Genomic DNA, 57671 nt, shown 5'->3' with positions numbered 1-57671 from the left:
TTTTTTGGAAAGCCACCGGCACTATTTTACTGATGGAAACACTCTGTGTTAGAGGTGTTCCCGAAAGACGACAACCCGACCGTTTCTGACGCAGAAATGGTCACAGCAGAATAATCCTCAAGGGAGGCGTAATGGCAGAACAGAAATCGAGCTACGGGTATGAAGAGCTCTTGAGCTGCGCGCGCGGCGAGTTGTTCGGTCCCGGCAATGCACAGCTCCCCCTGCCGCCAATGCTGATGGTGCACCGCATCACCGAAATTTCCGAAACAGGCGGCGAGTTCGACAAGGGCTATATCCGTGCCGAATACGACGTCAGCCCCGATGACTGGTACTTCCCATGCCATTTTCAGGGCAACCCAATCATGCCGGGCTGTCTTGGCCTCGACGGCATGTGGCAGCTGACGGGCTTCTTCCTTGGCTGGCTGGGTGAACCCGGTCGTGGTATGGCGCTGTCCACCGGCGAAGTGAAGTTCAAGGGCATGGTTCGCCCGACCACCAAGCTTCTGCAATATGGCATTGACTTCAAGCGTGTGATGCGCGGTCGTCTTGTTCTGGGCACAGCCGATGGCTGGCTGAAAGCAGACGGCGAAACCATCTATAAGGCAAGCGACCTGCGTGTTGGCCTTTCGAAAGACAGCGAAAGCGCTTAAATTTATCATCATTCACGGGCGCGACCGTAGAAAACATCGAGTTTTCATACGGCCGCGCTCAAAACATGCGAAGATCGCACCTATCTAATCGTTAAGAGGTCAGCCTCGCCGGCTGATCACACGAAACAGGTGCAAAGGAGAACGCGATGCGGCGTGTGGTCGTAACGGGTATGGGGATCGTATCCTCAATTGGAAATAACACCGAAGAGGTTACAGCCTCTCTGCGTGAGGCCAAATCCGGCATTTCCCGTGCTGAAGAATATGCCGAACTCGGATTCCGTTGTCAGGTACACGGCACCCCGAAGATCGATGTCGAGGCGCTTGTAGACCGCCGCGCCATGCGTTTCCATGGCCGTGGTACGGCCTGGAACCACATCGCCATGGATCAGGCGATTGCCGATGCCGGACTTTCGCAAGAGGAAGTCTCCAACGACCGCACAGGCATCATCATGGGTTCCGGCGGTCCTTCGACACGCACGATTGTCGACAGTGCCGACATCACCCGTGAAAAAGGCCCCAAACGCGTTGGCCCTTTTGCCGTGCCGAAAGCCATGAGCTCGACCGCATCGGCAACGCTCGCGACCTTCTTCAAGATCAAGGGCGTGAATTATTCGATCTCGTCGGCTTGTGCGACATCGAATCATTGCATCGGCAATGCCTATGAAATGATTCAGTATGGCAAGCAGGACCGCGTTTTCGCGGGTGGCTGTGAAGACCTCGACTGGACCCTTTCGGTGCTGTTTGATGCCATGGGTGCCATGTCGTCAAAATATAATGACACGCCGTCAACTGCTTCGCGCGCCTATGACAAGAACCGCGATGGTTTTGTGATTGCAGGTGGTGCTGGCGTTCTCGTGCTGGAAGACCTTGAAACAGCCCTTGCGCGTGGCGCCAAAATTTACGGCGAAATCGTCGGCTATGGTGCGACATCTGACGGCTACGACATGGTTGCGCCTTCGGGCGAAGGCGCGATCCGCTGCATGAAAATGGCGCTTTCAACCGTCAAGGGCAAGATTGACTACATCAATCCGCACGCCACTTCGACACCTGCAGGCGATGCACCGGAAATCGACGCCATTCGCCAGATTTTCGGATCGGGCGATGCCTGCCCGCCCATTGCCGCCACAAAGTCGCTGACCGGCCATTCGCTGGGTGCAACGGGCGTGCAGGAAGCAATTTACTCGCTTTTGATGATGAAGAACAACTTCATCTGCGAAAGCGCTCACATCGAAGAACTGGATCCTGCCTTCGCGGACATGCCTATCGTCCGCAAGCGTATTGATAATGCTCAGCTCAACACCGTGCTTTCCAACTCCTTCGGGTTTGGCGGCACCAATGCGACGCTGGTTTTCCAGCGTTACGAGAGCTGAGAGAGAGGGAAAATATGGAAGGCTTGATGCAAGGTAAACGCGGCCTCATTATGGGGGTCGCGAATAATCATTCACTCGCATGGGGAATTTCTAGGCAGCTTGCAGCACAGGGCGCCGAACTGGCATTCACCTATCAGGGTGATGCGCTCGGTAAACGCGTAAAGCCGCTGGCCGAACAAGTCGGTTCGGATATGGTTCTGCCTTGTGATGTTGAAGATATCGCTTCAGTTGACGCTGTTTTTGCTGAAATCGAGAAGAAATGGGGTAAGCTCGATTTCATCGTTCATGCCATCGGCTTCTCGGATAAAACGGAGCTGAAGGGACGTTACGCAGACGTCACCACACGTGATAATTTCAGTCGCACCATGGTGATTTCCGCCTACTCCTTCACCGAAATGGCACAGCGTGCAGAAAAGCTCATGAAGGACGGCGGCTCGATCCTGACGCTGACCTATGGCGGTTCGACCCGCACGATCCCGAACTACAACGTCATGGGCGTCGCAAAAGCAGCCCTTGAAGCGATGGTTCGTTATCTGGCTGCCGATTACGGCCCGCAGGGTATTCGCGTGAACGCGATCTCAGCCGGTCCTGTGCGCACGCTGGCTGGTGCCGGCATTGGCGACGCACGCGCAATCTTCAGCTATCAGCGCCGCAATTCGCCACTGCGTCGCACCGTCGATATCGACGACGTCGGCAAATCGGCTGTTTATCTGCTGTCGGATCTTTCAAGCGGTGTGACCGGCGAAATCCATTATGTGGATTCGGGCTATAACATCGTTTCGATGCCCACCCTGGAAGAACTCAAAAGCTCAGATGCCGAACGCGGCGAATAAGCTTTGTTTTCACCAACAAAAAAGCCACCTGCGAGGGTGGCTTTTTTAATTACTTTTTTGCATCAAAGATTTTGAAGCCATTTGCCTCTTCAAGCACACTCACATTCTTGAACACGCTCTTGAGTGTCGCCTCATAGGGCAACTGGCGGTTTGCAACCATCAGCAAGCGTCCGCCGACCTTGAGCCGTGAGGCAGCCGCAGCAATAAACGTCTGACCAAGCGACATGTCGGTCGCCCGTCCTTCGTGAAAGGGCGGGTTCATGATGACGGTGTCATAAATGCCCGTCAGCTTTTCACTCGTCACGTCAAACCAGTTGAACGCAATCGGCACAGACGGACTGAGACGCTGCAGATTGCCGCGAGCGGCCTCCAGTGCCTCGTAATCAGCCTCGAAAAGATCGATGCTCTTGAGGCGATCAACATGTTTCAAGCTTTGTGCTGCAAGATAGCCCCAGCCAGCACCCAAATCCGCAACATGGCCGAACACGATCTTTTCCATATGTGGAACGAGCAGCGCTGACCCCTTGTCGATGGCGCCATGTGAGAACATGCCGGGTTCGGTGCGGAACACTTCGTCAATATCAGCTGCCAGCGGTTTCAACGCATGGATGAAGTCATCATTGAGATCGGCCGGACGCTGCAACCAGAATGCCACGGCATGGTTCTTGGACAGGCGGTCGCTGATTTGCGCAATATTGCCGACCCATTTGCGGAAACTGTCAACGCCCAGTTTCTTGTCGCCACAGACAACGATCCAGCCACCCGGCTCAACACGCGTCAAAAGCTCCGCAAACCACGCCTCATTGCGCCCGCGATGTTTTCCGAGCAGAAGTAGCCCGCCGGAAAAACGCGCACTGTCGGGCAACCTCGGCTCAACCTGAAAGCCTTCCTTTTTCAGCGCCAGAAAATCCGGGCGCCATGGTTGCAGGCAGGTCAGCGCCTGCTTCCATTCGTCCTCAAGCGACCGGTCCGCAGAAATTCCACAGGCGAGGAAGGACTGGCCCTCTTCAGGCATATCCAGAATATCCTGCTCGAACGGCAGAAACAGTGTTTGTTGTGCTGGTGTCATCATGCTTCACCCATGCCGTTCAATTGTTCTGCGCGCAACAAAAAAGCGCGCCCCAAATGCCCTGGGACGCGCTCTTTCTCAATTGATTGCAGACTGCAACGCTTATTCAGCGTCGGCTTCTGCCTTCTTTTCAGCAACGATTTCCTTGCCGGTTTCCTGATCGACAACCTTCATCGACAGGCGAACCTTGCCACGCTCGTCAAAGCCCATGAGCTTGACCCAGACTTTCTGGCCTTCCTTGACCACATCCGTGGTCTTGGCAACGCGGTCAGCAGCCAGCTGCGAAATGTGAACCAGACCATCGCGTGGACCGAAGAAGTTCACAAAAGCGCCGAAGTCAGCGGCCTTAACCACTGTACCTTCGTAGATTTCGCCGACTTCCGGTTCTGCAACAATCGAATGAATCCACTTCTTGGCGGCTTCGATTTCCTTGCCGTTGGACGAAGCAATCTTGACCGTACCATCGTCTTCGATGTTGATCTTCGCGCCTGTCTTTTCGACGATTTCGCGAATGACCTTGCCGCCCGAGCCGATAACATCACGGATCTTGTCGGTTGGAATGTTCATCACTTCGATGCGCGGAGCAAACTCACCGAGTTCTTCACGCGAGGTGGAAAGAGCCTTGCTCATTTCACCCAGAATGTGAACGCGACCGCCCTTTGCCTGTTCCAGAGCAACCTTCATGATCTCTTCGGTGATACCGTCGATCTTGATGTCCATCTGAAGAGCAGTGATGCCGTTTTCCGTACCGGCAACCTTGAAATCCATGTCGCCGAGGTGATCTTCATCACCGAGAATATCGGAGAGAACAGCGAAGCGTTCGCCTTCCTTGATCAAGCCCATCGCAATACCAGCGACCGGACGGATGATTGGAACGCCTGCATCCATCAGCGCCAGCGAGGTGCCGCAAACGGTAGCCATCGATGACGAACCGTTGGATTCGGTAATCTCGGAAACAGCGCGGATCGTGTATGGGAACTGTTCAGCAGCTGGCAGCATTGGGTGGATTGCGCGCCATGCGAGCTTGCCATGACCGATTTCACGACGGCCTGGCGAACCCATACGGCCTGTTTCACCGACCGAATATGGCGGGAAGTTGTAATGCAGCATGAAGGATTCCTTGTAGGTCCCCGTCAGTGCGTCAATCATCTGCTCATCTTCGCCGGTGCCAAGCGTGGCAACAACGATGGCCTGTGTTTCACCGCGGGTGAACAGCGCCGAGCCGTGGGTGCGTGGCAGAAGGCCAACTTCCGAAACAATCGAACGAACGGTCGAAAGATCACGACCATCAATACGGCTGCCGGTATCCAGAATGTTCCAGCGAACGATCTTCGCCTGAAGATGCTTGAAAACAGTAGCAAATTGTTCAGTCGAGAATTCCGGTTCTTCAACGCCTTCGGGGAAGAAGTGATCTTTCGCCTTGGCCTTGGCAGCGTCAACAGCCAGATAGCGCGCCTGCTTTTCGGTGATCTTGTAAGCATCGCGCAGATCGTTTTCAACAACTGCGAGCATCTTGGCTTCAAGGTCCGACAGGTCTTCCGGCTGGAAGTCACGTGGTTCTTTGGCTGCAACTTCAGCAAGCTTGATGATCGCATCGATGACCGGACGGAAGCCCTGCTGTCCGAAAACAACAGCGCCGAGCATGACGTCTTCGGAGAGTTCCTGTGCTTCCGATTCCACCATCAGAACGGCATCAGCAGTACCGGCAACAACCAGATCAAGCTTCGATTCCGGCATTTCGTCGATATTCGGGTTCAGCACATATTCGCCGTTGATGTAACCGACGCGCGCGCCACCGATCGGGCCCATGAAAGGAACGCCGGAAAGGGTCAGTGCAGCCGATGCTGCAACCATCGACAGAATGTCCGGATTGTTTTCAAGGTCATGCTGAATGACGGTGAGAACAACCTGTGTATCGTTCTTGTAGCCATCAACGAACAGTGGGCGGATCGGACGGTCAATCAGACGCGAAACAAGCGTTTCGTTTTCGCTTGGACGGCCTTCACGCTTGAAATATCCACCAGGAATCTTGCCAGCTGCGTAGGTCTTTTCCTGATAGTTTACGGTCAGCGGGAAGAAATCCTGACCCGGCTTTGGTTCCTTGGCAGAAACGACAGTCGCCAGAACAACAGTTTCGCCGTAGGTTGCAAGAACGGCACCGTCAGCCTGACGGGCGATCTTACCGGTTTCGAGTGTAAGCGGACGACCGCCCCATTCGATTTCTACTTTATGTGTATTGAACATATCTCGTCCTTATATGGAGACGCCGCGCAAAAGCGCTGGGACATCATCCGGGTTGGCGGACACGCCACGGGCAAGACAACGGGAAGTTCGTTATGACCAGAATATTCAACCCGGAATATTCTCTTGCACGAACCACCTGCAATCCTGCCCCATGACTGGTCCAGGTCATGAGCCTTATGGCTCGGTTGGCATGACGGAATGCACCCGGTGCACCGTCTCATGCCAGATGGGCTTTTGCCCTTTAAACGCATTCTCTTTCAGGATAGCGGCTATCCGCTCGTCCTTGGAATACAGTCGGTAAGTCTGCGCGCATCTTGCAAGATGCGCTCGTAAAACAAACGGGCGACGTTTTGAGACGTCGCCCGATTTACCGTTAGCGGCGCAGGCCCAGACGGGTAATCAGCGCCTGATAACGCGACTGGTCGATGCCCTTGACATAGTCAAGAAGACGACGACGCTGCGAAACCAGCTTCAGAAGGCCGCGACGCGAATGATTGTCATTCTTGTGGCCCTTGAAGTGTTCGGTGAGGTTGGCAATACGCTCGGAAAGAACGGCAACCTGTACTTCAGGAGAACCGGTATCGCCTTCCTTGGTGGCGTATTCCTTGATAAGTGCTTGTTTGCGCTCAGCAGTAATCGACATCGTACACCCTTTCTTGATGAGAGGAAAAACAGACGCCCAGGCCGGGATGTCGTCCAGCGCGGGCCATGAAAGCAGCAGGCATATCCCATTGCTCGCTGTGCCTATAAAGCAAATCCGCTCGAATTGAAAGAGGTCAGTCATCTAACGTCTGCAACGGCGAAACCTATTGGCCAATTCATCATAATGGGTCTTTTGGGCAAAAATGGGCATAAAGCACAGCCATGACTTCCATCACAGCCGGATGTTCAATCTTGTAGAAAAGCAATCTGTGTTCCCGGCGATAGCTGAGAATGCCTTCCTCCTTCAGCTTGTTAAGATGCTGGGACATTGACGTCTGTGCAATGCCTGTTGCGTTGATGAGATCGGTCACGCTTTTTTCGCCATTCACCAGCTCGCACAGAATGAGAAGCCGATGCGGATTGGCCAGTCCTTTTAGAAAATTGGACACGATATCTGCCCGAGCCGGCATTTCTTGATTGATGGACACTGTTGCCTCTTTACGATTTATATTTTTGTGATATTATAAAAATATGAATTGAAACGCAAGACAAAAGGGCAAAACCGTGACCAAGAACTATCAGGACATATCGCAATATAGCGGCGAGCTGCGCAAAATGGTGCCCGAAACCATGCAGGCGTTCCATGCGCTTGCAAAAAGTGCGGGCGCATCCGGTGAACTGGATCAAAAAACGAAAGAACTGATTGCGCTTGCAATCGGTGTGACGCAGCGTTGCGATGGTTGCATCGGCTTTCACGCAAAGGCGCTTCACAATCTTGGCGCAACCCGGCAGGAAGTGGCCGAGGTTATGGCGATGTGCGTCTATATGGGCGGTGGCCCGGCCCTTATGTATGCCGCCGACGCCATTCGCGCCTTTGATCAGTTTCAAGCCGCCTGAAAACAAAGCGCGCCGTGAAACCATCGGGGTCACGGCGCGCTGAAACTCTATAGAAACCACTGGTTCGGTTATGCTGCGGTGAACACACGCTTGGGCTTGAACTGACCATGCTCAATATAGCCAATGGCAAGCAACTTGCCATGTGATGTTACGCAAGCCTCATCCGCTTCCAGTGGCGCATCACGGCCCCGGATGATGACCGGGTTCCCAAGGCGCACGCGCTGTGCCTGATCATCAGACAGAACCACCTGCGGCAGGCAATCAAGGGCTGCGCCTGTATCAATGATCAGCGCATCAAGTGCCGAAAAATCGCGGCGCGGCGCTGGCTGCTCGATAACCTCTGCCTCTGCCTCGCCCTCTTCCTTCTTGGGCGGCAATGGCGGCCATGCTTCTTCAAGCTCGGCCAGCGTTACCATATCCTCATCGGTGAAAGGCGCGACTTCAATGCGGCGCAGGTCCGAAATATGGCCAAAGCAGCCAAGATCGCGCCCCATATCGCGTGCGAGTGATCGCACATAGGTGCCCTTGGAGCATTCGACTTCAAATTCGGTACGGTTCTCGTCCGGGAATTCGACAATCTCAAGACGGTCAATTTCGACTTCACGGGCCGGAATCTCCACCGTTTCGCCTTCACGCGCCAGATCATAGGCGCGCTCACCTGCAATCTTGATGGCTGAGAACTGTGGCGGAATCTGTGAAATGACGCCGGTATAATTGGGCAACAAAGCCTCGACATCTGCACGTGACGGGCGATTGTCTGAATTTTTAGTGGCAACGCCTTCCAGATCGTCGGTCGAGCGCTCTTCACCCCAGCTCACCGTGAAACGATAGACCTTGGTTCCATCCATGACGTAAGGCACGGTCTTGGTTGCTTCGCCCAGCGCAATCGGCAGCATGCCGGATGCCAGCGGATCAAGCGTGCCTGCATGACCGGCTTTTTCAGCGTTGAACAGCCACTTGATCTTCGAGACCGCCTCTGTCGATCCCATGCCCTTTGGCTTGTCAAAAATAACCCAGCCAGAAACCGGACGGCCTTTTTTCTTGCCCCGTCTTGCCATGCTTTATGCGTCTCCATTGCGCGAAGCGTCATCTGCTTCACCGTCATCATCATTGTCACGTGCCAGATCACGCGCCACTTCCGGCGAACGCAGAAGCGCATCAATCTTGGAAAAATTGTCGAAGCTGGTATCGGCCCGGAAGCGGAATTCCGGCATATATTTCATCTGATTTAGGCTTGGAGCCACACGTCCACGAATGAATTTCGCATTTGCGGCCAATGCCTTGATGACGGCCTGAACATCGGTGCTGCCGAGCGGCGTGATGAAACAGGTCGCAATTTTCAGATCCGGCGACATACGGACTTCCGACACCGAAATAACCGTGCGCTCAATCAGATCATCACGGATTTCTCCGCGCTGAAGAACCTGCGCCAATGCATGACGCACCTGCTCGCCCACGCGGAGCTGGCGCTGGGAAAGGCCACCCGAGCCTTTGGGGTCTGGAGAACGGGCCATAGCTATATCCTCGATAAACACCATGAATCGCAATCCAGCCCCACGGGGCCGGCCGATAACATGACGACAAATTGGCAAGCGCTATAAAGCGCAATTTACCACAATTCAGACGGGAGTCAGACCCTCGGAACCGGGCAACGGATTTATGAAAAACCGGACCGCCCATAAAAGGGGCGGCCCGGCATAACAGCATTAAAGGGTACGGGTAATATGTTCGACGCGGAACGCTTCGATCGTATCGCCTGCACGGATGTCGTCGTAATTTTCGAACGCCATACCGCATTCCTGACCCATCGGCACTTCGGACACTTCATCCTTGAAGCGCTTGAGTGTCTTGAGCTTGCCTTCGTGGATAACCACGTTGTCACGAATGAGGCGGACGCCTGCACCACGTTCAACCTTACCATCCACCACACGGCAACCGGCAACCTTACCGACCTTGGTGATGTTGAAGACTTCGAGAATCTCAGCATTACCAATGAAGGTTTCACGGCGTTCTGGCGACAGAAGACCCGACATCGCTGCTTTCACATCTTCGATCAGATCGTAGATGATGTTGTAGTAGCGAATTTCGGTGCCCTGCTGGTCGGCTGCATCACGCGCCTGCTTGTTGGCACGCACGTTGAAGCCGATGATCGCGGCATTGGAGGCCTCGGCCAGCGATACATCGCTTTCCGTGATACCACCTGCACCCGAATGAACGATGCGCGCACGCACTTCGTCGGTGCCGAGCTTTTCGAGAGCGGAGATAATCGCTTCGACCGAGCCCTGCACGTCGCCCTTGATGACAAGCGGGAATTCCTTGGTGCCCGTCACCTGCAACTGGCTCATCATCTGCTCAAGCGAACCGCGCTGACCAGACTGACGTGCCACGGCCTTATCGCGTGCCAGACGCTGACGATATTCGGCAATTTCACGGGCCTTGGCTTCATTGGCAACAACCGCGAAGCGGTCACCAGCCTGTGGCGTGCCCTGAAGACCGAGAACTTCCACCGGCATTGCAGGACCAGCTTCCTTGACATGATCACCACGGTCGTTGACCAGAGCGCGCACGCGGCCCCATTCATTACCGGCAGCGATAATATCACCCGGACGAAGCGTACCCTTCTGAACCAGAACGGTTGCAACAGAACCACGACCGCGATCAAGCTGCGCTTCGATGACAACACCTTCAGCCGTACGGGCCGGATCAGCCTTCAGGTCAAGAATTTCGGCCTGCAACAGAACAGCTTCAAGCAGCTTGTCGAGGTTCAGCTTCTTCTTGGCCGACACTTCAACATCGAGCACTTCACCGCCCATGGTTTCCACGAACACATCGTGCTGAAGCAAGGCTGTGCGAACCTTCTGCGCATCGGCTTCCGGCTTGTCGATCTTGTTGATGGCAACGATGATCGGCACACCAGCCGCCTTGGCATGGTTGATCGATTCAATCGTCTGCGGCATCACGCTGTCATCGGCTGCGACCACCAGAATGGCGATGTCGGTTGCCTGTGCACCACGTGCACGCATTGCCGTAAACGCTGCGTGGCCCGGTGTATCGATGAAGGTGATTTTCTGACCGTTCTGTTCGACCTGATAGGCACCGATATGCTGAGTAATGCCGCCTGCTTCGCCGGAGACCACATTGGCCTGACGAATCGCATCCAGCAAAGAGGTCTTGCCGTGATCGACGTGACCCATGATGGTGACAACCGGTGGACGCGAAACCATTGCACCCTGATCGTCTTCCACGTTGAAGATACCTTCTTCAACGTCCGACTCAGCAACGCGCTTCACGGTGTGGCCGAATTCTTCAGCGATCAACTGCGCCATATCGGCATCGACCACATCGCCCGGCTTCATCATCTGGCCCTGCTTCATCAGGTACTTGATAATGTCAACCGAACGCTCGGTCATACGCTGTGCGAGTTCCTGAAGCGTAATGGTTTCAGGAATAACGACTTCACGCGAAATCTTTTCGCGTGTTTCCTGCATCTGCGAACGCTTGAACTTTTCCTGACGGCGACGCATTGCCGAAAGCGAACGCGAACGGCCTTCATCTTCCAGATTGCTGGAGATCGTCAGCTTGCCGCGGCGGCGGTCGTCTTCACCCTTAACAACCTTTGGTGCACGCACTTCCGGCTTGGCAGGGGTGCCACGACGGGCGCCTGCCGGACCGCGACGATCATCGTCATCCACATTGCCACCCGGCTTGCGCTGCTGGCTCTGTGGAAGCGGCTTGTTTGCCGTTGGAATAACGTCTGCAATCGCCGGCGATGCCGGGCGCTGACCTTGTCCCTGACCGGGACGACCACCCTGCTGCGGGCGACCGGAATGCTGCGGACGTCCACCCTGCGGCGCGGCGCGCTGATCATCACGACGTTCCGGAGAACGCGTTTCTGTCTGTGGAGCGCGCTTGGCTGCTTCCGCAGCGGCGCGTGCCTTGGCTTCCGCTTCCGCCTTCAGACGTGCTTCTTCTTCAGCCTGACGGCGAGCGGATTCTTCACGTTCCTTGGCACGACGTGCATCCTCTTCGGCGCGGCGCTTGGCTTCTTCGGCAGCGCGCACGCGATCTTCCGCATCACGAACCAAAGCACCTTCAAGCGCACGGCGGCGTGCATCCATTTCTGAACGCGACAGCGTGTTGAGCACCATGCCTGAGCGATCAGACGGACGCGGGCGCTGCTGCTGGCCGGAGCGCTGTGGCTGACCAGAGCGAGACTGCTGCTGGCCCGGACGCTGATGCTGTGCTGTCTGCGGGCGCGGTGCAGCGGCGGCAGGTGCCGCAGGCTTTGGCGGCTGCGGCGCGGGAGCGGCCGGTTTTGCTGCAACCGGAGCTGCTGGCGCAGGCGCCGGTGCTGGCGTTGCCGCTACCGGAGCCGGCGCAACAGGAGCCGCAGGTGTTGGGGCGGGTGCTGCAACGGGTGCTGGAGCCGCAGGCGCAGGCGCTGCAGGCTTGAGTGCCGGCGCTTCCGCTTCAGGCTTCTCATCAGGCCGTGAGAACTTGCGCTTTTTCGTTTCAACGACGACAGCCTTTGTGCGGCCGTGGCTGAAATTCTGGCGCACGGTGCTCTGCTCAACGCCTGGGCGCTTAATGGTCAGCGTCTTCTTGGAGTTGACGCTCAGCGTCTTGTCGTCGTTTGTTTTATCGCTCATTACGTTTCCGTTTCCTTCGCAGCTTCTGCTGCTTTACCCGAGCATTATCCCACGCGATCAGATCATTTTGAATAATGCTCCGGTCATCCACCTCAGCGCATAATCCGGTTAGGCCAATCAAGCCGACAATCCGGTTCATGCTCCAGAGCGGATCCTATATTCTCGGAATTCAAGAGAACCGCTCTACTAATTTATACCACAGCAGTGTCGGACTGCCGTTTCAATTCGCCGTTTCAATTCACTGGGCTTTCACCTCGATAGCGATGCAATAAAAGCAATCGTTGCACGACCCCGGCGGCTGCCTTTGTGTCGAGCACGGCTGCATGTATCACATTTCCACCCCCAAATGCCAAATCCATTTCTTCCCCCTTGAAAAGAGAGAAGGCCGGGATTTCGGGGCCATCCATATGCACGACGACACGTCGCGCCTGATCTAGCTTGCGCACACCATCTGTGGCGGCTTCCTGCGCGTGCAGCACCAGAGCCGCAGCGCCGGAGCGGATCGCCTGATCCACTTTTGTCGATCCCGATACCACAGCACCCGACTTGCGGGCCAGCGCCAGACTGCCCAGTGCAGATTTCGTCAGCAACTGGTCAACCAGTGCGCCAAGATCTGCCTGCGGCGTTACACCTTCCTTCAGCGCCCGCGCAAACAGCTTGCGCTTGACAGCTTCGTCCACCAGACGCCGTTCCGCCTTGACCCAGCAGCCCCTGCCCGGCAGGTTACGCTTCAAGTCCGGCACAACCGAACCATCAGGACCGGCCACAAAACGGATCAGATCATCCGCAGAACCGCTTTCGCGTGTGACGATACAGGTTCTGTCATTCATATCCTGCTCCACACGCGCTGCCGACTTTGCCATGAACTGCCTTTTATTCAACTTACGTAACTGGCAGCGGCCTAGCAGAGGTAAAGCCACATCACAATATCAAACTCATTTTAGAGCGTTTCCTGTTTTGAGTGAACAAGGAAACGCTCTAAATATTTTACGAAGCGGCTTCTTCTTCGCCTGCTTCAAGCTCTTCCTCGACTTCCGTCGCGACCAGCTCATCTTCGGTGATCCAGCCAGCCTTCAAACGTGCCGTCAGGATCATCTGTTCCGCATCAACGCGCGAGACATCGAACGACGACAGGATACCGCTGTGTATAACGGTCTCGTTTTCCTTGCGCTCACGCCAGCCGACCAGATCGTCAACCGCATAACCGGCGAAGTCTTCGATGCTCTTCACGCCATCTTCGCCAACCGCAACCAACATGGCTGTGGTGAGGCCCGGAAGCTCGCGAAGTTCGTCTTCAACGCCCAGTTCTTTGCGGCGCTCATCCTGTTCGGATTCGATACGCTCAAGATATTCGCGGGCGCGATCCTGAATCTCACCAGCCGTATCGTCATCGAAACCATCGATGGAAGCGATTTCACCTGGCTCGACGTAAGCAATTTCCTCAACAGAGGCAAAGCCTTCCGAAGCCAGAACCTGACCAACCATCTCATCAACGTTGAGGGCTTCCATGAAGAGGTTCGAACGCTCAGCAAATTCCTTCTGGCGACGTTCGGATTCTTCGTCTTCGGTCAGGATGTCGATGTCCCAGCCCGTCAACTGCGACGCAAGGCGCACATTCTGACCGCGACGACCAATTGCCAATGATAATTGGTCATTCGGAACCACAACTTCAATACGTTCCGCATCTTCATCGAGAACAACCTTGGCAACTTCAGCAGGCTGAAGCGCATTGACGATGAAGGAAGCCGCATCTGGCGACCATGGAATGATGTCGATCTTTTCACCCTGCAATTCGGCAACAACGGCCTGAACGCGGGAACCACGCATACCAACGCAGGCACCGACCGGATCAATCGACGCATCACGCGAAACAACGGCGATCTTGGCGCGCGAACCCGGATCACGGGCAACCGACTTGATCTCAATGATGCCGTCATAAATTTCCGGCACTTCCATGTTGAACAACTTCGCCATGAAAGATGGATGGGTGCGCGAGAGGAAAATCTGCGGACCGCGCTGTTCGCGACGAACGTCATAGACATAAGCGCGGATACGGTCGCCATAGCGGAATGCTTCACGCGGGATCAGCTCGTCACGACGAACAATTGCTTCCCCACGGCCAAGATCGACAATCACATTGCCATATTCAACGCGCTTGACGGTGCCGTTGACGATTTCGCCGACACGATCCTTGAATTCATCATACTGGCGGTCACGCTCGGCTTCGCGGACCTTCTGCACGATGACCTGCTTGGCAGACTGCGCAGCAATACGACCGAAGTCCATTGGAGGCAGTTGATCGGCGATGAAATCACCGACCTGCGCATCCGGGTTGCGGTCGCGGGCCGTGAACAGCGAAATCTGCGTGGAATAGTCTTCGACAGTCTCGACCACTTCGAGCAGGCGCTGGAGCTTAATCTCACCGGACTTTGCATTGATGTCGGCGCGAATGTTGCTTTCCTGACCATAACGCGAGCGCGCTGCCTTCTGGATCGCATCGGCCATGGCCGCAAGAACGATCTCGCGGTCAATTGACTTCTCACGTGCGACCGCATCGGCGATCTGCAGAAGTTCCAGCCTGTTTGCACTGACTGCCATAGGTCTCTCCTTGGTGACGCATCCGGCCTTCTTCGAGTACCGGACGCCTGAAACTCACTTTGAAACTTATTTCTTTTCCGTTTCAGATTCCGCTGAACCTGCTTCTTCCGTATCGCCGCGCAGACCATCGCCCAGATCATCACCGGGAATGCGGCCTTCACGCAAAGCTTTGTCCTTGCGCAACGCATCACGGATCAGATCATCGGTCAGAACCAGACGCGCATCCGCAATCAGATCGAAGGGAATGCGAACGACGGGCTCATTGCCATAGGAAATCTGATCGCTTTCGATCACGACCGAATCGCCATCGCCGATCACGATACGACCGCGAAATTTTTTGCGGCCCTCATGAACAATCGACGTTTCGACCTTTGCAATGTGCCCGGCCCAATCGGTAAAATCGGACTTGCGCACCATCGGACGATCAATACCCGGCGACGAGATTTCAAGATGATACTTGCCGCTGATCGGATCTTCGACATCGAGAACCGGAGCCACGGTGCGGCTCAACAATTCACAATCCTCAACCGTCATGGTGCCGTCAGACCGCTCGGCCATGATCTGCAATGTCTGGCCATTGAGGCCGGAAAGGCGCACACGCACAAGGCGGAAACCCAGCGTATTGATCACCGGCTCCACAATGGATGCTATTTTTGCATCGATGCCCGTTTCGCGAATGATACGCTCATCTGCGGTTACGGCCTCAGCTGCCTGTTCGTGTTCGCTCACTCGATAAACCTTCTTCACTGGGCCGCAGGTAACAAAAAAGAGCGGGTCCGGGAGGGCCCACTCTTGTTCAAACGACCAAGAATTTGAGACTTATATACCAGCCGATGCTGATTTTTTCAAGACCCGCATCTGAGATAGATTACAGGCGGATGAAAGTGAGGTAGGCCGCACGGCGACCTTCCCGAAATGCCTTGGCTTCATAACGGGTTCCCGGCCAACCATCATAGGCATTGTTCCAGTCGTCCGGGCCTTGTGCCTGCCACTCAAAAGCCGGATGTCTGCGGCAATGCTGAAGCGTCCAATTGACATAATGTTCGATATCGGACGCAAAGCGGAATTTTGCACCAGGCTTCAGCAGACGTGCGAAACGATCAAGATTGGCATCACTGACAAAGCGGCGCTTCCAATGGCGACGCTTGTGCCATGGATCGGGATAGAACAGGTCAATTCCAGAAAGCGACGCATCCGGCAGCCAATCGAGCACATCGGTCGCATCTTCATCATAGAGGCGAAGATTCGGGCGTGGCGCGTCATGAAGCGCTGTGAGCATTTTTGCCATACCGTTGACGAAAGGCTCGACACCGATAAAGCCAGACTGCGGATAACGGCCGCTCTCATGATGGAGATGTTCGCCACCACCAAAGCCGATTTCCATACGCACATTTTCAACCGGCGCATCAAACAATGTCCGCAAATCCTGCGGTGCAGGTGTGTCGGGGTCAAGTTTCAGGCGCGGCAGCAGATCCTCAAACAGACTGTTCTGATGCGGACGAAGCGGCTTGCCATGACGGCGGCCGAAAAAATTTCCGGCCGCACGTACGGGATGATTTTCATCGCTCATTTAAAAACAGTCACGCTGAAAGAGCGCTCTTCAATGCCTTTGTGAGATCGGTTTTTTCCCATGAGAAAGAACCATCACGACCCGGCTTGCGGCCAAAGTGACCGTAGGACGACGTCTTGGCATAGATCGGCTTGTTAAGATCAAGATGTTTGCGGATGCCGCTTGGCGACAGGTCCATAACCTTGCGCAGGGCGTCCTCAACGGCTGCTTCTTCCACCTTGCCCGTGCCATGCAGATCGACATAGACGGAAAGCGGCTGTGCGACGCCGATAGCGTAGGAAAGCTGGATCGTGCAACGGTCTGCAAGATTGGCAGCAACGACATTCTTGGCAAGATAGCGCGCGGCATAAGCTGCGGAACGATCAACCTTGGTCGTGTCCTTGCCCGAAAAGGCACCGCCGCCATGCGGAGCTGCGCCGCCATAGGTGTCCACGATGATCTTGCGGCCTGTCAGGCCTGCATCGCCATCCGGTCCGCCGATGACGAATTTGCCGGTCGGGTTGATGTACCAGTTGCAGTTTGCGGCAATCGGAAGATCGCCAAGCGCCTCGCGAATATAGGGTTCGACAACGGAGCGAACCTTGCTGGAATCCCAGCTTGCATCCAGATGCTGTGTGGAAAGAACGATCTGGGTTACTTCCGCAGCCTCGCCGTTCTCATAACGCACGGTTACCTGGCTCTTTGCATCAGGGCCGAGCTTGCCCGGATCGCCTTCGCCCTTGTGGCGGGCTTCTGCGAGCTTTTCGAGAATCTTGTGCGAATAATAAATCGGCGCCGGCATGAGATCAGGGGTCTCGCGGCAGGCATAGCCAAACATGATGCCCTGATCGCCCGCACCTTCTTCGCCCTGACGGTCGGCTGCGTTGTCCACGCCCTGCGCAATATCGGCCGATTGCGGGTGCAAAAGCACATCAATCTTCACGGTGCGCCAGTTAAAGCCGTCCTGCTCATAGCCAATTTCGCGGATCGCTTTACGCGCCGCTGAACGGAAACGCGAAGGATTGATCAGCGGGTGACCATTCTTGTCATGCGCAATTGTGCCGTCCTTATTCTTCTTCAGGAACGTTTCAGGCACGCGCACCTCGCCGGCAATAACCACGCGATTGGTGGTGGCCAGCGTTTCACATGCGACGCGGACGGACCAGGGGTCAACGCCCGAACGGCGCGCCTCCTTGTAGATCATGTCTACGATTTCATCGGAAATACGATCGCAAACCTTGTCCGGATGACCTTCGGACACCGATTCGCTGGTGAAGAGATAAGAACTGCGCGACACGGGTAACCCCTCTTGAAAATCCAACGGACGACGATCCGTTATGGAAACACAGTAGCGCCCGGAACAATAAACAGGGTCCGGGCACATGTTTGTGTTAGCGAAGTTGGGATTAAACCGTCAATGCATATTCTTGTTGCGACACCGCGTTGCCGGAAAAAATTTGCCCGGCAAACGCTTTTTTTGGCGTGGCGACGGGTTATTCGCTCTCGGCCGCCAGTGACTTCACCAGATCGATAATCTTGCGGCGCACTTTCGGATCGGCAATTTTTGTAAATGCGCGCGTCAGCTGCACGCCCTCATTTGAGCTGAGGAAATCGACAACATAGGTCGCTTCATTGTCTTCGGCAAAGCCTGGCTGCGTGCTGGCATTGGAACCCGGTGCATCTTCAAAAAAGAAGGAAACAGGGACCGTGAGAACAGAGGAAATTGCCTGAAGACGGCTCGCGCCAACGCGATTGGTACCTTTTTCGTATTTCTGGATCTGCTGGAATGTAATGCCAAGGCTTTCGCCCAATTTTTCCTGACTGAGACCCAGCATATTGCGACGAAGGCGGATGCGGCTGCCCACATGCACATCGATGGGGTTGGGTTTCTTCTTATTCTCAATCATACAGTGTCACTCCTCGCAACAGCGAGCTTTCATTCATGGCCTGTTCATGTGAACAGGGATAAAAATCAATATGGGAGGTAGTCAGACGAGTTCGCGCAATTAACCGTCACCGCGCTAATATAACAGCTTAACAAAATTGCCGTGTCAATGAAAACGCCTGCTGAAAGGCAGCCTGAACCACACGCATATGGCGAGTAGGGTTAACAGAACTGCAAGAGTCTGTTTGCCACCGGGGGCATTGCCCCAAAATGGCACACGTTCCTCCGGCAGATAGGCATCAATGACGCCCACCGCATCAAGCGGTAACTCATCTATGATTCGACCGTAAGAATCCACCACAGCCGAAATGCCGTTATTGGCCGCACGAACAAGCGGCAGCCCCTGTTCGACAGATCGCACCTGTGCCTGCCGGAAATGCTGATAAGGCCCCGGCGTGTCTCCATACCATGCGTCATTGGTAACATTGACAATCGCCGTCACCTTGCGGCCCGTATAAGACAGTTCATCAGGGAAAATCGCCTCATAGCAGATCAGCGGCAGGAAGGTCTGCCCTTCCATGACATTGATTGCGTGGCGCGTCTTGGCAGCGGTGAAGCCACCGGGCAATTCCACCACTTCCTGCAAGCCCCAACTGCGCAGCGTCCTCTCAAAAGGCAGATATTCGCCAAAAGGCACCAGATGCACCTTGTCGGTATAATCAATGATTGTACCCTGGCTGTTGATGGTCAGGATGGAATTATAATAGCGTGGCTCGCGACGCGGAACGCGTTCCTCTCTCACTGCCCCTGTCAACAGCACCTGATCATCGTCAATCACTTCAGAAATGCGTTGAAGCGCATCGGGCGTCAGCGAAAGGATATAGGGAACTGCGGTTTCAGGCCAGATAACGACATCGGGCCTTGGCTTGCCCTCAGCCGGCAGCTGTTTTGTCATGGCAATGAACTTGTCAAAAATCGCGCGGCGTTCGTTATCATCCCATTTCAGGCTCTGTGAAATGGAGGGCTGAACCACGCGGATTGAAAGCGTAGTACGCTCCGTATCAGGCGCTGGTGCACGCGATAACGTCCATGCGCCAAAGCCAATATGGGCAGCAAGCAAGGTTGCGGCCAGAACAATGCCGCTTTTGGCCAGACGCCCGCCGCTCAACAATGCCGGTGCGGAAAAAATAAGGGCCGCAAGCGCACTCATTCCAACCAGACCCACAATCTCGACCGATTGCATCATCATCGGTGTGGGCATGAGCGCATAGCCCAGCGCATTCCACGGGAAGCCGGTGAAAACAAAGGTTCGCAGCCATTCGACAAAGCCAAAGGCGACAGCAATCGCGAAGATGCGTCCAATGCCCTGCGACCAGAACAGGCGCGCGATCATCGCAGCCAACCCATAGAAAATCGCAAGAAATGCAGGCAGGCCAAGAACGGCTAAAGGAACCGCCCAGGCAAATTGCTCTGCATCGACAAGAAGGGCCGTGCCGATCCACCACAGGCCCGACACGAAATAGCCAAAGCCAAAACACCAGCCGATGAAGCCTGCGGGAAAAAACCGCCTTATCGGGCGGTTGTTCTTATCGGGGATAGCACCGTCAATCAGCCAGACCAGAAGCGGAAAGGCAACGAAACCGGCAATGGCAATATCAAAGGGCGGCTGCGTCAGCGTTGCGACAGCGCCACTGAGAAAAGCAACCAGCGCACGGCGCCATCCGCTCAATGAAGAGATCCTTCCCGCAAATCTCTCGATCATCAGGCCTCTTTGGATGTTTCCGAGGTGTTGCCGGATGCATCATCGGCGCCCACCGTGGATGGATGTCTGTGATTGTCCGCTTCAGAAAGCGGTACAATACGCACGCGTTTGACGCGCCGCGGATCGACCTCAAGCACATGGAACTCGTAGCCGGGGATCGCCTGTACGACTTCACCGCGCAACGGAATACGGCCAAGAACGGAGAAAATAAGGCCACCGACCGTATCGACATCCTCCCCGTGTTCACCCGCTTCAAAGGACGGGCCGATCTTCTGTGTGAGTTCATCAAGGTCCGCGCGTGCATCAACGACAAACACGCCATCGGCTTCTTCGGCGATCATGATTTCTTCGTCGTCATGTTCATCTTCGATGTCGCCGACAACCATTTCAACGATGTCTTCCAGCGAAGCCAAGCCGTCAGTGCCGCCATATTCGTCGATGACCAGTGCCATCTGGATGTGCGCTGCCTGCATGCGCGCCATCAAACCGCTCGCCATCATTGAAGGTGGCACAAACAGCACCTTGCGCATGAGATCAAGCTCGCCAATCGTTTTGCTAAGATCAATGCGGCCTATATCGAACTTGGCGGGGCCTGCTTCACCGGCATCGCTTTGCGTGTTCTGGCGCGCCTGTCTGGTGATATAATTGAGAACATCGCGGATATGGATCATGCCGCGCGGATCATCCAGCGTTTCAGCATAAACCGGCATACGCGAATGACCGGAGGTTTCAAACAGTTCCAGCGCTTGCCAGAGCGGTGTGGAAATTTCTATCGCCACAACATCAGCACGCGGAATCATCACGTCTTCGACACGGATTTCCCGCAGGCGCAGGATGTTGTTGAGCATCGCCTTTTCTTCAGGCGAGAAAGCGGAATCCTGTTCGCTTTCAGTGCTTGAAAGCGCATCGGCGAGATCTTCACGCAGGGAAGATGAGTGCCGCGAACGCATAAATGGAAAAATATTTGCCAGAAGGGATCGCTTTTCGCTCGATTGCGAGCGCTGCGTACTTTGCCCCTCAGTGTCCTGTGTGTCGCCTCGGCTATCGCCAGCGGTGGATGAGTTGTTTTGGTCAGCCATGATCAATCTGTTTCAATGTTCACATCGGATACAGCATAAGGGTCCGGGATGGCAAGAGCATGAAGGATTTCGCGCTCGCGGCGTTCCATCTCCTCGGCCTCATCATCGGTCTCATGATCATATCCCAAAAGATGCAAAAACCCATGCACGACCAGATGCGTGAGATGGTTATCGAGCGGCTTTCCCTCCTCAACAGCCTCGCGTTCAACCGTTTCGCGCGCGATGATGATATCGCCAAGCATCGGGCCTGGCTGCTCGCCAGCCTTTACAGGGTAAGCCGGGAAGGACAGCACATTGGTGGCCTTGTCCTTGTTGCGCCACTCGGCATTGATCTTGCGGATGGAAGCATCGTCGGTAAAAACCAGACTGAGTTCGCTCTTGGCGGGTTGAAGCCCAAGATTATTCCAAGCCGCCTCCACGGAGCGCTGCACAAGTCCTTCAAGGACTGTTTCTTCCGGCCAGTTGCCGGCTTCGATCATGATATCGATTTGGATCGCGTTGTCTGACACTTCTGCCGCGGCTTGCGATGAAACAGCCGCTCTATCCTTCCAGTTGTTAAAAGAAGCGTCCGCTAAAAGGCGGACGTAATATTTTTAAATCGTCATTATTCTACGCGAATACAAGAATAATTTTGAATTATTCTGACCGGGCATGCTTTTTCGCATCATCGTCGTAAGCGCCGACAATGGCGGCCACCAGTGGATGGCGAACCACATCCTTTTCGGTAAAGCGCACCTTGACCACCGAATCCACGCCCTCAAGAACGCGCAGCGCCTCGACAAGACCGGATTTCTGACCGGGCGGAAGATCGATCTGGCTTGGATCGCCATTGACCATCATGCGCGAACCTTCGCCAAGACGGGTCAGGAACATCTTCATCTGCATGGAGGTCGTATTCTGTGCTTCGTCAAGAATGACAGCGGAATGCGCCAATGTGCGACCACGCATGAAGGCAAGCGGTGCAATTTCGATCACGCCAGCGGTAATGGCGCGTTCGACCTTTTCCGCAGGCATCATGTCGTAAAGTGCATCATAAAGCGGACGAAGGTAAGGATCGACCTTTTCCTTCATGTCGCCCGGCAGAAAGCCGAGACGTTCGCCTGCTTCAACAGCCGGACGAGACAGAATGATGCGCTCGACAAGGCCGCGCTCCAGCAGCATGGCTGCATGAGCAACTGCGAGATAGGTTTTACCTGTACCCGCGGGACCAACGCCAAAAACCAGTTCCGAGCGTTCAAGCGCACGCATATAAGCGTCCTGAACCGGCGTGCGTGCAAAGATTGTTTTCTTGCGCGTCGAAATCTGAGCTGAAGAAAGCTTACCCTTGTTCTCAAGGGTGGGCAGTATCAGCTGATCATCGGCAGCAATGGCCATGCGCAACGCGCCATCCACATCGGATGGCCCAAGTTCATGGCCCTTCTGCAAGGTTTCGTAGAGATTATCCAGCGCACGCCGTGCCTGTTCGGTGGCGGTGGGTTCTCCGCGAATGGAGAGCTGATTGCCCTTTGAACGCACATCAACGCCGAGCTTCTGCTCAATCCGTGCCAGATTCTCATCGAACTGGCCGTAAAGCGCACTGGCAAGACGGTTATTGTCGAATGTAAGGACGATATGGGCCATATCGGAGGCCCCGGATGCGGCGCCAGTTGCAGAACTTGGCGCAGAACTGGCAGCCGGGCTTGAAATTGTGTTTGTTTGCGTATGGATGGTTGGCTTGGCAGGCTTAAGTTTTTCCGTAGCGCTCAAACGCATCTCCCAAAGGTTCACGCATTGCAATCGCAGTCTTGGCAGGACGTTCGGTCAAAGGCTACGCACCGCGACTACTGCCTGAACAACATCATGCGCTTAGACGCGCTTTTGCGCAATAAGACTATTGGTACCAGTCCCCGTAATTTTTACGCGGATGATTTCACCGACCTGATCGTCATTGTCATCGATGATTGCTGGCAGAAGCCAAGGCGAACGGCCAACCATCTGGCGCTCGAAGCGACCCGGCTTTTCCAGAAGCACCTCCATTTCGCGACCGACCAGCGAATCCTGAAACGCATATTGCTGTTCGTTGAGCAATGCCTGAAGCCGTTGAAGGCGCTCATCCTTGACCGCTTCGTCAACATGATCGGGAAGATCGGCACCCGGCGTGCCCGGACGCGGCGAATATTTGAATGAATAGGCCTGCGCATAATGCACTTCACGCACCAAACGCATTGTATCTTCAAAATCCTGATCGGTTTCGCCGGGGAAGCCAACGATAAAATCACCCGAAAGCGCCATATCGGGGCGCACTTCACGGATACGCTCAACCAGACGGATATATTCATCGGCCTTGTGGCGACGGTTCATGGCCTTGAGAATACGGTCTGAACCCGCCTGAACAGGCAGATGCAAATAAGGCATCAGCTGGCGCAAATCACGATGCGCTGCGATCAGTGTATCATCCATATCGCGCGGGTGGCTGGTCGTATACCGCAGACGTGCCACACCGGGAATGCGTGCAAGGCGGAACAGCAACTCGCCAAGCCCCCATTCGCGGCCATCATCGCCTTTGCCATGCCACGCATTCACATTCTGACCCAGAAGGGTCAGTTCGCGCACGCCGCTGTCAGCAAGGCGTTCGGCCTCGGCCACAATCTGCGCCACACTGCGCGAGACTTCCGAACCGCGCGTATAAGGCACCACACAGAACGTGCAAAACTTGTCACAACCTTCCTGCACCGTAAGAAAGGCTGAAACGCCGCGCTTGCGGGTTTCTTCGCGCTTGGGTGCTGGCAGGTGCTCGAATTTGTCTTCGATCGCATATTCGGTTTCGACGACCTTTTCGCCGCCACGCACACGCGCAAGCGCATCCGGCAGGCGGTGATAGGTCTGTGGTCCGATCACCAGATCGACATTGGGCGCACGGCGCAGAATTTCCTGACCTTCGGCCTGTGCCACGCAACCGGAAACGCCAATAGTCAATTCCTTGCCATTTGGTCCGCGGGCATCCTTCATCTTGCGCAGGCGACCCAGCGCTGAATAAAGCTTTTCCGATGCCTTTTCACGAATATGGCACGTATTGAGCAGAACCAGATCGGCATCATCAGGCGTGTCTGTCGCAACATAGCCCTCAGCGGCAAGGCTGTCGGCCATGCGCTGGCTGTCGTAGACATTCATCTGGCAGCCATAGGTTTTTACAAAAACCTTACGCGTGTTGCTGCCATTCGGGTTTGTCTTGATATCGGTCATATTTTCGCTCATGCGCGGCTATCTAGCGTCTTTATCGCTGCTTTGGAAGGCGACAAACTAACACTCTCAGAGCATTTCCTATTTAGAATGAATCATAGGGAATGCTAAATCTCTTTGTTTTTATCGCATTATCCCACGCAAAATCGCTCCGCACTTTTGCTGGAAATGCTTTAATCTTCCGCGATTTCGCGCCCGAGCAGCGAGGTCTGCAACAACGCCCTCACCCGGTTCTCCATGGTGCGCGCCAGCGCCTTGCGGTCCGTTTCGGCGGTGACCACAATCGGCTCGCCAAAACGTATTTCAACATCAATGGCACCTTCGCGCAGAATGCCTTTGAGATGCGGCATCAGCTGAACATCGCCCGGCCATGAAGCAATCGGGCGATGGTATCGGCCCATCGCCATGCCATGCACGCCGGTATAGGCAATCGCGACCGGCTGCACGATGACTTCCGGCACGCCCGCTTCCCGGATCGCTGTGTGGGCTGCGCCAAAAAGTGCGGTCTTGAACGGCAGCACACGATTGCCATCCGATGTCGTTCCTTCGGGAAACAGCACCATGGCGTCACCATCAGCCAGACGTTTTGCAATGTCAGAGGTTTGTTCGCCGGTCTTGCCGCGCCGTTCACGCTCGACAAACACCGTGCGCTGCAACACGGCAAAGAAGCCAAATACCGGCCAGCTTCTGACTTGTGATTTGGCAATGAAAGACACCTGCCCCGCAGCCGAAAGCACGACAATATCGCTCCACGATGCGTGATTGGCAACCAGAAGCAACGGCCGGCCTTCCGGCATCTCGCCGACGATTGTAATGCGGAAACCGAGCAGGCGCGCAATGATACGATGGAAGAAATTCGGAAGCCGTCGCTTCCATGTGTTTTTGAGTTTCAAAAACACATATTGCACCGGAATGAGCGACAGGCTGAGCGCCACCATGGCTGCAACAACCAGAATAATGCGGATGGCACCGATCATTGCGGCCTCACCAGATCGCGGCGCAGAATGAAAGCCGAAGAACGGCCATTGGCCGTTTCATAATAGGCAGGGCGATCACCGACCTTGTTGAACCCCATGCGGCGATAAAGAGCCAGTGCTGCGACATTGTTTTCATCGACTTCCAGAAACAGCGTCTCGGCGCGCTCCTGATAGAGATAGCGCAGCACGGCATCCATCAACGCATGGCCGATGCCCTGCTTGCGCACCGCATTGGAAACCGCAATGGTGAGAATTTCCGCCTCACCGGCAACGAGCCGCGCCAGCACAAAGCCACACGCCTTGCCCGGCTTGCCTTCGGGCCGCGCCACAAAGCCAAAAACGCTATCCTGCGCGATCAGCGAACGGAAATCGTCCGAACTCCATGCGTGATGGAAGGAAAGCGCATGAACTCTTTGAATTTCGCCGCTGTCATGAACATCAAGCTTTTCCACCGAAACGGGTTTGCTACCGAAGCGCAGAAACGAAAGTCCCATCACCGCGCATCCCCGTCCGCCCTGCGCGGCAAGGCAAATCCGGTTTGTGGCTTCACATCCGGTCCGCGCATATAGAGCGGCTTTGGTGCTTCACCCGGCGCGCCGATGGCTGCAAGCTTTGCATACGTGCCGATTTGGCCCGTTGGCTCAGGGCGCACGACACTGAATGTGCCAGCCAGAATTTCATTGAGCGCAGCAGCAGCCGAGCCAGCCAGAACCGTTTCAGACGGCTGTTGCTGAATAAGCGTCAGCGCTTCGTCACGCGCGAGCACCATTGGCCCAGTTGTGGCCACCGCATCACCACCAAAGGCCTGCGCGTAGATTTCACCGCGATGCGCTTCAAGCAGCACCAGAACCGGCTGTCCCGGCTGGCTGAGCGCTACTTCAGCGGCAAGCGCATCAAAGGCGCTGATGCCCATAGCCGGACGGCCAAGAGCCAGTGCAAAACCGCGTGCCGCAGACACACCAATGCGCACGCCGGTAAATGATCCGGGACCGACATTGACCGCCACGCGATCAAGTTCAGTCATGGCAATACCGGATTGCTCCATCACGCGCCCGATATAGTCCATCAAAACTTCGGCATGACCTTTTCCGATATTCTCGCTTATTTTGGCAAGAACCCTATCCGTGCGCGAATCATAGACTGCGGCAGCACACCAGGAAGAGGCGGTATCAAGGGCAAGTATCTTCATGAGCCATCGGGTAAATCAGAAATCGGCTTGCGACAAGCAAAACACATGAATCTTGCGAAAATTACTACATATTTTCGGAACAAAACGCCATGCACGGCGTTAAAATTGAGGATGCGGGGCAATTTTCAATTTCGTATCCCTGAACCGGCCTTTCATTGAGATCTGGCGGGACCGGTTTCAGAAAACAAATCTGTTTTTCAACAGCGGTTTCTCAACCGTTGGAAAAAGCCGGATCGTGCAAAGGATATGAGGATAAAATGTCCAAGAAGTCGATGCATGCAACCCGCAACGATCTTCCCTCCAATACAAAGACCACGATGATTGCGCTGCTGAATGAAAATCTGGCTGCGACCATCGATCTTGCCCTCATCACCAAGCAGGCGCACTGGAACCTCAAGGGGCCTCAGTTTATCGCCGTGCATGAATTACTCGACACGTTCCGTGCCGATCTTGACGGTCATGTGGACACAATTGCAGAACGCGCCGTGCAGCTTGGCGGCACCGCCTATGGCACGACGCAGGTTGTCGCAAAAGACTCCAAGCTTAAAGCCTATCCGACCGATATTTACGCTGTGCACGACCACCTGAACGCACTGATCGAGCGTTATGGCGATGTCGCCAATCTTGTGCGCCAGTCGATTAAAGATGCTGATGAAGCAGGTGATGACACGACCGCAGACATTTTCACTGCTGCATCGCGCAGTCTCGACAAGGCGCTGTGGTTCCTGGAAGCCCATGTTCAGGAAAAAAACTGATTTTAGTGCTCTAAAGGCCTGCAAAAAGCCCGGCTCTAAGCCGGGCTTTTCATTTGCAATAGTTAATTAGCCCATTCGCCGCCACGCATCACAGGCTCGCGACTGCCATCTGCATTGACGCCATCAACGTCAATCTTGTCAGATCCGATCATCCAGTCGATGTGAATGAGGCTCGAATTGCCGCCCTGGGCTTTGATCTGTTCTGGCGTCAGCTTTGCGCCATCAACAAAACATTTCGAATAGCACTGGCCGAGCGCGATATGGCTCGCAGCATTTTCATCAAACAGCGTGTTATAGAACAACAGCCCGCTCTGCGAGATCGGTGAGGAATGCGGAACAAGCGCCACTTCGCCCAGGCGACGTGCGCCTTCATCGGTATCCAGCACCTTGTTGAGCACTTCTTCGCCACGGCTTGCCTTGGCCTCGACAATGCGGCCGCCTTCAAAGCGCACCGAAATATTGTCGATCAATGTTCCCTGATGCGACAATGGCTTGGTGCTCGATACATGGCCTTCAACGCGCAACGCATGGGGCGTGGTAAAGACTTCTTCGGTCGGGATATTCGGATTGCAGGTAACGCCATTCTTTGCCGTCGATGCGCCACCATGCCATTCATGGCCATCGGCGAGACCGACCGTCAGGTCGGTACCCGGACCCTGAAAATGCAGCGCACTATAGGCCTTTGCATTCAGAAAACGCGTGCGGGTGCGCAGCGCTGCATTGTGTGCGGCCCATGCCCCGACCGGGTCATCGACATCAACGCGGGAGGCTGCAAAGATCGCATCCGCCAGCTTGCGGGTCGCAACATTTTCCGTTTCATTCGGAAACATCAGCTTGGCCCATTCCGGGTTCGGATAGGAAATGATGTTCCAGTTGATGTCAAAACCGGCAATCTTTTCGAGTGCTGGCTGATAGGCTTTGGAATTGGCGCGATTGGCGCGCGAAACCTTTGATGCATCCTGCGCCGACAACAGCATCGGATTATCGGCTGCAATGGCAAGACGGGCCGCCCCATTGGCATAGGCTTTTGCCATGCCTTCATAGAGCCAGTCGGCTGCACGATCAAAGCTTTCATCGCTTGCATTTTCATACCGTGCCAGCGCGATTGCATCATCTGAGAAAAACGGCGTGACAAGACCCGCGCCTGCTTTATAGGCATGTTTTGCAATCAGGCGTACCAGCGGCAGAGCAACAACGGGCGCCGTGATGACAAGGTCCTGTCCTTCGCGCAATTGCAGGCCCACACGCACGGCAACTTCGGCCAGACGTTCGAGTTTTACCGGATCGATGACGGAAGCGTTATTGTCAATTGCCATAGGGCTGCAAACCTCGTGTTTGAAAGAATCAGCGGCAGTGTATCAGAGCCCTTAATTTCACCACTCTTTTTCCTGCAACTGCGCTATATTCTTATAGCGGTCGATAATTTTTTGATTTTACGAGAACAACTTCATGAAGAAAACTGTGCTTCTTATCCTCGGTCTGGCGGGACTGCTTGCAGGCTGTCAGACCATGACACCGGAACAGCGCCGTGCAGCAGATGAACAGACCTGCCGCAATTATGGTTTCAAACAAAGGACCGATGCTTTTGCAAATTGTATGATGCGGCTTGATCTCGACCGCCGCGCAGACAGTCGTGCATGGCAAAACAGAGCTGATTTCTACGATGGTCCGATGGTGATTTATCAGCCAGTTCCCGTTGCAGTGCCCGTCAAATAAAAAAGCGCCCGCTAAGGGCGCTTTTTACATCTCAAGCTCTTGTTAGAGCGGTGCTTCCGGGCGTTCCTGCGACAGAAGCATCGCGCCGATTGCATCGACGTGCTTTTTGTCAGCCGCATATCCAAGTGACACATTTTGAACGTTTGGCGCCGTTTCATCAAATGTCGGCTGATAGCTTGCCACCTGCATCACAGCCGGCTTTTCAGCTGGCTTCACAGGAAGGGTCGCGAGCCGGTTGCCACGAGCCTGTGGGCCCGAACCATCATTCTGCCGCGCTTCAACGCTGTTAGCTGCTTCGGCCAGAGCAACCTGAACAGTTGGCTGCGCCTGCGGAACAGGAACATCCTGCTGCGATGTCACGTTATAGAACGGGCCATCGGGCATGGAAGGCGACTGTGGTGTTGATACATAGGCCAAATTGTAAGGTATCTGCGGAACAGGATTCTCCAACGCACCATCGCGGCCACGCTTTTCATAGAAAGAGTTTCCGCCAGCAACCAGCACATAATGCATGTTGCGATAGGGGAACTTGAGGCCCGCCGTGTGGAAGAACATCGCGTTTTTCAGCTTTGGATGACGCTTGCCCTTGAGAACGGCATCGGCTGCGGCCTCAACATCCGGCATTGCCTTGGAATTCATCTTGCGGCTCAAAACACCGGGCGCAAACTGGTTTTTCTGCCCCACAACGCCACAGATTGTGTCGGGATAGCTGCCCGATGCAAGGCGGTTCATTACAACTGTACCGACAGCCATCAGACCATCCGGGCTTGAGCGGTTTGATTCAAAGAACATCGCGCGCTCAAGGCACTCGCGGTCTCTGGCAGTGTAGGTGAAAGTCTTAACGCCATTGACGGTCTTGACGTGGCTGGTCGCCGCTGTCTTTTCCGTCTTGGCCTTGGTTGTTCCGCCTGTCGTCGTGCAGCCCGTCACCAAAAACGGTGCTACGAGCAACCCGATAACAACAGGCCATTTCCATTTACCAGCGCGCGTCAACGGACAAATCTCATAATTAGACCCCTTACCTGATCCAGCCTGTCATACGCGCCGCATAGGCGCTTGCAAAACCGGCTATGATGCAAAGCCAAATAGAACGAAAATCAAAAATCGACTGTTTTGCAGTTACGCATCGACTACAAGGTTTTGGAATTTTTAGGCCAAAAAAAGGCAAAGGGTCAAATTTCAAAATTCACGTCACCAACAGGATGATGATGAAATCAACTTGAATCATAAGCTTGAATTTTGCTGCAAACCCTTCAAATATATTAATAAATCCTTAATGAGATGCGTCAATTCTTATAAGGTATTGATTTAACGCGATTCAATCTGGTTACAGACAAGTCACATCAGTGCCCCAATTCCCATTTTCTTTCAAGTTTTTAGCAATCGGAATTTTGGGCCAAAAAAGCACGTCGAAAACGCTGTTTTCACCACGCCAAATAAGCGCCTTCAACTTTATCGACAAAACTGTAATATCGCGTGAGAAGGGCCATTCCGGCGCTGCCAAAGGCCATAATTTCCGAATCGGCTGTTGTTATGGGTGAGGCAGAAAGCCTCTCACCAAACAAAAATCTCGCCGCTTTTTTCAAGCAGCGAGATGCCAATATACACATTTGAGGATGCCTGAACGGCTATCCAAAGGAATAGCCCGCGCCGCGCACCGTGCGGATCGGATCAAGCGCGCGACCGAGATTAATGGCCTTGCGCAGACGTCCGACATGCACATCCACCGTGCGGTCATCGACATAAATATCCGGTCCCCAGACGCCATCCAGCAACTGACTGCGCGAGAAGACGCGGCCCGGCGACATCATGAAATATTCGAGCAGACGAAACTCTGTCGGCCCGAGGCGGATTTCTTTTTCCTTGCGATAGACGCGGTGCTGCTGACGGTCGAGCACAAGCTCTCCGACTTTCAGCACATGCGAAAGCACGCTTGGATTGGCGCGGCGCAGCATGGCTTTAACGCGGGCGAGCAGTTCCGGTGTCGAAAAAGGCTTCACCACATAATCATCGGCACCAACGCTCAAGCCCCGAACGCGTTCGCTTTCTTCGCCGCGCGCCGTCAACATGATGACCGGCAGGCGCTCCGTCTCTGGCCACTGGCGCAGACGGCGGCACAGTTCAATGCCGGATACGCCCGGCAGCATCCAATCAAGAATAAGCAGATCCGGTACGTTTTCACGCAGTGCAATCTCGGCTTCATCGCCACGCAATATTGTATCGACGTGGTAGCCTTCGGCTTCGAGATTATAGCGCAACAGCACGCTCAGCGCTTCTTCGTCTTCGACCACAGCAATCTTGGGTGCCTGTGACATGCAGAGTTTCCTATCGGGTTAAGCGTGGCGACAAATGCAATTCCCCCGTTCGACCGCGTGCCGCCGCGCCTTCATACATATTTGAAATGGCTTGTCGCATTGCTACGGCAAGCCACGTTTTCAAGATTTACGCGCCTCATCCACGACAATGCCGTGGCTCAGATCTTCTTTCGGGCGTTCCGCAGGCATTTGCAGGCCAGTCACGATATAATAGACCGTCTCCGCAATATTGGTCGCATGATCGCCAATGCGCTCGATATTTTTGGCGCAGAACAGAAGATGCGTGCAGGCAGAAATGTTGCGCGGATCTTCCATCATATAAGTCAGCAATTCGCGGAACAGCGAGGTGTACATCGCGTCAATTTCGTCATCGCGATCACGCACGATATTGATCTGCTGGACCGAACGCGTTGCATAGGCATCAAGCACGTCTTTGAGCTGCGTGAGCGCCAGTTCAGCCAGGGTTTCGAGGCCGCGATAAAGCTTGCCCGGCTGGCGCGATTCCGAAACGGCGGCAACACGCTTGGCAATATTCTTGCCCAGATCGCCCACGCGCTCCAGATCGGCAGAGATGCGGATCGAGCCGATGATTTCGCGCAGATCCACCGCCATTGGCTGACGCTTGGCAATGATCATCACAGCCTTGTCGTCGATCTCGCGTTCGCTGGCATCGAGAATAAGATCATCGGAAATGACGCGCTGTGCCAGCGCGTTGTCGGCATTGACAATCGCCGCAACGGACTGCTCGACCATGCGTTCGGCATGACCGCCCATTTCCGCAATCTTGTGGGTCAGGAACTGAAGTTCTTCGTCATATGCGCTAACGGTGTGCTGGGACGCCATAATAGACCTCAAAGTAAAGGTGGCAGGGAAGCGGAACCGAACCGGCTCTCGCTTTTGCTGAAATATTCCTTAGCCAAAACGACCGGTGATATAGTCCTGGGTGCGTTTTTCGGTCGGTGCGGTGAACATCACATCCGTGTCGCCCACTTCCACCAGATTGCCCAGATGGAACATGGCAGTGCGCTGCGAAACGCGTGCTGCCTGCTGCATGGAGTGGGTCACGATGACGATGGTGTAGTTCTGGCGCAATTCGTCGATCAGCTCTTCAACCTTGGCGGTTGCAATCGGATCAAGGGCCGAGCACGGCTCGTCCATCAGGATCACTTCAGGGCTCACAGCAATGGCGCGTGCAATACACAGACGCTGCTGCTGACCACCGGAAAGACCAGTGCCTGCATCATGCAGGCGATCTTTGACCTCTTCAAAAAGGCTGGCCTTCTTGAGGCTGGTGACCACGATTTCTTCGAGATCGGTCTTGTTGCGGGCAAGGCCATGGATACGCGGACCATAGGCAACGTTTTCAAAGATCGATTTCGGAAACGGATTGGGCTTCTGGAACACCATGCCGACGCGGGCGCGCAATTCAACAACGTCGATCTTAGGATCGTAAATATCCTCGTTGTCCAGCGTGATCTTGCCAGCAATGCGGCAGCCTTCGATCGTATCGTTCATGCGGTTGAGCGAACGCAGGAAGGTCGACTTGCCACAGCCCGATGGGCCGATCAGCGCAGTGACCATCTTTTCGGGCACTTCCAGATCGACTTCGAACAGTGCCTGTTTTTCGCCATAGAACACACAGACCTTGTCGCCACGCATTTTAATCGAAGGGGCGTTGGTGTTCATTTTTTCTCCTACGGCTTTTTCGAGAGATCGTTCAGTCATGAGATTCATCATTTCTCTCCCGTTTACCAGCGGCGCTCGAAGCGGCGGCGCAGAATAATTGCTGCAATGTTCATGACGGCGAGGAACAGAAGCAGGACGATAATAGCGCCTGATGTCCGTTCTACAAAGGCACGCTCGGCTTCATTGGCCCACATGAAAATCTGCACAGGCAGCGCCGTTGCAGGATCCATCGGGGTTGCTGGCATATTGGCAACGAAAGCCACCATACCGATCAGCAGCAGCGGAGCTGTTTCACCCAGTGCCTGCGCAAGGCCGATAATTGTACCGGTCAAAATGCCGGGCGCGGCAAGCGGCAACACATGATGGAACACCATCTGTGTCTTGGATGCACCAAGACCAAGCGCAGCAGAGCGGATCGATGGCGGCACGGCACGAAGGGCTGAGCGCGTTGCAATGATGATGGTTGGAAGCGTCATCAATGTGAGCACCAGACCACCCACAATCGACGCCGAACGCGGCAGATTGAAGAAGTTGATGAAGACTGCAAGACCGAGCAGACCGAAGACAATCGATGGCACAGCCGCCAGATTGTTGATGTTGACTTCAATAAGGTCGGTCAGGCGGTTCTTCTTGGCATATTCTTCGAGATAAATCGAAGCAGCCACACCGATAGGCAGTGCGAGCACCAGCACGATCATCATCATGTAGAAGGAACCGACCAGCGCAACACCCAGACCCGAAGTTTCCGGACGGCTGGACGCACCATTGGTGAACAGGCCCCAGTTGAAAGCCTCGCTCATGATCCCTTCATCGCTCAGCTTCTTGATCCATGCAAACTGACGGTCGGAAACCTTGCGGTTTGCCTCAGGCACCGAGAGATCAATCTGGCCCTTATAGGCCGAGTCAATGTCCGCAGCAGCCAGAACCGGAACGGTCTGCGTTGTGCCAATCAGCGACGGATTGTCCATCACCATCTGGCGAAGCTGAACGCGGACACCATCGGAGAAGAAGCGTCCGACTTCGCGCATTTCTGCGCGATTTGTGGATGCTACACCGAGTTTTTCCGCCAATGCATTGCGCACCAGAAGCGGATAATTGGCCGTGATCAGCACATTCGGATCGGTTGCCAGTTTGTTACCCGGATCGATAACCTGCGCATCAAGCTTAACGGGCAGGTAAATCGTCGTCTGTCCAAAGGCTGTATAGCCCTTCGAGAAAACCGAGAACAAAAGCGCGAAGAGGAAGAACACGCCAATCGCAATGGCGAGGATGCCATAGAGGCGGAAGCGGCGTTCGGCAGCGTAGCGACGCTTGATCCCGATATCGCGGCGCTGGGGCTTTGTTACCGCAGTGCCGGCATTGAGAGTTGAATCGGTCATTATTCGTACTGCTCCCGGTACTTGCGAACGATGTAGAGCGCAAAGATGTTCATGATCAGCGTCAGGACAAAGAGGGTAATACCCAGCGCAAAGGCAACCAGCGTTTGCGGCGAATCGAATTCAAGATCGCCCGTGAGCTGACTGACGATTTTGACAGTGATCGTCGTCATGGCTTCAAAAGGATTGGCACTCAGGCGGGCGGCAACACCGGCTGCAAGCACCACGATCATGGTTTCACCAATCGCACGCGAGGCTGTCATCAAAAGGGCGCCGACAATACCGGGAAGCGCTGCTGGCAGAACGACACGCTTGATTGTCTCGGAGCGCGTGGCGCCAAGGCCAAGCGAGCCATCACGCAGCGAGCGCGGCACCGCGGTGATAATATCATCGGAAAGCGACGACACGAACGGGATCAGCATCACGCCCATGACCAGACCAGCTGTCAGCACACTCTGCGCCATGATGAAGCCCTGACCGCCCGCAATGGCCGCCGAGAGATCACGCAGGAAAGGGCCAACCGTAATCAGAGCGAAGAAGCCATAAACAATGGTCGGGATACCGGCCAGAAGTTCTAGCACCGGCTTGACCACAGTACGCACACGCGGCGAGGCATATTCAGCCATATAGATCGCCGAGAACAGGCCAACCGGCACAGCAAACAGCATGGCAACAAAAGCAATATAGAGTGTACCGGCCAGAAGCGGGATCAGACCGAACTGCCCGACTTCACCACCCGAACCTGCAGCTGCAAAGCGTGGGTCCCACACGGTGCCAAAGAAGAAGTCCATGGGAGCAACCGACTGGAAGAAGCTCACAGTCTGAAACAGCACAGAGAAAACGATGCCGATGGTTGTTAGAATTGCGATGCCGGACGCAGCAATCAGCCCCCACAAAACGATGCGCTCGACATTGTTGCGGGCCCGTGTGCGGCGCTTGATGCCGGAAAGACCGAAAATCAGGCCAGCAACCGCGATAACCAGAGCAATTGCGCTGCCAAGCGTATGGGAAACCTTGTTTGCCTTATCAAGGAACAGAGCAACCGGGACCATATAGTCCTGACCTTCGGTTGCAAGCGCCACGCCCTTCGAGCCGAGCACGTCGCGCGCTTCCTTGTAAGTCTGCGGGAAACTGTCGATTTCAGCAGGCGTCAGCTTCTGCATGCCATCGGAGAGACTGCGGATCATGCTGAGCTGCAGACTGCGCTCGGAATATGAACCATCTTCAACGGCGGCAGGCATTTGTGCTGTCGCGGTGTGATCAAGATAAACGGATGTGCCGATCGCCCAAACCGCCAGAAACAGCACTGCCGGTAACGCGGAAACGAGGAAAACCCACCAGCCATGATAAAGCGGGCGGGAATGCATTTTCTCTGCATTTGCACCTGCGGACCTGGCAGGCTGCGCCTTGTCAATTGCAACGGCGCGCTGACGACCTATGAAGAATCCGATCAGTCCGATTGCAACGACACTGACGAGAACCAGAAAGAAGGACATTCAATTTCCCCGGTTGCCCCAAAAAATGCAGAAACAGCTTACCGATACAATAAAACAGCCAGCTTATTTCCACGCGAATACGCTTGTCATACCCAACCAGCGCCAAAGAGAAAGAACGTGGGGGCCAATGATCCCCACGTTCCACAGCTCAAAGCTTACTTAACTGCCAGAACCTTGCCTTCGGTGAAGGCAGTGCGCTGTGCTTCACGTTCTGCATCTGGCGCAGGAACCAGACCGTATTCAGCAAGCGGGCCGTCCGGGCCGACCATCTGTTCAGACAGGAAGAAGTCTACATATTCCTTGAGGCCTGGAATGACGCCCAGATGCGCCTTCTTCACATAGAAGAACAGCGGACGCGAAACCGGATATTCACCCGAGGCAACGGTGTCAGCCGATGGCGTTACGCCATTGACAGTGGCAACCTTGAGCTTGTCAGCATTGTTTTCGAAGAAATAGAGGCCGAAAACGCCAACGCCCTGCTTGTTGGAACCGATACGTGCCAGCGTTTCGCTGTAATCGCCATCAATATCAACAGCCCTGCCGTCCTTGCGGACAGCGATACAGGCGGAAGCGGCGGCCTTGTCATCAAGACCGGTCTTCTTGATTTCTTCAAGAGCGCCCGATTCTTTGCAGCCGTCAGCAAGAAGCTTTTCTTCAAAAACTTCACGGGTGCCATGCTTTTCGCCAGGGATATAAGCCGCAATGTCCCAATCCGGCAGGTCTGCATTGACCTGATTCCACTTGGTGTTTGGATTGTCTACGAGCTTGCCGTCAACAATAACCTTGGCAGCAAGTGCCTTATAAAGGTCAACCGGGGTAAGCTTCCAGTCTGGGCCGTTTACATCTGTTGCAAAGACGATACCGTCATAACCGAAACGGACTTCCTGAACATCCTTGACGCCAGCGTCGATGCAGGACTTGAGTTCCGTTTCCTTCATCGGACGCGATGCGTTTGCAATATCGATGGTGTTTTCACCAACGCCCTTGCAGAATTCTTTGATGCCTGCGCCAGAGCCGCCCGATTCAACAACCGGCGTCTTGAAGTTCGGATAGGTTTCACCAAAGGTTTCGGCAACGATCTTGGCATAAGGCAAAACGGTCGAGGAACCGGAAACCTGAATCTGTTCGCGCGCGTTTGCTGCGGAAACCGACAATACGGCAGCAATTGCGAGCGCTGCGGTCGAGGAAATCATCTTGTTCATGAGCACCAGCCCCTGTTGTAAAAGACACATGACGAAAAAGCGTCAACAGCCATCTACGCGCTCTATATAACAGTCATATGACAGCTGTGTAACAGCTTTGTATCATTCAAGCATGGGTGCGGTTTCATGCCTATATATGCAAACATAATAATATATGACTCACGCATTGGGGCGAGAAAGAACATAAGCGGCGGAGCCCAGCATGAAGATTGCAACGCCTATCGCGAGCCATGGCCCCGGCTGCGCACCCCACCAGAACATGCCATAGCCGAATGCCATGCCAAGGCATGCATATAGTTTTGCTTTGGGGGGAATCGCGCCACGCTCACGCCATTTGATAATCATCGGACCAAAACGCGGATCGGCCAGCAGACGCGCCTCGAACTTCGGCGAGGAGCGCGCAAAAAACCATGCAGCAAGAATGATGAAGATCGTTGTTGGCATCACCGGCAGAATGGCACCGACGATACCAAGAGCCAGCATCAGCAAACCGAGGCAGAGATAAACAATACGCTTGCCCGCCGAGACCGGCGGCAATTCTTTATCGGCATCGTCCTGTTGCGTATTATCCTGCATGATATTCCATTCTGAAGATGAGCGCTTATAGCAGGATTTTGGCTTTTGCATGCATAGGAGGCGTGGACAAATCTGCGTCATCACGCAGGGTTTCAACAAAAGTTACAGCAAGGACTCCAAACTTGATCATCAAAAAAGCATCCACAGGTTGCAGTTTTCGCGAAAAAGGCCGGATTTTGTCATCTTATGGATTCCGATGGAAAACTAGCCATACAAATAAAAATTGTATTGGCTCGGCTAAGCCATCGCCCTGTCGCAAGCAGATTTTCTTGAGGATCGCGCTTAAAAACATGACTCAAGGCAGTCATCCTCCAAATCCTAACGAATCGTAAGCAGATTTACAGAGATAACGCGATTCAATCCCAAATATTCCTGATTTCTTCTTGATAATCTAAATAAACAACGTCCAGTATAGGATGATATTCCGCTGAGATAATCGATTCTATCCCCTCATTATACTCTCAATAACATCACGCCATCGCCACATTTAGATTCCAGTTGGCACCGGTCTTTATCAGTCATGACTGTGAAGGCCTTTCGAAACGACTATTGGAATCACAATGAACTTCAAAATCCGTATGGCTATGCTCGCCGTTGCGACAACCGGTCTGTTCTCGATCACCGCAATGGAAGCTCAGGCTGCGCGCTGTGGCGGTGCTTCCTGGTATGCGCTGACCTCCCGCACGGCATCGGGCGAACGCATGAACCCAGCCGGTTTGACTGCAGCGCACAAAACATTGCCACTGGGCACCAAGGTTAAAGTGACCAACCAGCGCAATGGCAAATCGCTTGTCGTGCGCATCAATGACCGCGGCCCTTTTATCAAAGGACGCGTGCTTGATCTCTCCAAGGGCGCGGCTCAGCGCCTTGGTTTCGTGAGCGCAGGCCACACCAATGTGTGTTTCACACCGCTCTAAATACTTGATTTAATAAATTATATTGAAACCGCTATGGCCGCCATAGCGGTTTTTTTGTATGCATTCACACACGCAAAAGATGCATAAAATCCACACCACCCGTGTTAACCATTAATTAAGAAGTTGGGCGGAGGCGCCACAGTCTTAATTGACTCAGGCCATGTTTCATATTTTAACTTTTCGTTAATAAATGCCCGTTGCGGGCTGTGAAAAGGGCGTTGAGTATGTTTTGTGTAGTTCGCTCCAGCTTGAAACTTATCGCTGCTGCCAGCATCGGCATTGCCGCTCTCACGCTCAGCTTTGGTGCGCAGGCTGCCTCCGGCCCCTTCATGCAGACGGGCAAGCTCACATCACAGCCAATCGGCCATTACGAATTCTGCAAGCGCGAAGCCGCTGAATGCAGCATCGTGAGCCGCGATACACGCGCGCTTTCGCTCAACAACAACAATTGGCAGCACATTCAGGCGGTCAATCTTTCGATCAATGAGCGCATCAAGCCGATGACCGACATGGAAATCTACGGCGTTGAGGAATATTGGGCTTACCCGACCACGGTTGGCGATTGTGAAGATTACGCTCTGCTCAAGCAGCGTGAGCTGGCCAAGGCTGGCATTCCCATGACCGACCTGCTGATCACCGTCGTGCGCAAGCCGGACGGCGAAGGCCATGCCGTTCTGACCGTTCGCACGGATCGTGGCGACTTTGTTCTCGACAATCTGACCGACGAAGTTTTGCGCTGGGATGAAACCGACTATACCTATCTCAAGCGTCAGGCAGCCAACAATACAGGCCGCTGGGTCAGCATCGAAAGCCCGGACAATCTGCTGGTTGGATCGGTTAAATAAATTCAGGCAGAAGCGATCAGCCTTTCCGCTCCCATCCGATAGGAAATCGCACCGGCAAGGTGTATCCGGCTGATCTGATCGACACCGTCGAGATCAGCGAGAGTACGCGCCACTTTCAAAATGCGATGATACGCGCGGGCGGAAAAACGCATCTGTTCACTGGCATCGCGCAACAGTTTGATACCGGCAGCATCAGGCTTCGCCACGTCCTCAATCAGATTTGCCGAAGCATGGGCATTGGTCATTGATGAATCGAGCCCAAGGGCCGAATAGCGTGCGCTTTGGATGGCGCGCGCACGCGCCACACGCTTGGCAACGCTCTCGCTTCGCTCTGATTGCGATGACTGAATGAGATCCAGTGCTGAAACGGCAGGCATATCAACGCGCAGATCAATGCGATCCAGCAATGGACCAGAAATGCGCGCCTGATAATCGCTCTGGCACCGCGGCCCGCGTGCGCAAGTATGCCCCGGTTCCCCTGCCATGCCGCAACGGCAGGGGTTCATTGCGGCAATCAGTTGAAAACGCGCCGGATAGCTGGTGCGGTGATTGACGCGCGCAATCATGCATTCACCGGTCTCAAGCGGCTGGCGCAAGGAATCGAGCACCTGCGGTGTAAACTCGGGAAATTCGTCGAGAAACAATACGCCATTATGCGCAAGTGAGACCTCGCCCGGGCGCGCGCGCAAGCCACCGCCGACCATGGCCGCCATAGACGCCGAATGATGCGGGTCGCGGAACGGTCTTCGATCGGAGAGTTTTCCGCCGGAAAGCTCGCCCGCAATAGAGGCAATCATCGAAACATCCAGAAGCTCGCGGGGGCTAAGTCGTGGCAAAATGGAAGGCAAGCGTTGCGCCAGCATGGATTTGCCTGATCCGGGTGGGCCGACCAGCAGCAGATTGTGATTGCCTGCGGCGGCAATCTCCAGCGCACGTTTGGCCGTCTCCTGCCCTTTGATGTCAGCCAGATCGGGCGGCACATCGGTTGAAACGCGCATGGAAGGCTCAGGCCGTGTCAGCACCTGCGAGCCTTTGAAATGATTTGCCAGCGCGATCAGGCTGCGCGGTGCAAGGATATCAATATCAGCGCCGGCCCATGCCGCCTCCGATCCGCAGGCATGGGGACAGATCAGCCCCTTATCCTCACGATTGGCGCTGATTGCTGCGGGAAGAACACCCGCAACAGCGGTAATCGTACCGTCAAGCGACAGCTCGCCCAACATCATGTAAGATTGAATGGCATCAACAGGAATCGCACCGATGGCCGCCATCAGCCCCACTGCTATGGGAAGATCGTAATGCGACCCCTCTTTCGGCAGATCGGCAGGCGCCAGATTAACCGTCACCCGTTTGGTCGGCATGGAGAGGCCTGAGGCATGGAGTGCTGCCTGCACCCGCTCCCGGCTTTCCGCCACGGCCTTATCGGGCAGGCCGACAATCGAGATGTTGAGGCTAATTAATTTATAGATTACACTCGCATAATGGACAGAGAAAACACCAAACCGCTCGCTTATTCGTACGTTCGCATGTCGACGGATATGCAGCTTAAGGGTAACAGTTTAGAACGACAGAAAGAAAAATCGAAAGAATATGCAATTCGGCATGATCTTCAATTGGTTGAAAACTTTGAAGATATCGGTGTTTCCGCATTCAAGGGTAGGAACATTAAAGATGGTATGCTGGGAGAATTTATCTCCCTTATCGAAAAGAAAACAATTCCCACCGGATCATATCTTTTAATTGAATCACTCGATCGTCTAAGTCGAGAAAATATACTTGAATCGATTCCACTATTCATAAAAATACTTAAGTCCGGAATCAAAATTGTTACGCTTATCGATGAGCAAGTGTACGGCGCGGAAAAAGCTGATTTCACGAATTTTCTATATCCGATGGTTGTACTGAGTCGTGCTCACGAGGAATCAGTTGCAAAAAGCTATCGAGTTGGCAAAGCTTGGGCGAATAAAAGAAAGAATATCAACGAGCGTAAACTGACAAAAATATGCCCCGCTTGGTTAAAATTAAATACAGATACAAACTCGTTTGAAGTTATTCCGGGCAGAGATGATGTAGTTAAACGTATATTTGATCTGGCCGATTCAGGATATGGTTCTTATTCTATTGGTCGCATTCTCAATAACGAATCTATTGCACCCTTTAGCGAAAATTCAAAGGGGTGGCATGCGTCATATATTACTAGAATAATTAACAACAGGTCGGTCTTGGGAGAGTTCCAACCTCATAAGTTTGTAAATGGAACTGCCGAGCCCGACGGTGATATAGTCCACGATTACTTTCCTCGGTTAATTGATGAAGAGCTGTTCTTGCGCATTAAACATGCGCGTCGGAAGCGACAGGTTGAAGGAGCAGGTCGAAAGGGTCCTCTGTATAGAAATTTATTTTCGAGAATTGCCAAATGTGCTTACTGTGGGACACCCATGCGCTTTGTGGACAAAGGACCTCCACCCAAAGGAGGGCAGTTCCTAAGATGCACCAACGCTGAACGTCATTTCGAATGTTCTGCATCCAGTTGGCGCTACGAGCATTTTGAAAACGTATTCCTCTTTTTTGTTCATGAGCTTGACCTCGTTGAAACTTTAAAACGTGCTGACGAACAATCAGAGCGATACACACTGGAGCAAAAACTGATCTCCATTAATGAAAATATGCGGGGTAAGAACGAATTACTGAATACGACTTTTGAAATGCTTCAAACAAGCAATACTGCCAAGGCTTTTGTCCAATCGAAAATTGAGGAAATCTCATCTGAAATTTTGGAACTTGAAAATCAGAAGGGAGCGGTGGAAGCCAAACTGGAGAAAGATGCTGCCCTCGCTCCGGTTGATGACCAACAGATCAAATCGTTGATCAAGGAACTTCAGGATGCTGACGATGGCGATCTGGAGCGAAAACGTCGTGTCGTTGCCAACAGACTCCAGATGATGATCAAATCTCTTACCCTTGCTCCGGACGGTTTGCGAAAAGATGCCGAAAAACTGGTGTTATCTCAATTTGGATCGTCTGAAGCGCTGTTCGATTTCTTTGAAACGGGAGCACAGTCAGGCGAGGTGAGCACAGGTATGTCCTTTTCCGTCGTTCTGTTGGACGGCATTATGAGAAGAGTGACTGTAAGCCGGAGAGAGCCTCTAAAAGTGATCCAACTGATAGCTGTCGATAAGCACGGGCTCATTATTGAAACTGAACAAACCCACGAAAGTCTGAAAATCTGACGCTGTTTTAGCGACAGAAATCCATTGCTATGGCCGTTTCGGAAGAACGCGTTGTCTTGACCTAAAATTGGCGGGATTCTCGTTTCACCAAGTAAGGAGAAACGATATGACGAAGCCGAAAAATGTCGCTGCCGTTCCCGCAGACAACGAGATCATCGAGGAAGCAATTTCTGATGGAAAAAAGATGATTGCTGCCGGGAAGTCCAAAATTGATACCGCGCTTGCCATTTACGAAAAGCTGGAAGGTATGGAGCAGGACGTAATCGTTAGAGCATTTGTCGAAGGCGCAACACTGACAGAAAAAGGCGCCCTCACGTATTGGTACAACTGCCGACGGCGTCTAGCTAAGGAACGCCGTAGTGAGCCCTGCTAACAATCACTAAATGCATTATCAAAATCCGTAAATGTTATATATGGGAGGTGGGGGCAAAACATTTACGGATTTCATATTTCCACCATCATCAACGATACGGGGGAAGGCGTGGAAAAAACTCTAAAATCGAATTGCCCCTCTCTCCCCATATTGCACTCGTCATCCTACGATTTTTGAGTTTTTTGCAGGGCTTCTCCCGGGACAAATAGCTCAATTTCCAATTCTGGATAATAATCCACCTGCAACTTCTTCAAGGCTTCAACCACCCTGTCTGTACCCGGCGTGCAGTGTGGTTCGAACGTCTTTCTTTTGCCGTTGTCGATATCGCTGATTTTGCACGGTATACCGCAAACCTCCAAGGCAATAACAAAGTCGGCATGTTTCATTTTTTGTTTGCTTCGGATGAGGTCGAACCCCGCTTGGTGCTGCTGATAAGCTCGTGTCAAGCTTTCCCGAAGCCTTTTTAAATCTCCGTTGGTTTGTCGCAGATACTTCTTGGATCGATCTCCGAGGGAATCCCTTGACGTGCAGTATGTTTTAAACGAGTTGAAATCCTCCAGTGTTTTTAGAACGTGTGGAGATTTCTTGTCGTAGTTTTCCCAGTTCTCGCGCACAAGATTGAATTCTGCAACGTTCTCCACCGGCCTCGTTTCGAACGTAAGGTGTATGTACTGCTTGCCTTCGAACTCAAAGATGGTATCGCGCGCGTTTATGGGCTTCCTTTTCCAGTCAAATTCCATTGAAAGTCGCTTGGTCACGGACCGAAAAACGAAATCGGTTTCGCCGCGCAGCATTTCTTTGATACCGACGCCCGAGTTGTATTGTATTTTTTGGTCGGGGCTCCGGTTTAAGAACAGGCGTAGCGTCTCCTGGTTCTCTTGAAACGGATCGTTGAGCGGATTTGTTTTGATGCCTCCTTTTTGTAAGACAATGCCGTTGTCGCCTTCGTCCGGTTTCAGCGTTGCCGCGCCTCGCGTTCGCCAGCCGACAGGTTGGCGAACTAAATGCTTAATCTCCAAAGGACTGCTTTCGTCCAAATGACTACGGGCATGTCGAAATGATTCGAATAACTCTCCGCTGGTTGCCTTTTTGATATTCTGGTCGCTGGCATTGGAGAGGAAGCCGTCTGTGGTGACACTGAAGACTTGTACGTCTTCAGGGAAACCGTTGAGAATTTCACCTAGGACTGCTCGCGTGTACGACGTGATAAATGATGCAAAATATGGCTGGGTGATCTTGCTCGGTGGAAGGGCTTCCATTCCATCGTTTTGTAGGTTGTACACTCGCTTTTCACGAAGACCTTGGGCCGTTTTTCCGTAGGTGCTGTTGCCGACCTCTTTCCAGAACAGGTTGTCAAAAGTTCCCTTCTTATGCGCTGTACGCTTTTCAATGCATTCCTTAATGAAATCCCTGAAAACTGGTTGCTTGGGATCAGATGGTACGTGAACGCCCTTGCGGAAAGTCAATAGAGCTCCGAGTTTCTGGGCAAGATACAGTTCGGGAGCCGAGCACTTCGAGTTGCCCTTACGAGGAAAGATGATTCCATTTGCCGTGCGGACGGGGAGAGTTGGGAAACGTACAGTTTCGGGGAACTCAAAGTCCACGGAGAAGAAACTGAGGTCGAGCGGTCCAACACCATCAAGCGTTGTCAGATTAGTGATATTGTCCCAGTCAGGCGTGCCTATCAGTGACATCGCTGTGGTATATGCAGAACTGAGATCGTGGTCCCTCCACTGACCTTCGTCTGCAATGCCGAATATGAACTGCTCGTTTCTTCCGCCATGGTAGGTCTCTGTGATGAACGCCTCGTTGAAATAAGCTTCCTCTTTCAGCGGTGTTACGGTCTTGATTTTGAAATACCCGTCTTTCTTGCTGAAAAATCTCTCTTTGATGGCCTCTCGCCCCAAAATTTGATTGCTATCCAAACCATCCTTTTGCCACCCGAGAAGCAGCAACCCGGTTCCAAAGGACGTCAACGTTGCAGGCATTTTGAAAGAGGTGAAAAGCGCTGTGCTCTGCTGAATTATCCGTTCAGCAAAACGGACGCACACTTGGGCATCGCGGATCGCATACTCACGAAACTCGTTCCACCGTTCCTTTCTGAAACGGGCCATATTTTCCTTGATTTCCCTCTCTTCATGCGGGGTCTGTCCGAGTCGGATTTTCGGGAAACCGAGAAGATCACCGATATCTGCAAGCGATTTTGCGTTGCTTGGAGCAAGCAGGATGGTGTCACGGATTATAACTGTAAACTCAGCAATCGCTGCATCTCCCTCGCCAAACGCCACTGGAATACCACTGTCAATGCTTACGAATGTGCTCCTGACGTTTGAAGTCAGTCGAGCGTTGTCCTTGAAATCACTGAATGCCGGGAAGTCGGCGCGAATGAAATGTCCTAGAAGATAGACGGACTTCGGCAACTTCACATCGGGAAATTTATCGATCAAAGATCCAACCGCGAAGCCCAGAAACTCGGCGAGTGTTAAACGCTGTTCTGCATCGGGAATAATAATTCCTTCTGTTTCAGGCTGGTTATGCTCTTCGTCTTGGGAAATCAGTTTGATTGAGAACTGGTAGGAAAGAAGCTCGTTTTTTGCACCTGCTTCAATGGAGCTTTCCTGCTCGTTTGCCCTTAAAGACTGATATTCGGTGTCAAAACCAAGGAGCAGATAAGCGCTCGGGTCCTTCTTTGTCTTTCGCTTTTTTCCGGCGACGGGCGGCTCAGAGATGTTCTCATTCTGAATAGAAACCGTTTTTGTTCTGCCCCCTTCATCGTCAGGTTCGATCTTGAAGGTGAATTTGTTCTCAAGCTTGGGCTTAGGCATCTACGCCCTTTCCGGATTCTACCACATCGATGTGTTGGGGAGCGTCGTCATAATCTCGAGGGCTTGCCAGAATACTTGATCTCATAGTGCCGTTGAACGTTCCCCTGCATCGGTAGGATATCTCGATATTCAAAAAGGGAACCTATGTTGCTGGTAAAACGTGGAAACTCGAAATTCTGGTATGCGCAGTTTCAAATTGAACATCAAACGATTGTCCGGTCAACAAAGACGACTGACCGCAGAGTTGCCCTGCAAGTCGCCGCCAAGATTCGGGCTAATTTCCACTCCGAGCTGCTACTTGGCAAAAAGGAGGCGATTACGTTGGAAACGGCTCTTCATCGATTTGCGAACTCGAAGCTTGGAACCCCGAACTACCGGAATCTGGAAAGTCAGATCAGGGTGATTCTGAAAATACTGAATGGCTCGATTCCTTTGACGAAGGTCAACTCCGACACACTGGAACGGTTTCGGCAAAAACGACTGTCCCAAGGATGCGCATCGCAGACTATCAAGCACGGCATGAACTGTCTGATAGGAGCGATCCAGCTTGCTCAGAAGGACGGCTATCAAAGTCCGTCAATCAGCGCGCCCCTCATTAGAACGCCCAATTCCAGAATGCGATATCTGAGTAATGAGGAAGAGCGTCGCCTGCTGCATGAACTGTCCCCCTCACGTGTCGCAAATGGCCTCTCTGCTGACCCATCCCGTCGAGGGGATCGCCAAAAATGGATGCAGGACAATTATGATCTCGTCGTTGTGCTAATCGATACTGGAGCGCGCTACAGCGAAATCTCTAACATTGCGTGGCAGGACATTGATTTGACCCGCGGTGAAATACGCCTGTGGCGTTCCAAAGTTCATAATGAGAGCGTGATCTACATGACGGATCGCGTGGAAACTATCCTTCACCGTCGACTGCGGGAAAGCGATGCGCCAACTGTTTTCGTGAACAAGGCCCGAGAGAGAAGAGGCTATTCGACCAACGCTATTCGTAAAGCCTTCCGTCGCGCGGGCCTTGATGATTGCAGTATTCACACGCTTCGTCATACGCACGCGACACGCCTTATTCAAAATGGACTGTCGATCCAAGAGGTCAAAGCCGTGCTTGGTCACTCTGATATTCGAACAACGATGCGATACGCCCATCTTGAACAGGCTGTTGTAACCCGCAAGGCTCGCGACGTTGTGAACGGCCTTAATGCTGTTAATTCCTCTGGGGACGGTATCCAAACCCTAAGCCGCTTCGCTCAAGGCTGACGTGCAACCGAAATCGAAGGCCTCATGCCTTGGAACTTCAAGTCCAACGCCATCGGCTGACCTCTCACTCTTTAAGGAGGCCCAAAACGGTTAGTCGGTTTTCGTATGGCAGAAGAGGTTGATGCCCCACAGTTAAAATAATTAAGCATCGTAAAAGCCGGCCTGAAGACAAAATTCTTTGTTGGGGCTTTGGTGCGGATGGCTCCATTACAAGCCCACTTGGAGCATTGCAGGCTATTGACCAAATTGCTTCGCGAGGGCTCGCACTTGAGCCGCAAGGGCCGTTTCTGCATTTTCCACAACGACGCCTTGGGCCTGATCGAAGCTATCGACTTGAAGTTCGTTGAGGCCAAAGAAGTCACGCGTATAAACGGCCTTCTCACTCCCCTCTACACTTATGAAAATAACAATATTCTTTGTATCAACCTGAACTGCTATCCGCTTCAAATGTTCGCCGTATGCATCGAAGTTAGGATGGATAAAGCGATAGTTTTCGCTATCTTGAAATTTCGCGGAGTCAGCCGTATCGACGACGAATGCGTCGCCTCTGCGTTTGAACTGCATGTTGCAGCGCTTGCAAGCGGCTGCGAGGTTCCAGACTGCATAACTGAACGGTTGGTAGACCGGCTTCCCTTTGGGAAGCACGTGTTCACGGTCGGTCATAAATGGCCCCGCACCGTTGAGGTTCGTTCGGCAATAACAACAGTTTCCGCCATGCCTCTGAAGATGATATGCAAGGATTCTGTCTTTGGCTGCCCTGAGCGCCTGCCGTTCGCTGCTGTCTTCGGGTATCCAGTCCCAAGGTTTTTCTGTTTTCAGCGCCTTTTCGACTGCCTTAGCTTCCTCTTCACCCAACTCAAAATCGGCTAGGGCGGGTAAATACCGATCAACCATCGTTTCTGTCGGCCTTGCGTATGTGGCGATCGACCTTTCCAATAAGGTCGCGAACTGCGTCGAAGAATTTTAACTGCTGACTATCAAAGCTGTTGCTCGCCATCTCGTTAACGCGAGCTATGGCATTATCGAAGGTGATTTCGCCTCGTTCGACTTGAGTGACAATTCCGACCATTTCTTCACTGACGAAATGGCTAGCGGGTGTGATCACGTCGAACGCTCGCCACAGAACCCCCTCAACGTTAGCAGCAGAAGCCTTAGCTTCCTGCAAATCGATTGCCTTGGGGGAACCATCTTGTATATGAAAGGCGGACACCATGTCTGGGACCGTTCCAAGGGCGCCGATAACGATCAGCGGAGCATGTGTTGCTATAACGATGGTTGCGTTGCGATAGGACGCTGCAGCTAGAATTTTATCGATATACTCCCGCTGCCAGCGTGGGTGCAAACTGTTCTCTGGCTCATCGATGACAATAATCGGATCCTCACCGAGTGAGCTCACAAGGAATACAAGTGAAGAAATCAACGACAGTTCGCCAGAACTCGCGTTCAAGAGCTCAATTATTTCGCCGTCGTTGCGCTCAAGGAAAACTTGAATTCCCCGTAACCTCCCTGAACGACGAAGGCTATTCTCGCTGCGTAAGATTGCGCCAAACTCACGACCAAGAGAGAACGAATATGCAGAATCCCCTTGGTCAACCCACAGAATTTCCTCTGGATTATGCCTGCGCAAAAAACCGACGACGGCATCGTAGTCGTTTGGATCGAAGAGATAATCCTCCGGATCTACTCGAGCTGTATAAAGGTCGACATCCACAAGAAACCCAAATCGGGGTCGATACCCACAGTATTCTAGTATCGAGCCGATCTGATAGAAGCGGGAATCCGGACGGTCGATTGTCCTTCCGAGTGCCCGCTTTACAATGTTCTTCGGCGTGTAACTGCCTTTGCCCGAGGCGATACGATTCAGCCCTCTCAACCCCGAAAATCGATCATGTGCTGTGTTGGAAATAATGGCCAAGCTTCGCTCACCACGGAGCTGCGAGACGAGCTCCCGAAGAAACCTGCTCTTACCCGAACCGTTGGGTCCGACGAGTATCGCCACTTTTTCGGTACTCGGCCATCGGTTCGCCAAGCCAAGTTGCTGTAGGTTCGAGGAAACCATATACTTTCCGAGAAACAAGTTTAAGGAGAGGAATGTCTGCCACACTACCGATCGGACAGAACTTTTCCAAGCCCTGCATGAGTGCGAACGTCATCAATTCGACGATTATTTTTGAGAACGTCGCACACGCGCCGAATTGCGCTTCACATGGCATCACCGATTGCAGGTACCGGCCAACCAAATGAATATCGTTGCTTTTGATCATTGGTGACTGGTGCTGATGGTAGCCTATGTCGACTCCAGCACGATGTCTGATTTTGGGCAAAGAGGCTAATGGTTGTTATGATCGAAATGAGGGCGCATAGCTGCCCCTCGAATGGATACCGTTTTCGTGAATACGGTCGGAGAGAGGAGAGGATATTCAGCTGTTGCCACCCGCAAAGCTTTTCGTCGTGCTGGCCTTCACGATTGCACTATTCACACTCTTCGCCATATGCATGCTACACGCCTTGTTCAAAACGGGCTCTCAATCCAAGAGGTCAAGACTGTGCTTGGTCACTCCGATATTCGAACTACGATGCGATTTGCCCATCTTGAACTGGCCTTTGTTGCCCGCAAGGCACGCGATGTTGTTAATGGCTTAAATGCGTTTAATTTCTCTGGGAACGGTAGAGCGTAAGCATCTCAAGCTTATTGCCTAGCGCGTACAACACCGGGAATCTCGCTGGAAAGCTTCGGCGTCGCTATAGTGGTACGGTTTCCTTCTGTTTTAAATGAACTGTGCGCGTTTCTACCGAACCCTCGGCATCAACTTAAAACGGAGTAATTCATATTATGTCCATTGCTCGACTATGTCTGGCCGGTCTCAAATTTACGGCCGTGGCCTAATCTTGGGTCAAATCTGTGGGACTTAGTAATCTGTAAGCTGGGCATTACGTCTGCGAGGACGCCCCAAACTGGTTAGTCGGATTCAGTGTGGCTGAAGATGATAATGCCGCGCAGTGGAGTACCCCCCATTTCCGACCCATATCAACCATTCGTAGGGCTTTTTGGCTCCTTCCGAAACCTGCTTCTCGTTCGGGGAAATGATGGCGGACAGAGCTTGGCCCGTAAACAGCCCGGCGGCTCCTTGGAATTCCACACAACACGTCGACATTCGCTAAGAGATTTCCTGCGGCAGCTCTCGTCCCTAGCGTGCTCTGCGGATACATTCAATTATTGTCCCCCCAATACGGAAATTCCAAAGAACATCATGTGGAGACCTGATAAAGAATCTCGATGCTTCAAGAGGCTGGCTCAATCCTTCGACACAATGTCGAACACGAGCTTGTTGTAGTTTGACGCTTTGGCGAAGTAGCCCAGCCTGTGACGACGATCGATCTTATTCAGTCCCCTGTGGCCGACCGCGCTAGACCATGACAACCAATCGGATTGCCCTGCGCCCAAATGGGTGTCGCGCAGCTCAACCAAACCATATCTCAAGTCCGGAATTTCGAGCAACTTAGCCTTTGAGATCGACTTAGCATTCGGGTGGTTGTAGAGCCTATCAATGATCTCGGACGCAGATGCGGTGTTCAAAAGCCGATCCTCAAGAATGTGAGTCAGCCAAAACAGCTGAAACTCATAGATCATCGCATCATTGTCGCGAAGTAGCTCCAAGACAAATGCAGCTATCCTTTCTTCGTCTTCCGCATCAAGGCAAAATGAGTAGATATTCTTAAATAAGTGCGGAAAGCGACGCGCTATATCTCCGAGGCGGTCGATGGCTTCTTCGGCGTGCTCGGCCATCAGAGACAGCACCAGCTCGGCATCCTCTTCTTCAATGTCATCTTGTTGCAGGAGGCCTCTCAGAAACCCCATTTCTTCGTCCGACAAATCTCGTTCAACTTCAATCTCTTCATCGGGAATACCGTCGTAGTCGGTGACGACAACTCTGCGCCTCTGAAGGAGCTTTGCCCTTACGTCTTCGATTGCAACCTCAAGTTCAACGTTCTCTCTCACTCCGCGACTGGTCTTGTTTGGATTGAGTGAAAGTCCTTTCTCACCTAATAGGCCTTGGATTGTAATGAAGTCGTGACTCAGATCACGCTGAGAGTCAGAGAACAAAACAAAATCATCCATAAACCTAACAATCGCGCTGCTGCGTAACCCATGGAACTGCTCTACGAAACGAAGGAAATCATTCCCGATCATTTTAGCTGGATAAATGCCTTGTGGCAGGCAATCGACCGAACGACCGGTGTTTATTTCTCGAAGAAACTGTCCAAACGCTTGATAATCCTGTTCTAACGCACCGATTCTGGATAACCAAGAAACGAGATCATGGTGGTAAATTGAGTTGAAATAGGCCGCTACATCGAAACTCAGACTATACTGGTACTGGTCTCGATACGCAGCTATGGCTCCCTTATATCCTCGAAATGATCCTGAAGGATTCAGTGGCTTACCCTCCTCAAATCTGTAGCCAAAATGCTTCTTGTGCTCGTGAAAGGGGGCTCTAAATCGGGTTCTATTTCTTAAAACGAGATCGTATATGAAGTATTCTGCCACAGGATCCAGTTTAACTGTTCGCCTCAGGTGAAACCCGGGTTTGCCAGCATAAACCCTTGTCTGCGAACGGAAAGAAAATGCCTCCTGGTCGGGATCAAGGCAACGTTTCAAAAACTCGGCGATTTCGTCCTGACCATTTTCGATCAGGTAGCGGTTTGTCGACATCGGAAAGAGCGTTCGACGATAGTCAGCAGAGTAGAAATCTAGGATCATTGTTTCCTGCAAATTTCATCAAGGCTCTTCAGTCAATCGGGCCGGTTGGGTTTTGCCCCAAAACTCTTGGTACTTGGGGCCGTGGCTTTCTGGTTGCTGACCTTTTTCTGGTTTGCGCATCATAATCGGCAATGGTGCAGGCAAATCGGGGCCAACAATGATCGCCTCGCCCTGTGACAAAGATGGGATGAAAGCAGCGGCGCTGCGATCAAGGTCACCGCATGCCCTTTCGACGGTCTCCCGGTCTCGGTCATTGGTAAGCCTATGAACAAAGAGGGTTCCGAGCTGGCTGAGGACATCCTGTGGTACATCTCTGGGACGCTGCGTTGCAATGACGGTGGTCAGCCCGTATTTCCGGCCTTCCTTTGCAATCAGACCAAAGGCATCAAGGTTGACGCTATTGAGTTCGTCGCCGACCGTCCGACCGATAAACTGGTGCGCTTCATCCAAGCAGCAAACTAGCGGGTTCTGGAGAAATCGACCTTTCCGTGCAAGACCAAGGAGATAGCGCCCTAGAGCGTTCAAAAGCAATTCTCGAGTATTGTGCTTAAAGCTTACTTTTTCGAAGGAGATCACCATCGCTCTGGCACCTGTATCGCCCAAGAAGTGTTCAATCTCGCTGCAAATGTCCAGACCATTGTTTGAAAACAGGCACGACAATTCTGGAGATGTCAAAAAGGTTTCAATTCGAATGATAAGCGAATTGCAATATCCTACAGAATTGTTGTCGAGTGAGCCGTATTTCGATGGGTCGTTGTTATGAACTGGCCTTACGCATTCGTTTCGCACTTGCCGTGACAGAGCGTTAAAGTCGAACCGGCAGGTTTCAACAGCCAAATCATCAGCGAGAATTAGCTCAGCTTGGCTGTATGCAATGCGGCTCTGGTTTGCTTTCTCAATAGTTCCTTGCTCTTCAACGACGATATTTCCGACTTGTTGGTCACCCCTGTGGATCAAAATACTTAGCCCGGCACCGTTCTGTGCGACAGGAAACCGTTCTGCGTTAGCTGTTAAAATCCGAGCCATACGCAGACTCTTGGTTGCACTCCGGAGGGTCGGTCCCTGACTTTGACCAGTTGGTGTGAGAAGCGCGTGGAGGTCTAGTTCCGACAACTTCTCGCTAGGGAACCGCACCAAGGGTTGGTTTTCTTTGCCCGCTTCGCTGAACGAATACTGCCACGCGCCAGCTACCTTCCCTGTGAATTCGCCGGTGGGATCAAATAGAATACATTTCCCACCGATACGTACAATCTCATTGACGAGATGCGACACCGTCCAGCTCTTCCCCCCGCCTGTCGCACCAAAGACCCCGCAATGGCGACCAAAAAGTTTCTCCGGAGGAATGCTAAGTGCAGCGTCATTTAGCCCAGAAAGATGGCCCAATTCCACAAGTAGCGGTCCTCCGTCACGCTGAGCGTCGCCCTCGAGAGCATCCTTGATGGAATTGGACAGCGCCCCACCTTCAGCGAGATAGACCCCATCGCCTACCCTTGGCTGGGTGTTGATGCCGCGGGTGACCTTTCGAGTAGTCTTGCTTACTGTCGCCAATAGCTGAACGCGCCCCTGCGGCTCAACCGAAGGATCGTTTTCAATCTGGTGATCTAGAGCTGTCCGTTGTCGATCAGGAATTCCAACCTCCGTCACGCGGCCCAAGATTGCGGTACGGTCACAATCGACAAAAACAAAATCGCCAACGGAGCCTCTTGCAAGCCCACGCTGACCGAGGGCCGCAAGTGCACGCGGCAAAGTCAGCTCAACAGCGCTCGCCGTTACGCGGGTGACCGTTCCGATGCGCTTGGACGGGTCGATCAGGGAAGAAAGCTCGATCATGCGATGTCGCCTTCGCGCAGCTTCTCAAGCCGGTCCTGCAAAAGCTGGCGATCCGTCTTGCCTGATATCATCGGCAGGGCATCGGCAAGGTCTTCGAAACGGCCATTCAACATCGTAATGCGCGTATCGCCCTGTTGCACAAGCCGCGCGATCTTGCTCGGGTAGTGGCGTTGTCCGCCCAGATCGATGTCTATTTCCTGCGCATCTTCATCGAATAACTTATGATGTTCTATAAAACCCCTATCACAGAGCACAAGGCGCAACGACAGGTTCGTTTCGATGGCGGACCATATCGGCGCACTGATATGGTCGTCCGCGAATCCAAAACCAGAAACTATCAGCGCCGTGTCGGGTTCTCGTAGTGCTGCTTGCAAGGCCGCGAACATATCAAGATAGGGGCTTTCGAAAGCCTCCTGATACTTCGAAGATCGTGGATAAATCAGGACCGGCTTGCGGTTCTCTCCGGTGGCATCGAGGCTACGAATAACAACCTGATCAGTCCGTCGCCGCCAATCGACCGATCCATGCATTTTGTAGAGGTGAAATACGCCATCGAGATAATCGGCCTTCGTACCGGATGCGGCTCGTCGCACGATATCATGGTCGAAGTTGTCGCGATTAAACCGCTGTTCTGCACTGTGGGAAAAACCGTCGATTAGGACAACTCCCAAGCGGAGGCTAGCTGTCTCAATACATAGATCGTAATTCGTCGTGAACAGCTTCACTCGGGGCTTTTCCGGAGATCTGCGCGCGAACTTTTTAAGAAATGCCGAGTGCGCGGGCAAACCCGTAGCTGCGTCAACGAAACCCACTTGGCCCAAGATTGCGTTCTCAGCGACGCGAACAAACTCAACAAGCTCTTCTAAAAAAGGCTTATCAGCAAAATTAGGGTCGTTTTTTGCAAGAACGCAGAGCAGCTCGATTTGCATTTTACAGAGGCTCAATAGGCTCTCGATATCCCCGGCGTTCTGTTTTCCCTCGCTGTCGTTCTGCGGAAGGCTGCCCATTACTTTCTTTGCCAGATCATCAAACTTTTTATGGTCGATCAAATTATCTTCAGAAACGGCGTCTCGCACGGCATGCCATAGATCGCCCATTCCCGGGGCTTTCGACCCCCCTTCATTTTTAGCTGAGAAGGACGCCCCAGACCCCAGCAGCACTAGGACATTGGTCGAGTGCAGTGCTGCCAACAGGGCATCTTCTACCTGATCCTTGCATCCGGCTTTGGGTTGCTTGCGGGGGTCATCTGGGTCTTCTTTCTCCCCCTCCCAACGCAGCCACTTTCCGTCGCGCGTTAAAAGGCGCAATAATTCTTTCTTACCTACCTGCTCTCCATCCCAAAAATTAATCAATACCACCACCTCAAAACGCAATCCTGACGTGAATTTAATTGGGTTGATCACCCAAGTAAATCATCTACAACTGGGGGAAGTACAAATGGTTTAAGTTACTGGAATCCTGACTGAATCAATTGCAGTCTTTCAAGTCTGTACGAAATCTTGCGAACGCCCGTATTGAAGGCCCTTTGCCGTCAAAGTGCAGCTCCGCCACGTCTTTTCCACGTCTACGATATCATCGAACTTCTGGAATGCGACCGGCGCTTTTACGCCTTGAGGATGCCTTTCGCATAGATCTCCGGCTCAATCTTCTCGGAAAGAGCACGATAGGACGCATCGATTTCACCTTGGCGAGCAGAAACCGCTATACCTTGGCCGACCAACGCCTCTAATGTATTGCGAATCTGATACCAGCCCACGTCGGGCCTGTTTAGCTTGAAATCGTCGCGAATGCTCTTCGCGATCTGCTTCTTCTCGACGGCTTTGAAGTACGCCGCCCAGACCTTTCGCCCATCAGCCAGAACCTTCTTGGCTTCCTTTGAGAGCTTTAGAGTTGCGAGATGGCTCGACATAAAGTCAGATTCGAAGCGGCTTGACGCCCCCACTTCCTCCTCAGAGTAAGGGATAAAATGGTTCACCAGTGACCAGCTCTTTCCCTGCCAAACAAGGCCATCGGCGCCGACAGAAAGGTTCCTATTGTTAAAGAGCATCCAGACTAGGCAATCGTTGGCCATCTCTTCGGGGATGTCGTGGGAAGGTATAAGGAATTGGTCGCGATCGTTAAGCCAGGTCTGCCGGATGATACGCCTTGCGGTGAACACGACAGCAGACTGCCGCAGGTTTTCCTTTGTCACCAGAAAGCCCCCGGCGCTGGCGTAACCGGAAGAAAAGAGAACGGTGACGCCCGCGTTCTGGAGGTCTGATCCCTTGCTGATCATACCGCCAATGGCACCGTCAGCCCACTTAGTGCCCCGAACATCACCTGTGCGTGTGGTTGGCTCAAGCGCATTTGTCAGGGGCAACGCCGGTGTCGCATTGGGCTTCGCGCGCTTGATCCAGGCATTGAGCAACCCGTCTTTTGGGACGTCGTAGAAGCGTTTTGCCCCGATCGGCTTGGCATGCGTGTTGAGCACCTCCGCCTCGATTTCAAATGGCTCCTTGCGTTTCTTGGCTGTGTCCCATACCAAAAAACCAATGGGAAACTCACCTTTCAGCCCGTCGAAAGTATGGCTGGGGACGACGAACCCGCCCAGATATCGGGCATTCCACTTATCACGGAAGCCGTCGAAGTTCGGAGCGTTGACGTACTTGAGCTTTGAGAACATGGCCACGATTGCATTGGGGAGCTCGGTCTGGATTCGCAGCAGGAACTGGATGAAAAGTTCCCTTCGCGCGAACCCAACGTTACCGCCCAAAGCACGTCCCACCACCGTGGTCGCTACGCCTGTGCCGGCATTCATGGCCTCGGCATAGGGAGGGTTGATTAGTACGACGATCTTCTCCTTGGCGGCGATGGTGTCCCGGAGTTCCTTCGGGAGCTTGTTCGTGAGACTGTAGTCTATCTTGCCGTCTTCGGTGACATCGTCGTTGAGATAGTCGTACTGGAATCGGTGAGCGGCAACACAGGTCTTGGTCGCCTTCATAACATCGACATCGGACTGGTCGAGGGTCGACATGAACAGGTTGCGGTGATTAGAGTGTTTGACTTCGAGGTTCCCGACCCCGCAGCACATGTCCCAGACTTTGTACTTCTTCTGCCAGTTTTTCCCCAGCACGAAGGCCAGATGATCATAGGCTTTGTCGACGACATGCAGCGGGGTGTAGAATGCGCCCTTGAAGACGCGCTCCACAACCGGGATTAGGCTGTCTCTGCGCTCGAGAATCTCGTTCCGATAGTCCTTCTTGGGAGGGCGGTGGTAAATTGACCAGAAGCGACGGTAGCCTTCTACGTTGCGAAGGGCATGTAACTTACCGTGAAGGTCGAACACCGGATCACCGTCCCTGAAGAGCAGTGTGGCGGTCAGATCTTTGTGAGTCGAAACGGTGCCGTCATTCATGATGTCGGCAAAGAAGAGAAGGTTGAAGCTGTCTTCCTCGACATCCTCGATCTCCTGACCGATCATTTCCACCCACTTATCGAACACCTGCTTGAGATTGTCCGGGGTGATCTGAGTCCGGATAATAGCGCCGGACGCGATTGCGTCCTTTACCGTCGTGACGAACTCTGCGGCATCGTTCTCGATATTGAAGGCCACGAAGTGCGTGCCGATGTGTATTGAGATCGCATCCACGGCCTCCTTAGGCACTGCTGAAGCAGACTTGCCCCACTTGATGGTCTTCTTAGCCAAGAACGGGATCACGTGGCTGCTCTGCATCAGAGCCGCCTTCTCAGTGTCTATTACACACAGCAACGCCGGAACATGCTCGCCCTTGTTCAACGCCACCTGCACTGGACTTCCCCTTCAAAAGTGGAGGGCTTCTGTTAAATAAAAGTGACAGGAGAGTTAGAATTGAAGCAGCGAGAATTTACAGAAGAGTTCAAACGCGAAGCCGTTCGTATT

At 53.3% G+C, this 57671-nt stretch carries 49 protein-coding genes and 1 pseudogene; 12 read left to right on the top strand and 38 right to left on the bottom strand.

What is annotated here, in order from left to right:
- Positions 1-131: 131 nt before the first annotated feature.
- From fabA to fabI, 3 genes are all read left to right on the top strand, one after another.
- Positions 132-650 (top strand): 3-hydroxyacyl-[acyl-carrier-protein] dehydratase FabA, encoded by a 519-nt coding sequence (gene fabA, locus ABE530_RS00250; protein ID WP_265982569.1) that lies wholly within the window; start codon positions 132-134, stop codon positions 648-650.
- A gap of 146 nt (positions 651-796) precedes the next feature.
- Complete coding sequence (fabB, locus tag ABE530_RS00245) at positions 797-2020, top strand: beta-ketoacyl-ACP synthase I (RefSeq protein ID WP_499693242.1); 1224 nt, start codon at positions 797-799, stop codon at positions 2018-2020.
- A gap of 14 nt (positions 2021-2034) precedes the next feature.
- Positions 2035-2853 carry an enoyl-ACP reductase FabI gene (gene fabI / locus ABE530_RS00240; RefSeq protein WP_265982564.1) on the top strand — a complete coding sequence of 273 codons (819 nt, stop codon included), beginning with the start codon at positions 2035-2037 and terminating at the stop codon, positions 2851-2853.
- A gap of 49 nt (positions 2854-2902) precedes the next feature.
- Here the strand turns inward: fabI and ABE530_RS00235 are convergent, their stop codons facing one another.
- The 4 genes from ABE530_RS00235 to ABE530_RS00220 all read right to left on the bottom strand — a co-directional run bounded on the left by ABE530_RS00235 (position 2903) and on the right by ABE530_RS00220 (position 7257).
- On the bottom strand, positions 2903-3925 hold the full coding sequence (locus ABE530_RS00235; RefSeq protein ID WP_499693241.1) for a class I SAM-dependent methyltransferase: 1023 nt from the start codon (positions 3923-3925) through the stop codon (positions 2903-2905).
- A gap of 99 nt (positions 3926-4024) precedes the next feature.
- Positions 4025-6166 carry a polyribonucleotide nucleotidyltransferase gene (pnp, locus tag ABE530_RS00230; protein WP_265982560.1) on the bottom strand — a complete coding sequence of 714 codons (2142 nt, stop codon included), beginning with the start codon at positions 6164-6166 and terminating at the stop codon, positions 4025-4027.
- 373 nt (positions 6167-6539) lie between these two features.
- Positions 6540-6809: a 30S ribosomal protein S15 gene (gene rpsO, locus ABE530_RS00225; protein ID WP_265982558.1), complete on the bottom strand. Its 270-nt coding sequence runs from the start codon at positions 6807-6809 to the stop codon at positions 6540-6542.
- A 178-nt stretch (positions 6810-6987) separates the two neighbouring features.
- Positions 6988-7257, bottom strand: a complete 270-nt coding sequence (locus tag ABE530_RS00220; RefSeq protein ID WP_265982556.1) for an ArsR/SmtB family transcription factor — start codon at positions 7255-7257, stop codon at positions 6988-6990.
- 115 nt (positions 7258-7372) lie between these two features.
- Between ABE530_RS00220 and ABE530_RS00215 the strand changes: the two genes are divergently transcribed.
- On the top strand, positions 7373-7705 hold the full coding sequence (locus ABE530_RS00215) for a carboxymuconolactone decarboxylase family protein (protein ID WP_499693240.1): 333 nt from the start codon (positions 7373-7375) through the stop codon (positions 7703-7705).
- A 68-nt stretch (positions 7706-7773) separates the two neighbouring features.
- On the opposite strand, the gene truB is transcribed toward ABE530_RS00215, so the two are convergent.
- The 17 genes from truB to tsaB form a co-directional block, all read right to left on the bottom strand.
- On the bottom strand, positions 7774-8763 hold the full coding sequence (gene truB / locus ABE530_RS00210; RefSeq protein ID WP_499693239.1) for a tRNA pseudouridine(55) synthase TruB: 990 nt from the start codon (positions 8761-8763) through the stop codon (positions 7774-7776).
- A gap of 3 nt (positions 8764-8766) precedes the next feature.
- Positions 8767-9219 (bottom strand): 30S ribosome-binding factor RbfA, encoded by a 453-nt coding sequence (gene rbfA, locus ABE530_RS00205; RefSeq protein WP_265982553.1) that lies wholly within the window; start codon positions 9217-9219, stop codon positions 8767-8769.
- 192 nt (positions 9220-9411) lie between these two features.
- Positions 9412-12354 (bottom strand): translation initiation factor IF-2, encoded by a 2943-nt coding sequence (infB, locus tag ABE530_RS00200; protein WP_499693238.1) that lies wholly within the window; start codon positions 12352-12354, stop codon positions 9412-9414.
- A gap of 233 nt (positions 12355-12587) precedes the next feature.
- Positions 12588-13217 (bottom strand): RNA-binding protein, encoded by a 630-nt coding sequence (locus tag ABE530_RS00195; RefSeq protein WP_265982551.1) that lies wholly within the window; start codon positions 13215-13217, stop codon positions 12588-12590.
- Positions 13218-13341: 124 nt separating this feature from the next.
- Positions 13342-14952: a transcription termination factor NusA gene (nusA, locus tag ABE530_RS00190; protein ID WP_265982550.1), complete on the bottom strand. Its 1611-nt coding sequence runs from the start codon at positions 14950-14952 to the stop codon at positions 13342-13344.
- Between the two features lie 66 nt (positions 14953-15018).
- Positions 15019-15681 carry a ribosome maturation factor RimP gene (gene rimP / locus ABE530_RS00185; RefSeq protein ID WP_265982549.1) on the bottom strand — a complete coding sequence of 221 codons (663 nt, stop codon included), beginning with the start codon at positions 15679-15681 and terminating at the stop codon, positions 15019-15021.
- A 139-nt stretch (positions 15682-15820) separates the two neighbouring features.
- Positions 15821-16522, bottom strand: a complete 702-nt coding sequence (trmB, locus tag ABE530_RS00180) for a tRNA (guanine(46)-N(7))-methyltransferase TrmB (RefSeq protein ID WP_265982548.1) — start codon at positions 16520-16522, stop codon at positions 15821-15823.
- 10 nt (positions 16523-16532) lie between these two features.
- Positions 16533-17798, bottom strand: a complete 1266-nt coding sequence (metK, locus tag ABE530_RS00175) for a methionine adenosyltransferase (protein WP_265982547.1) — start codon at positions 17796-17798, stop codon at positions 16533-16535.
- Positions 17799-17994: 196 nt separating this feature from the next.
- The gene (locus ABE530_RS00170) at positions 17995-18408 is read right to left on the bottom strand and encodes a helix-turn-helix domain-containing protein (RefSeq protein WP_265982546.1); all 414 of its coding nucleotides are present in this window, start codon (positions 18406-18408) and stop codon (positions 17995-17997) included.
- A gap of 144 nt (positions 18409-18552) precedes the next feature.
- Positions 18553-20148: an apolipoprotein N-acyltransferase gene (gene lnt / locus ABE530_RS00165; protein WP_499693237.1), complete on the bottom strand. Its 1596-nt coding sequence runs from the start codon at positions 20146-20148 to the stop codon at positions 18553-18555.
- Positions 20148-21227: a hemolysin family protein gene (locus tag ABE530_RS00160; RefSeq protein ID WP_499693236.1), complete on the bottom strand. Its 1080-nt coding sequence runs from the start codon at positions 21225-21227 to the stop codon at positions 20148-20150. Before ABE530_RS00160 ends, lnt begins: the two co-directional genes overlap by 1 nt.
- A 2-nt stretch (positions 21228-21229) precedes the next feature.
- Positions 21230-21736: an rRNA maturation RNase YbeY gene (gene ybeY / locus ABE530_RS00155; RefSeq protein WP_499693235.1), complete on the bottom strand. Its 507-nt coding sequence runs from the start codon at positions 21734-21736 to the stop codon at positions 21230-21232.
- Between the two features lie 127 nt (positions 21737-21863).
- The gene (locus tag ABE530_RS00150; protein ID WP_265982541.1) at positions 21864-22973 is read right to left on the bottom strand and encodes a PhoH family protein; all 1110 of its coding nucleotides are present in this window, start codon (positions 22971-22973) and stop codon (positions 21864-21866) included.
- 99 nt (positions 22974-23072) lie between these two features.
- Entirely contained in the window at positions 23073-24461 is a 1389-nt protein-coding gene (gene miaB / locus ABE530_RS00145) for a tRNA (N6-isopentenyl adenosine(37)-C2)-methylthiotransferase MiaB (RefSeq protein ID WP_499693234.1), read from the bottom strand.
- Between the two features lie 158 nt (positions 24462-24619).
- A complete protein-coding gene (gene olsA, locus ABE530_RS00140) occupies positions 24620-25423 on the bottom strand; it encodes a lyso-ornithine lipid O-acyltransferase (RefSeq protein ID WP_499693233.1) in 804 nt (267 codons plus the stop codon).
- Positions 25420-25920 (bottom strand): ribosomal protein S18-alanine N-acetyltransferase, encoded by a 501-nt coding sequence (rimI, locus tag ABE530_RS00135; RefSeq protein ID WP_265982537.1) that lies wholly within the window; start codon positions 25918-25920, stop codon positions 25420-25422. The genes olsA and rimI overlap by 4 nt, the downstream gene beginning before the upstream one ends.
- Complete coding sequence (gene tsaB / locus ABE530_RS00130) at positions 25917-26612, bottom strand: tRNA (adenosine(37)-N6)-threonylcarbamoyltransferase complex dimerization subunit type 1 TsaB (RefSeq protein WP_265982536.1); 696 nt, start codon at positions 26610-26612, stop codon at positions 25917-25919. The genes rimI and tsaB overlap by 4 nt, the downstream gene beginning before the upstream one ends.
- Before the next feature lie 257 nt (positions 26613-26869).
- On the opposite strand from tsaB, the gene dps reads away from it, so the two are divergent.
- Positions 26870-27367 carry a DNA starvation/stationary phase protection protein Dps gene (gene dps / locus ABE530_RS00125; RefSeq protein WP_499693232.1) on the top strand — a complete coding sequence of 166 codons (498 nt, stop codon included), beginning with the start codon at positions 26870-26872 and terminating at the stop codon, positions 27365-27367.
- A gap of 62 nt (positions 27368-27429) precedes the next feature.
- Here dps and ABE530_RS00120 read toward each other — a convergent pair whose 3' ends face one another.
- Entirely contained in the window at positions 27430-28683 is a 1254-nt protein-coding gene (locus ABE530_RS00120) for an aminopeptidase (RefSeq protein WP_499693231.1), read from the bottom strand.
- 133 nt (positions 28684-28816) lie between these two features.
- On the opposite strand from ABE530_RS00120, the gene ABE530_RS00115 reads away from it, so the two are divergent.
- The gene (locus ABE530_RS00115; RefSeq protein WP_265982533.1) at positions 28817-29083 is read left to right on the top strand and encodes a hypothetical protein; all 267 of its coding nucleotides are present in this window, start codon (positions 28817-28819) and stop codon (positions 29081-29083) included.
- Positions 29084-29125: 42 nt separating this feature from the next.
- Here ABE530_RS00115 and ABE530_RS00110 read toward each other — a convergent pair whose 3' ends face one another.
- The 8 genes from ABE530_RS00110 to ABE530_RS00075 form a co-directional block, all read right to left on the bottom strand.
- A complete protein-coding gene (locus tag ABE530_RS00110) occupies positions 29126-30076 on the bottom strand; it encodes a cell wall hydrolase (protein WP_265982532.1) in 951 nt (316 codons plus the stop codon).
- 635 nt (positions 30077-30711) lie between these two features.
- A complete protein-coding gene (gene phoB, locus ABE530_RS00105; RefSeq protein WP_094505949.1) occupies positions 30712-31398 on the bottom strand; it encodes a phosphate regulon transcriptional regulator PhoB in 687 nt (228 codons plus the stop codon).
- A gap of 120 nt (positions 31399-31518) precedes the next feature.
- Positions 31519-32241 (bottom strand): phosphate signaling complex protein PhoU, encoded by a 723-nt coding sequence (gene phoU / locus ABE530_RS00100; protein WP_187543658.1) that lies wholly within the window; start codon positions 32239-32241, stop codon positions 31519-31521.
- Between the two features lie 69 nt (positions 32242-32310).
- On the bottom strand, positions 32311-33084 hold the full coding sequence (gene pstB / locus ABE530_RS00095; RefSeq protein ID WP_499693230.1) for a phosphate ABC transporter ATP-binding protein PstB: 774 nt from the start codon (positions 33082-33084) through the stop codon (positions 32311-32313).
- Positions 33085-33146: 62 nt separating this feature from the next.
- On the bottom strand, positions 33147-34463 hold the full coding sequence (pstA, locus tag ABE530_RS00090) for a phosphate ABC transporter permease PstA (RefSeq protein WP_265982526.1): 1317 nt from the start codon (positions 34461-34463) through the stop codon (positions 33147-33149).
- The gene (pstC, locus tag ABE530_RS00085; RefSeq protein WP_265982524.1) at positions 34463-35956 is read right to left on the bottom strand and encodes a phosphate ABC transporter permease subunit PstC; all 1494 of its coding nucleotides are present in this window, start codon (positions 35954-35956) and stop codon (positions 34463-34465) included. The genes pstA and pstC overlap by 1 nt, the downstream gene beginning before the upstream one ends.
- A gap of 155 nt (positions 35957-36111) precedes the next feature.
- Positions 36112-37158 (bottom strand): PstS family phosphate ABC transporter substrate-binding protein, encoded by a 1047-nt coding sequence (locus tag ABE530_RS00080; RefSeq protein ID WP_265982522.1) that lies wholly within the window; start codon positions 37156-37158, stop codon positions 36112-36114.
- Positions 37159-37317: 159 nt separating this feature from the next.
- Complete coding sequence (locus ABE530_RS00075; RefSeq protein ID WP_396995983.1) at positions 37318-37734, bottom strand: YbaN family protein; 417 nt, start codon at positions 37732-37734, stop codon at positions 37318-37320.
- Between the two features lie 560 nt (positions 37735-38294).
- On the opposite strand from ABE530_RS00075, the gene ABE530_RS00070 reads away from it, so the two are divergent.
- Both ABE530_RS00070 and ABE530_RS00065 read left to right on the top strand, forming a co-directional pair.
- Positions 38295-38651, top strand: coding sequence for a septal ring lytic transglycosylase RlpA family protein (locus ABE530_RS00070; protein WP_187543663.1), 357 nt, complete (start codon positions 38295-38297; stop codon positions 38649-38651).
- A 224-nt stretch (positions 38652-38875) separates the two neighbouring features.
- Positions 38876-39496, top strand: coding sequence for a transglutaminase-like cysteine peptidase (locus ABE530_RS00065; RefSeq protein ID WP_499693229.1), 621 nt, complete (start codon positions 38876-38878; stop codon positions 39494-39496).
- 2 nt (positions 39497-39498) lie between these two features.
- On the opposite strand, the pseudogene ABE530_RS00060 reads toward ABE530_RS00065, so the two are convergent.
- Positions 39499-40947: pseudogene (locus ABE530_RS00060) on the bottom strand (YifB family Mg chelatase-like AAA ATPase); the annotation flags it as partial.
- Between the two features lie 30 nt (positions 40948-40977).
- On the opposite strand from ABE530_RS00060, the gene ABE530_RS00055 reads away from it, so the two are divergent.
- Entirely contained in the window at positions 40978-42726 is a 1749-nt protein-coding gene (locus ABE530_RS00055; RefSeq protein WP_499693228.1) for a recombinase family protein, read from the top strand.
- Between the two features lie 106 nt (positions 42727-42832).
- Positions 42833-43099 (top strand): hypothetical protein, encoded by a 267-nt coding sequence (locus ABE530_RS00050; RefSeq protein WP_499693227.1) that lies wholly within the window; start codon positions 42833-42835, stop codon positions 43097-43099.
- A 164-nt stretch (positions 43100-43263) separates the two neighbouring features.
- Here ABE530_RS00050 and ABE530_RS00045 read toward each other — a convergent pair whose 3' ends face one another.
- On the bottom strand, positions 43264-45924 hold the full coding sequence (locus ABE530_RS00045; protein ID WP_499693226.1) for a DNA polymerase: 2661 nt from the start codon (positions 45922-45924) through the stop codon (positions 43264-43266).
- Between the two features lie 144 nt (positions 45925-46068).
- Here ABE530_RS00045 and ABE530_RS00040 point away from each other — a divergent pair, with 144 nt between their 5' ends.
- Complete coding sequence (locus ABE530_RS00040; protein WP_499693225.1) at positions 46069-47181, top strand: tyrosine-type recombinase/integrase; 1113 nt, start codon at positions 46069-46071, stop codon at positions 47179-47181.
- 234 nt (positions 47182-47415) lie between these two features.
- Here ABE530_RS00040 and ABE530_RS00035 read toward each other — a convergent pair whose 3' ends face one another.
- Both ABE530_RS00035 and ABE530_RS00030 read right to left on the bottom strand, forming a co-directional pair.
- Complete coding sequence (locus tag ABE530_RS00035; RefSeq protein ID WP_499693224.1) at positions 47416-48075, bottom strand: HNH endonuclease; 660 nt, start codon at positions 48073-48075, stop codon at positions 47416-47418.
- Complete coding sequence (locus ABE530_RS00030) at positions 48068-49096, bottom strand: ATP-binding protein (RefSeq protein ID WP_499693223.1); 1029 nt, start codon at positions 49094-49096, stop codon at positions 48068-48070. The genes ABE530_RS00035 and ABE530_RS00030 overlap by 8 nt, the downstream gene beginning before the upstream one ends.
- Before the next feature lie 460 nt (positions 49097-49556).
- Between ABE530_RS00030 and ABE530_RS00025 the strand changes: the two genes are divergently transcribed.
- On the top strand, positions 49557-49859 hold the full coding sequence (locus ABE530_RS00025; protein ID WP_499693222.1) for a tyrosine-type recombinase/integrase: 303 nt from the start codon (positions 49557-49559) through the stop codon (positions 49857-49859).
- A 617-nt stretch (positions 49860-50476) separates the two neighbouring features.
- On the opposite strand, the gene drt5 is transcribed toward ABE530_RS00025, so the two are convergent.
- From drt5 to ABE530_RS00005, 4 genes are all read right to left on the bottom strand, one after another.
- Positions 50477-51943: an antiviral reverse transcriptase Drt5 gene (drt5, locus tag ABE530_RS00020; RefSeq protein WP_499693221.1), complete on the bottom strand. Its 1467-nt coding sequence runs from the start codon at positions 51941-51943 to the stop codon at positions 50477-50479.
- Between the two features lie 18 nt (positions 51944-51961).
- A complete protein-coding gene (locus ABE530_RS00015) occupies positions 51962-53773 on the bottom strand; it encodes an ATP-binding protein (RefSeq protein WP_499693220.1) in 1812 nt (603 codons plus the stop codon).
- On the bottom strand, positions 53770-55176 hold the full coding sequence (locus ABE530_RS00010) for an SIR2 family protein (RefSeq protein ID WP_499693219.1): 1407 nt from the start codon (positions 55174-55176) through the stop codon (positions 53770-53772). Before ABE530_RS00010 ends, ABE530_RS00015 begins: the two co-directional genes overlap by 4 nt.
- A 200-nt stretch (positions 55177-55376) precedes the next feature.
- Positions 55377-57560, bottom strand: a complete 2184-nt coding sequence (locus ABE530_RS00005) for a hypothetical protein (RefSeq protein ID WP_499693218.1) — start codon at positions 57558-57560, stop codon at positions 55377-55379.
- Positions 57561-57671: the final 111 nt, after the last annotated feature.

Source organism: Brucella sp. TWI559, assembly GCF_039674265.1.
Classification (GTDB): domain Bacteria; phylum Pseudomonadota; class Alphaproteobacteria; order Rhizobiales; family Rhizobiaceae; genus Brucella; species Brucella chromiisoli.
Note: the sequence above shows the minus strand (reverse complement) of the source record. Positions and strands in the feature narration are given on the sequence as shown.

Coding starts and splice junctions, on each gene's coding strand:
- fabA (WP_265982569.1), top strand. CDS start 132: ATGGCAGAACAGAAATCGAGCTACGGGTATGAAGAGCTCTTGAGCTGC.
- fabB (WP_499693242.1), top strand. CDS start 797: ATGCGGCGTGTGGTCGTAACGGGTATGGGGATCGTATCCTCAATTGGA.
- fabI (WP_265982564.1), top strand. CDS start 2,035: ATGGAAGGCTTGATGCAAGGTAAACGCGGCCTCATTATGGGGGTCGCG.
- ABE530_RS00235 (WP_499693241.1), bottom strand. CDS start 3,925: ATGATGACACCAGCACAACAAACACTGTTTCTGCCGTTCGAGCAGGAT.
- pnp (WP_265982560.1), bottom strand. CDS start 6,166: ATGTTCAATACACATAAAGTAGAAATCGAATGGGGCGGTCGTCCGCTT.
- rpsO (WP_265982558.1), bottom strand. CDS start 6,809: ATGTCGATTACTGCTGAGCGCAAACAAGCACTTATCAAGGAATACGCC.
- truB (WP_499693239.1), bottom strand. CDS start 8,763: ATGGCAAGACGGGGCAAGAAAAAAGGCCGTCCGGTTTCTGGCTGGGTT.
- rbfA (WP_265982553.1), bottom strand. CDS start 9,219: ATGGCCCGTTCTCCAGACCCCAAAGGCTCGGGTGGCCTTTCCCAGCGC.
- infB (WP_499693238.1), bottom strand. CDS start 12,354: ATGAGCGATAAAACAAACGACGACAAGACGCTGAGCGTCAACTCCAAG.
- ABE530_RS00195 (WP_265982551.1), bottom strand. CDS start 13,217: ATGGCAAAGTCGGCAGCGCGTGTGGAGCAGGATATGAATGACAGAACC.
- nusA (WP_265982550.1), bottom strand. CDS start 14,952: ATGGCAGTCAGTGCAAACAGGCTGGAACTTCTGCAGATCGCCGATGCG.
- trmB (WP_265982548.1), bottom strand. CDS start 16,522: ATGAGCGATGAAAATCATCCCGTACGTGCGGCCGGAAATTTTTTCGGC.
- ABE530_RS00170 (WP_265982546.1), bottom strand. CDS start 18,408: ATGATTGAGAATAAGAAGAAACCCAACCCCATCGATGTGCATGTGGGC.
- lnt (WP_499693237.1), bottom strand. CDS start 20,148: ATGATCGAGAGATTTGCGGGAAGGATCTCTTCATTGAGCGGATGGCGC.
- ABE530_RS00160 (WP_499693236.1), bottom strand. CDS start 21,227: ATGGCTGACCAAAACAACTCATCCACCGCTGGCGATAGCCGAGGCGAC.
- miaB (WP_499693234.1), bottom strand. CDS start 24,461: ATGAGCGAAAATATGACCGATATCAAGACAAACCCGAATGGCAGCAAC.
- olsA (WP_499693233.1), bottom strand. CDS start 25,423: ATGATCGGTGCCATCCGCATTATTCTGGTTGTTGCAGCCATGGTGGCG.
- tsaB (WP_265982536.1), bottom strand. CDS start 26,612: ATGAAGATACTTGCCCTTGATACCGCCTCTTCCTGGTGTGCTGCCGCA.
- dps (WP_499693232.1), top strand. CDS start 26,870: ATGTCCAAGAAGTCGATGCATGCAACCCGCAACGATCTTCCCTCCAAT.
- ABE530_RS00120 (WP_499693231.1), bottom strand. CDS start 28,683: ATGGCAATTGACAATAACGCTTCCGTCATCGATCCGGTAAAACTCGAA.
- ABE530_RS00115 (WP_265982533.1), top strand. CDS start 28,817: ATGAAGAAAACTGTGCTTCTTATCCTCGGTCTGGCGGGACTGCTTGCA.
- phoB (WP_094505949.1), bottom strand. CDS start 31,398: ATGTCACAGGCACCCAAGATTGCTGTGGTCGAAGACGAAGAAGCGCTG.
- phoU (WP_187543658.1), bottom strand. CDS start 32,241: ATGGCGTCCCAGCACACCGTTAGCGCATATGACGAAGAACTTCAGTTC.
- pstB (WP_499693230.1), bottom strand. CDS start 33,084: ATGAACACCAACGCCCCTTCGATTAAAATGCGTGGCGACAAGGTCTGT.
- pstA (WP_265982526.1), bottom strand. CDS start 34,463: ATGACCGATTCAACTCTCAATGCCGGCACTGCGGTAACAAAGCCCCAG.
- pstC (WP_265982524.1), bottom strand. CDS start 35,956: ATGTCCTTCTTTCTGGTTCTCGTCAGTGTCGTTGCAATCGGACTGATC.
- ABE530_RS00080 (WP_265982522.1), bottom strand. CDS start 37,158: ATGAACAAGATGATTTCCTCGACCGCAGCGCTCGCAATTGCTGCCGTA.
- ABE530_RS00075 (WP_396995983.1), bottom strand. CDS start 37,734: ATGCAGGATAATACGCAACAGGACGATGCCGATAAAGAATTGCCGCCG.
- ABE530_RS00070 (WP_187543663.1), top strand. CDS start 38,295: ATGAACTTCAAAATCCGTATGGCTATGCTCGCCGTTGCGACAACCGGT.
- ABE530_RS00065 (WP_499693229.1), top strand. CDS start 38,876: ATGTTTTGTGTAGTTCGCTCCAGCTTGAAACTTATCGCTGCTGCCAGC.
- ABE530_RS00055 (WP_499693228.1), top strand. CDS start 40,978: ATGGACAGAGAAAACACCAAACCGCTCGCTTATTCGTACGTTCGCATG.
- ABE530_RS00050 (WP_499693227.1), top strand. CDS start 42,833: ATGACGAAGCCGAAAAATGTCGCTGCCGTTCCCGCAGACAACGAGATC.
- ABE530_RS00045 (WP_499693226.1), bottom strand. CDS start 45,924: ATGCCTAAGCCCAAGCTTGAGAACAAATTCACCTTCAAGATCGAACCT.
- ABE530_RS00040 (WP_499693225.1), top strand. CDS start 46,069: ATGTTGCTGGTAAAACGTGGAAACTCGAAATTCTGGTATGCGCAGTTT.
- ABE530_RS00035 (WP_499693224.1), bottom strand. CDS start 48,075: ATGGTTGATCGGTATTTACCCGCCCTAGCCGATTTTGAGTTGGGTGAA.
- ABE530_RS00025 (WP_499693222.1), top strand. CDS start 49,557: ATGGATACCGTTTTCGTGAATACGGTCGGAGAGAGGAGAGGATATTCA.
- drt5 (WP_499693221.1), bottom strand. CDS start 51,943: ATGATCCTAGATTTCTACTCTGCTGACTATCGTCGAACGCTCTTTCCG.
- ABE530_RS00015 (WP_499693220.1), bottom strand. CDS start 53,773: ATGATCGAGCTTTCTTCCCTGATCGACCCGTCCAAGCGCATCGGAACG.